Raw genomic sequence first — 50,102 nt, 5'->3', positions numbered from 1 at the left:
CCCACGACTCACCACCCTCTTTCCCTCCTCGTCGCTCTTGCGTTCAGCCGCGAGCCGCGAGCCGCGAGCCGCGAGCCGCGAGCCGCGAGCGGCTGTGCGTGCGCGTCCGCGGGATCGTGTGCGTGCGGGTGCGGGTGCGGCTGTCCGTGCGCCGATGGCCGCGACACCAGTCACGGCCTCATACCCCCGCTGCGGGTACCCGTCGGCGCGGACCCCGAGCGCTGGCTGACGTTCGCCGGCGAACGCCTCGTCGTGGCGGTGGCGCGCACCGTCACCTCGACCGTCCGGGTCCTCGACGTCCTGCGCCCGGTCCTACGCGATGACCCCCGTGTCTCCCTTGTCTTCGCCTACGACCCCACCTCCGCGTTCAACGACGGCGTCCACGCCCTGCTGCGCTCGGCCGGCGCCCGCATCCTGCCCTGGCACCAATTCGCCCGCATCACACCCGACTTGATCATCACGGCCACCGAGAACGCCGACCTCGCCGTGTCACACCACACCGCCCCCGTGCTCGTACTCCCGCACGGTGTCGGCTTCCACAAGGTCGTCCCGGACTCCCGGAGCGACCGGGACCGGCTCGCCGGGGTCGTGCCGAACGCCCTGCTGCGCAGCGGCCGCGCCCGGCTCGCCATCTCGCACCCGGACCAGGCCGCCCAGCTGGCCGCCGCCCACCCCGCCACCGCCGGCCACACCCTTCTCGTCGGCGATCCCTGCTACGACGCACTGCTCGACGGGCGGGATCTGCGCGCCGCCTACCGACGCGCGCTGGGAGTGCCGGACGGCAGCCGGCTGATCATGCTGAGTTCGACCTGGCGCGCAGGCTCGCTCCTGGGCCGGGACCCCGCGCTCCCGGCCCGTCTGCTCGCCGAACTGCCCGGGGACGACTACACCGTCGCTCTGGTCAGCCACCCCAATATCGCCTCCGCTCACGGTGACCACACCATCCGTTCCCTCCTCGACTCCGCCCACGAGGCCGGGCTGCTGCGCATCCCGCCGACCGCGGGCTGGCAGGCCACCCTGCTCGCTGCCGACCTCCTCATCGGTGACCACGGGTCGGTCACCTTCTACGGTGCCGCGCTGGGTACGCCCTTGCTGCTCGGCGCGTTCAGCGAGGACGAGGCCGTGGCCGGTACGCCCATGGCCGAGTTGGGACGCCTCGCACCCCGGCTCGCCGCCGACGCCCCGCTCCGGCCGCAGATCGAGCAGGCGCTCAACGCCCCGGACTCGACCGGCGACGACACCGTCGCCCGGCTCCGCAAGCTCGGCGAGAGCGCCTTCGCCGCTCCGGGCCGGGCCCTGGACCTGATCCGGACCGCCGTCTACGACCTCGTGGGCCTCCCCGAGCCGACCGGTCCGCCGCCCCCGCGCCGGGCACCGGAACCTCCCGTACCGCAGGACCGCCCGGCCGACGTCACCGCGTTCCACGTGACCACCTCGCTCGACGAGGGGCCCGACGGCACCCGGGTGTCCGTCGAGCGCACCCCTGCCGCCGTCGACTCCTTCGCCGTCGCCGTGCGGACCGACGCCCCCGACGGGCCTTTCCGGCACCTGTCGAGCGCGGACGACGAATGGGACCGGCGGCTGGCGGAGAGCGCATCGGTCCTGATCCGCCGCGATCCGGCCCCCACCGTCGTCGCCGCCGACCGGTGGATCCAGGACACCCTGGCCCGCTACGCCCCCGGCTGTCGGCTCGCCGCCGCCACCGTCGCCGGCCGCGGCTGCCGTATCGGGCTGCACGACGGCCGCACGGTCGAAGTGTGCGCCACCGGCCTGATGACCGACCCCACCGTGCTGGCCGGTGTCGTCTACGCCTTCCTGCGCACTCAGCGCCCGTTGGACGGCGTCGTCACCGTCGCCCTCGGCAACCGCACCGAGGACGCCGCACTGCGGCTTGCGCCACACGGCCACCGGCCCTAGGGCGGGGCACCTCGCCCCGCCCGCCGGCTACTCGGGCTCCTCCTCGGCCTCCGTCAGCCTGCGGCGCAGCTCGACGGCGCGCGGGCCGCCGCCCGCCTCATATATCTCCAGCGCCCGGGTGAGCAGCTGCCGCCATCGCTCGCGATCGCCACGCTCTTCGGCCAGCGCGGCCAGCTCCTCGCACACCGGGGCCTCGTAATGGACGGCCCCGCGCTCACGGAGCATCCGCACGGCCTCCTCCAGGGCCGCGACCGCCTCATCGACGCGCCCCCGCTTCCGCTGCACGCTCCCGAGCGCGGCCAGCGCACGCGCCCCCATCCGGCGGTCGTCGATCGCCATGAATCCGTCGTAGGCGTCCTGCAGCGTGGCCAGCGCGTCCTCGGTGCGGCCGACGGCGTGCTGGGCGCAGCCCATGAAGTAGCGGCCGATGGCGATACCGCGCTCATCACCCGCGGCGCGGTAGAGCGTCATCGCCTCCTCGTACGTCGTGACGGCGCGGCCCGGATCGCAGCGGTCCCAGTACCGTCCGTAGAACTCGCGGGCGGAGGCTCGCAGCAGCGTATGGCCGGATTCGTCGGCCCGTTCGATGGCCGTTTCGAGTTCGCGGCGGGCCCGGTCCAGCTCGTCGCGGTCCATCAGCGGACGCGAGAGCAGTGCACGCAGCCGGGCCTCGGCGGCCGGGTTGCCGTCCGCAGCGGCCTCCCTGGCGCCGAGCTCCCCGGACACGGCCCAGTCGTTGACGTATCGGCGGTTGAGGAACAGCGCGGTCAGCGCCTCGGCCAGCTCCCAGGCCCGGCGATGCCACTGGTGGTCCGCGGCGGCCCGCTGGACGGACAGCAGTTCGCCGCGCCAGGCGTCCAGCCACTCCAGCGCCTGCTGACGGTCCCGGAAGCCGGCTCGCCGGTCGTTCTCCTCCAAGCGCTCGACGTACTGTCCGATGCGCATCCGGCGCCCCATGACGGCCAGGTCCGCGTGCGCGGCGCGGGTGAGCAGATGGTCCACCACCCGGCGTACGACGGCGGTGCGCTCGGTCTCCGCCTCCTCCTTGACCGCCTGCTCCCTGGCGTGCAGCCGCACCAGGTCGTGGAAGTCGTACCGTCCGTCCGCCGCCACCGTGACCAGGCTCGCGGTCTCCAGGGCTTCGAGCTGCTCGGTCGCCTGAGGAACCGTCGTTCCGGCAGCGGCGGCGGCCGTCTCCGCGTCCCACCGGCGCCCGGGATACAGGCCCAGCACCCGATACAGCCGTGCGGTCTCTTCGGACAACCCGGCATACGCCACCGCGAAAACCGCCGTCACCACTCGCTCCCCTCCCGTGCGCAAGGCATTCAATCGGCTCTCGTCAGCGGCCAGTTCATCGGCGAACGCCTCGACCGACAACCCCGGGTGCGTCACCAGCCTCGCGGCGGCCACATGCAGCGCCACGGGCAGCCCGCCGCAGCTCGCGACGATCCGCTCGGCCTCGGCCGCCCCGCCCGCCATGACGCGGTCTTCTCCGCACAGGTCCTTGAGCAGCTGCAGGCCATGTGCGCCGGTGAGGGGTTCCAGCGGCAGCAGGCGCGCCAGGGGCAGCAGTTCACCGAGTCTGCCCTGGCTCGTCGCGAGCACGACGCTCCCGGGTGCGCCCGGGATCAGCGCCCGTACCTGCGCCGGCTCGGTGACGTCGTCCAGGACCACCAGCACCCGCTCGTCGGCCGTCCGGCTGCGGAACATTCCGGTCAACTCGCCGAGCGTGCCCGGCAGGTACTGGTCCTCGACTCCCATCGCCCGCAGGCAGCGGCTCACTCCGGCCGAGACGTCACCGCCCACCTGCGCCCGCAGCTCGGCGAAGTCGACATAGAACTCACCACCGGGGAACCGGCCGCGCTTTCCCTGCGCCCATCTGTGCGCCGTCGCGCTCTTGCCCACTCCCGGCAGGCCGCTGAGCACGGCCACCCCGCCGTTCTCGCCCACCCAGCCGTCGATGGCCTCGATCACCGGTTCACGGTCGACGAACCGGGCGACTCCGGCCGGCACCTGCCGCGGCACCGGAACCTCGGGGCGCTTCACCTCGAAGTGCACACCGCCGTGGATCGTCCCGGCCTGCACCACCGGCCCGTACGCGCTGCCGTCGAACTCGTTCCGTACGCCCTTCACACTGGCGTCCCCCTCGCCGTCCATCCCGTGCTCCTCCACGCGACCTCGTCCTCCCCCCACGGCCGGTCGATCTGCTCGGACTGCCGGATCGACTCCGCGTATCCAGAACGCTACTTGACGGCACTGACAACGCGGCCGCGCCTCTCACACGCCGCTGGATTCCGCGGCCTCCCGGGGTTCCGGCGGCAGGCCCAGGAGGCGGCGGGCGAGGGCGAGCGGTGCGTGCGGATCCCGGGCGGGGGCGGACGCCTTGGCGCGGTGGGCGGGGAGGCGTTCGACGGTGGTGGTGCCGGTGTCGGATTCCAGGGCCGGTGCGTAGCCCGCGGCGCGCAGGGCGTCCAGGGTGGCGGCCGGCGGGCTGCCGCTGACCAGGACGGTCGGGGCGATGGCGCGGAGCGCGAGGCCGCGCAGGGCGCGGTGGGCGGCCAGCTCCTTGACGAGGGTTTCATCGTCGGAGCGGATGCAGCAGGCGGCGGGCAGGACGCGCATCCTGCCGTGGGCGCGGGCGGCGTCCTGGACGAGGTAGCGCAGTGGCTGCGGCAGGGTGCCGGTCGCCGAGGCTCGCGCGAGGTCGCCGAGGAGAGCGTCGGCGGCGTGGCCGGCATCCAGCGCGCGACGTACGGAGGCGGGGGTGAACCGCCAGGTCACGGCGTGCCCTTCGGACTCGCGGTCGGCAGCGGAGGCGAGCAGCCCGGCGAGCTCGGCGGCGGGGCGGCCGGGCACCACCGCGGTCAGATCGGCCTGGAAGTGGGCCTGTTCGAGCAGGGGCGGGAGCAGGTCGCCGAGCGGCTCGTCGAGGGACCGCGGGTCGGTGAGCAGCGCCCGGCCGAGGGGGGTAAGGGTGCCGTGGGCGACCAGGCCCAGGTAGGCAGCTTCGTGGAGGGTGTGTGCGGCGCGTTCCTCGGCCATCGGCTGCTGGGTGACGGCGAGGGGACGGTGCCAGTCCGCTGCCCGCAGGAGGTTGCGCAGGGCGTCGTGAGCGGGCCGTGCGGGCTCCGGCCCGGGTGAGGGCGCGTGCGGCAGGGGCGGCAGAGGGGCTCCGGCGCCGAGGGGGACGGTGTCCAGGGCGGCGAGGAGGGCGTGCCGGAGGGCGGGCGCGTGCCGGTCGTGGCCACGGACCAGCGCCGTGGGGGTCTCGCCGAACGGCGTGTGGGTGGGCACGGCCCACAGGGCGGACCAGGCGGCCAGGACGGGGGCCAGGCGCCGGCCCGGCGGGCTGCCCAGCCATACGTCATAGGCGCTGGTGGGCAGGGCGGTGATACCGGCCGGGGTACGGGTCAGCGCGATCAGGTCGGCGGCGAGGGCGAGGTCGAGGAGGAGCCGGGTGTGCGGCTCGGAGGCGCCGGCCGCCTTGGCGAGCCGTTTGATCTCCCGTACGGCCAGGCCGCCCGACTTGCGCAGGGCGGCGGGCTGCGTCGCCAGGGAGCCCAGCAGGCGCTCCACGGTGGCGGCGAGGGTCGCCGCTGCGGCCCGGGACTCGTCGTGCAGCGAGGTCGCGGGGACCGCTGCGGCGGGCATTCCGGGGTCGGCGGTGTCGTCCGGGACCAGGCGCGGGGCCTGCGCCAGGAACGGGCCGAGGTCGTGGGCGGCCAGGAGTTGCGGGGTGCGCGGCGGGACGACGATGCAGCCGTCCTCGGCCGGGGCGGCCAGTCCGTCGTCGTAGAGGGCGCGCAGGGCGGCTTCGGCGGCGGTGCGCGCGGTACCGGTGGCGCCGAGGGCGGTGAAGACGTCCTCAGGCGGGAGGGGGGCGGTGGCCAGTTGCGCGAAGGACAGGCGGTGTGCCATCAGGGACTGGTAGTCGGCGCCCGGGGCAGGGGCGGCGGGGCCGGGGGCGTCGCGCGCGGCGCGCTCCTGGCTGAGGCGGGCGGTGGTGGCGAGCACCTGCAGGCGCGGGTGATCGAGGTGCAGCACCAGGTGGTGGAGGGTTTCGTAGGACCACAACGCGCCAGCAAGGCCGCGCAGTTCGGTGGGGGCGGGGCGGCGGGCGAGCGGCTCGGCATGGCGGGTGAGGAGCGCGGCGAGCTGCTCGGGGGTGCGCTGGGCGAGGGATCGGGTGAGTGTGTCGAGGCCTTCCACGGCCTTGAGGTTAGTCATCGCGCGAGCAGGGTGGTGAGGGCGCCTACGGGGTCGCGGTCCGCTGGTCCGGTGGGCCACCAGTCCTCCGCGCCTGGTTCGGATTCGTAGGGGTACCAGCGGTTGTCGCGGCCGAAGCGGAGCTGGATGCCGCGGTCCGGGTCGGTGAGGTGGTTGTGGCGGGGGCGCAGGGCGGGGAGGTCCGCGGCCAGGAGGGCGCTGCGGGCCCGGTCGAAGTCCCCGGCCGGAGGGTTCCAGGTCGTGTCGAGGAGGGCGAGGCCTTCGGGGCCGCCCTGCCGCCAGGCGGCGACGGAGCGGGCCACGTCCGTGGCCGTACGGCCGGTCGCGGCCGCGAGGTCGCGGTAGAGGGCCCGGGTGGTGGCGGTCAGCCCGGCCGTGGGGTGGGCGGTTGCGGCCAGGCGGACGGCGTCTTCCCACGGGGGCAGTTCCGGGAACGGGCCGTGGACCGCCGGCCGCCCGCCGCCGGGGCCCGGCGATCCGGCGGCGGTGACGCAGGCGTGGGCGCGGGCCGCGGCGTCGGCGGCCAGGAATTCCAGGGTGGCGGGGTCGAAGGGGAGGGCGTCGCCGTCCGGCAGGGCAGGCGGGCGGCCCGGTTGCGGTGGCGCCGGCAGGGGCGGTGGCAGCGGCGGCCGGGGGCGGTCGGCGAGGGCCGCGCGGGCGAGCACACCGGGCGGTGCGGGCGTCTTCGGCGTCGAGGGCTCTCCGGGCGCGCCGGGGGCCGTCATGGCGGCAGGCGTCAGGGCATCCGCTCGCGCGGGGCGTTGGGGCTCCTGGCCGCCGGGCACCGACACGGTGGCGGGGGTGTGCGCGCGGGCTTCACGGGCGGTCAGAGCGGCGTTGCGGCGGGAGAGTTCGTCGAGGAGTTCGCGTTCGCCGCGGCCGCGCATCAGCAGCAGGACGAACGGGTCCGCGTCGAGGAGTCTGGCCACCTGGAAGCAGAGCGCGGCGGCGTGTTTGCACGGCCTGCCGACGTCAGGGCACGAGCACCGGGGGACGAGGTCGCCCGGTCCCGGCAGCAGGCGCACCTCGCCTGCGGCCAGTGCGCTGGGCAGTTTCTTCGCCAGCAGGGCGGTCAGCTGAGTGGGTTCCGCGGCGATCGCGTCCAGGAGGGCGTCCCACTCCTGCTGGGTGAGGGTTCTGAGGCGGATTTCGGCGCTGTAGGGGCGGGGCTTGCTGCCGCGTACGGTGGCGACGATGCGGCCCGGTGTCACGTTGATGGTGTCGACGTGACCGTCGCGGGCGTAGGTCCGGCCGCGGGCGAGCCGTGCGCCGTCGAGGGCGGTGGTCTCCAGCGCGTCCAGCCAGGCGCTGCCCCACCAGGACTCGGCGAACAGCCCGCGGGCACCGGGCCGGGCCGGCAGAGGCGGGAAGGTGCGGGTACGGTCCGCGCGGGCCAGCTGGTCGGCCGCGGCGGCGCGGCGGGTGGTGGGGCGGGGGGTCATGCCGGCCTCCTGAGGGACACGAGATCGGCCAGCTCCGCATCGGAGAGTTCGGTCAGCGCGGTCTCCCCACCGGAGAGCACCGCGTCGGCGAGCGCCCGTTTGGCGTTGAGGAGTTGGGCGATGTTGTCCTCGACGGTGCCCTCGGCGATCAGCCGGTGGACCTGGACGGGCTGGGTCTGGCCGATGCGGTAGGCGCGGTCGGTGGCCTGTTCCTCCACCGCGGGGTTCCACCAGCGGTCGTAGTGGATCACATGGCCCGCGCGGGTGAGGTTCAGACCGGTGCCGGCCGCCTTCAGGGACAGCAGGAAGACGGGGGCCTGCCCGGTCTGGAAGCGGTCGACCATCTTCTCCCGTTCGGCGACGGGGCTGCCGCCGTGCAGCAGCTGGGTGGGGATGCCCCGGGTGGCGAGGTGCCGTTCGAGCAGCCGCGCCATGCTCACGTACTGGGTGAAGATCAATGTGGCGCCGCCCTCGGCGAGGATGGTGTCCAGGAGTTCGTCGAGGAGTTCGAGCTTCCCCGAGCGGGCGGCCAGGCCCGGGGCGGCCTCCTTGAGGTACTGCGCGGGGTGATTGCAGATCTGCTTGAGGGCGGTGAGCAGTTTCATGACCAGGCCGCGGCGCGCGATACCCTCGGCGGACTCGATCCGGGTGAGCGTCTCGCGGACAACGGCCTGATAGAGCGCGGCCTGTTCGCGCCCCAGCGCCACCGGGTGGTCGGTCTCGGTCTTGGGCGGGAGTTCGGGCGCGATGCCGGGGTCGGACTTCTTGCGGCGCAGGATGAACGGGCGCACCAGCCTCGCGAGCCGCTCGGCCGCCTCCGGGGTCTCACCTCCCTCGACCTCGCGGGCGTGCAGCGCGCGGAACGTCTTGAGGGGGCCGAGGAGCCCGGGGGTCGTCCAGTCCAGGAGGGCCCACAGCTCGGAGAGGTTGTTCTCCACGGGCGTGCCGGTGAGGGCGATCCGGGCGGGGGCCTTGATGCTGCGCAGCGCCTTGGCCGTCGAGGAGCCGGGGTTCTTCACATGCTGCGCCTCGTCGGCGACGACCCATGCCCAGCGCCTGGCGGCCAGTCGGGCGGCGCTGCTGCGCATCGTCCCGTACGTCGTCAGCACGAAGCCGCCGTCCAGGCCGTCGAGGCTGCGGCCGGTGCCGTGGAAGCGGCGTACGGGCGTGCCGGGGGCGAAGCGCTCGATCTCGCGCTGCCAGTTGCCGAGGAGGGAGGCGGGGCAGACCACGAGGACGGGGTCGGTGGGCCGCCGGTGCTGGTGGAGCGCGATGACGGTGACGGTCTTTCCCAGGCCCATGTCGTCGGCGAGGCAGCCGCCGAGGCCGGTCGAGGTCATGGTGTCGAGCCAGGCCATGCCCCGTAGTTGGTAGTCGCGGAGGGTCGCCTGCAGTCCGGGCGGCTGGGGCAGCGGGCGCGCCGGGGTGGCGAGGCGGGCGCGCAGCGCGGCGAGCGCTCCGAGTGGCACCACCTCGACCTCTTCGCCCTCCACCTCCGTCGTGCCGTGGAGCGTCGCGGCCAGGGCATCGACCGGCTCCAGGTATCCCAGTTCGCGTTTACGGGCCTTGCGGACGAGCCCCGGGTCGACCAGGACCCACTGGTCCCGGAGCCGCACCACGGGCCGGTGCGCCTCGGCCAGGGCGTCCATTTCCGCCTCCGTGAGCGGCGCCCCGTCCAGCGCCATCTGCCAGCGGAACTGCAGCAGTTCACGGGTGTCGAAGAAGCCGAAGCCGTCCGCGGCGGAGCCGGGCGCCGGGCGCAGCACCGCCGCCGCGGTCAGTCCGCGGGCCAGCTCCCTGGGCCAGTGGACGGCCACCCCCGCGGCCCCCAGACGGGGCGCCGCCTCCCCCAGCAGCTCGGACAACTCGTCCTCACCGAGGGGAAGCACATCGGGGACCGGCCGCTCCAGGAGGCGGGTGAGCGGGGCCCATACGCGGGCGGCACGGCGCAGCGCGAGCAGTGTGTCGATGCGGGAGCGCGGCCCGAAGTGATCGGGGCCCTCGCCCTCCCACAGGGCGCGGGCGTCGGCCACCAGGGTCGGATCGGTGAGGCTGTGCACCTGCAGGACGGCGGCCGCGGCACTGGGCTCCTCGGCCTCGCCCGCCCCGTTCTCCTCCCGCCTGTCGAAGAGCTGGTGCGGTGCGAGGTCCAGACGCAGTGAGAGCCGCACCCCGGCGTCGACGCCCGCCGCGACCTCGGCGGCCCATTCCCGCGCGCCGGGAAGCTGCTGCGGCTCCCTCGCGGCGAACGGGGCACCGGCCACCAGTCCGGCGGCGGGGGTGCGCGGCAGCGTGTCGGCGACCGCGTCCACATAGAGCCGCACCAGGGCCGCGGGGTCGTGCAACCGGAGCGGTCGGCTGCCGGGGAGGGGCACGGGGTATGCCTCGGCGGGCATGGCAGCGGCGATGGCCCTGAGGTGGGCGATGTCCTCAGGGTCGAGGGGACCGGCGCGCCAGGCGTCGGTGTCGTCGGCGGTCAGGCCCGGCAGCAGTCTGCCCCGTGCTGCGAGGTGCAGTGCGTGCAGGGTGGCCGCGCCCCAGCAGGCGGCGGCCGGGTCGGCGGCCGGGTCGTGCCGGGCGCGGACCAGCAGTGGCATGGCCTCGGCCAGCGGGAGCAGCAGAGCGGGAACGGTGCGGCTGCGGGCGCCGTTGCCGTGCCGACGGGCAACGGTCAGCTGCGTCGGCTCCAGGGCCCCGTCCTTGACCGGTGCCGCCGCCCCGCCTCCTCCGGTGCCGGCATCCGGGAGCGGACCGCCGTCGGGCCGCCAGAGAGCGATCTTCCCGGCGCGCGGCGGCTGGGCGGGCAGGAAGACCGCGGCACAGCCGGCCACGGCGGGGTGTCCGCCGCCCTCCCACCGCTTCGTCATACCGTCCCCTGACGTCTGATCCTTCGTTTGATCCTTCGCTGCCGGCCACGGCGTCTGCCGGGCCGGCCGCACCCGGGCTGCCCCTGCGTGCCCGACCTGCGAGTCTACGGTCGTACGCACGACACCTCCCCGAGCCGCCTGCCTCGCGCTCAAGCCGCCGCAGCGGCCTGTGCGTGATGACCAGGAATGCGTGATGACCAGGGAAGCAGACGGCACTGACAACGCGTGCCGCTCCCGCCGCGCCCCGGCGCGCAGAGCCGGACTTATCCACAGGCCGCAGAAAGCCTCTTGCGCTCACGCCGAGCTCGATTACAGTAAGTAATCGAGATCACTCTCCGTAACGATATGACCTCGGTGAGGAGCGCCATGCACACCCCTACTCCCGAACAGACCGCCGCGGCGGAGGCCTTTCCGACCGGCTCCCATCTCGTCATCCAGGCCGGTGCCGGCACAGGAAAGACGACAACGCTCGCGCTGCTCGCGCACTCCGCGCGGCGCCAAGGCCGGCACGGCCGGTACATCGCCTTCAACAGAGCCGTCGCGCGCCACGCCGCCCGGGAATTCCCCGACGAGGTGGCCTGCGGCACCGCCCACGCCCTCGCGTACACCGCCGTGGGCAAGCACTACCAGGCACGGATGAACGCCCCTCGGCAAGCAGGCTGGCGCACGGGCGCGGCCCTGGGCATCGACGACGGGATGTCCGTACGCATCGGAGCACGCAAGGTCAGTAACAGGGCGCTCTCCCATACGGTGCTGCGCACCGTCACCCGCTTCTGCCAGTCGGCCGACCGCGAGATCGCTCCCCACCATGTCCCGCCGTTACGCGGCGCCGAATCCGAGCCGCTCCAGGCCCAACTCGCCGACCTCGTTCTGCCGTACGCGCGCAAGGCCTGGGCCGATCTCCAGCACCCGGACCACGGCGTCGTCCGCTTCGAACACGACCACTACCTGAAGATGTGGGCGCTGAGCGACCCCGTCATCCGGGCGGACTTCCTGCTGCTGGACGAGGCGCAGGACACCAACCCCGTCGTCGAGCAGGTCTTCACGGCTCAGCGCGACCGCGCACAGCTGGTGCTGGTCGGGGACTCCGCTCAGGCGATCTACGGCTGGCGCGGGGCGCGCGATGTGATGTCCGGGTTCGACGGCAGACAGCTCAGCCTCTCCCGCTCCTTCCGCTTCGGACCGGCGCTTGCCGCCGAGGCCAACCGCTGGCTGACGATCGTCGGCGCACCGATCCGGCTCACGGGTTCACCCTGCCTGGATACGGAGTTGCGCAGGGTCCGTGCCCCGGACGCGATTCTGTGCCGGACGAACGTGGGGGCGATGGTGGAGGTGATACGGCAGCTGGAGGCGGGCCGCCGGGTCGCGCTGGCAGGAGGCGGAGAGGCGCTGAGCGCGCTCGCCCGCGCCGTGCACGACCTCGAAGCCGGGCGCCGCACCGCCCATCCCGAGCTGATGCTCTTCGAAACCTGGGCGGAGCTGCGTGAATACGCGGAGTTCGACCCCGCCGGACGGGATCTGATGCCGCTGGTGGAACTCGTCGACGAGCACGGCACGGAAGCGGTGCTCCGGGCGCTGGACCGGCTCGCGCCCGAAGATACCGCCGAGGTGACGGTGTCCACGGCGCACCGGGCCAAAGGACGGGAGTGGGCGAGCGTGCGCATCGCGGACGACTTCACGGGCCCCGACGATCTCGACGAACGCGATGAGGACGGAGCACCCGTCCCCGGGCCGATCGATATCGACGAGGCGCGCCTGGCGTATGTCGCGGTGACCCGTGCCCGGTCGCTACTCGACATCGGCGGGCTGTCCTGGATCAACAGCCACCCCGCCGGCGACCCCTGCCGCAGCGGCGAATGAAGGGAGAGGGCGGACCAGCGGACCAAGGGAAGGAAGAGACAGGTGACTGTCGCGCCGATCGGGAGGATCCTGGAGGTGGGAGATGGGTGCCGATGCGTTCGGGAGATGAGCCGCTGCACGCACGCAGCCCGCTGAGGATGCGCTGCGGGCTGGCGCTGTGGGGGCTGCTGTGCGCCGTCGCCGGAGCCGTGGCCTTCGTCAACGTCGGTCGCCCGGCATGGGCGGCGGCGTGCGCCGCCGTGGCCATGGTGGCGGTCATGGACCTGGCCATGGTGATCCGCCACATCCACCAGGGGCCGCACTACCAACCGGGCAAGGAGATACCGCCCTACGAGCCTGACCGGGGCCGCAACGAAGCGTTCGGGATACGCAGGGACACCGGCCGCCGGCGCGACACCAGACCGTAGGCGCTCTCCTGGGCCGCGATCACGGTTCCAGCGCAGCTGCCTTCCCTGTCTCGCTCCGCCGTGCCGTTTTCTCCCCGTGCCACCGCCCGTGTCTCGCTCACCCGTACCGCCCTTCCCCGTGCCGCCGTCCGCGCCTCGCCCTCTCCCTGTCCCGTCCCGCGCCGTGCCGTCTGCTCCCGAGCCGTCTTTCCCTCGCCGGTTCGTCCCGCGTCCTCAGCCCCCTCTCCTCAGGGAGCGAGTTCGCCGCTGCCCGTGTCATCGCGTGCGAAGCGGGCGGCCTGGAGAAACTCCGGGCGCGGCTCGAGGGCGGCCGCCAGGCGGAAGTGGCGCAGTGCCTCGTCCGGGCGGTTGGCGCGCTCCAGGGTGCGGCCCAGTGCGAAATGAGCGAAGGCGTTGTCCGGTTCACGCTCCAGCACTATCTGGAACTCGAGTTCCGCCGGGCGCAGTTGGGCGGCGAGGAAGAAAGCGCGGGCGCGCAGCAGTCGGGCCGCGGTGTTCTCCGGGTGTGCGGTGATGACCGAGTCCAGCAGCCGGATCGCGCCACGTGGGTCGCGGGCCGCCAACAGCTGCTCCGCGGCACGGAAGTCGATGACATGCGTCTCGGGGCTGCTCTCGGGCACGGATTGCTCCTCTCGCGTTGCCGCCGCCATCGGGGCATGAGGCAGCCACGGGCCGTACGGCGTCACCTGCGGCACAACAACCCCGTCGGTCGCGGCATTCCCCGGCCGGTGCGGCCTCAACCGGCCGGGGCGACCGCCTGCGAGCAGCCTGGACTAAAGGCTGATGTGGTAGGCCTTGCGCAGCGTCTCGTGCACGGTCCACCGCGTACGGTCGCCCTCGCGCAGCACGCAGGCGTCACCCGGCCCCACCTCGAGTACCGGACCGTCCTCGACCTCGATCGTGGCGCGTCCGCTGACGACCACGAACAGCTCATTGGCCTCGGTGTCCGTCACCACGCCGGGCGTGATCTGCCAGATTCCCCGGAGCTGCCGGCCGTCCGGCGACTCCCAGAGCACCTTGCCGGTCACCTGCGGCTCGCCGGAGACGATCTGTGAGGGGTCGAGCGGTTCCGGCTCCAGATCCGTGTCCGCGACGCCGGGGATGTTCACGACGAAAGACGCGGGGGCCGAACCGCCGTTGGCGGAGCCGGTCTCCGGAGGGGCGGCGGGCGCTGCGCCAGGGGTCCCGGCGTCGAGATCGGAAGGAGGAGTCATGGCGGTGAGGGTACCGTCCGGGCTCAGGCGCCCCGCAGGCGCTCCCATACCGCGCGGACCTGCGGTTCCAGGGCCTCCAGCGGTCCGTCGTTGTCGATGACGAGATCCGCGATCGCCAGCCGCTGCTCACGGGTCGCCTGGGCCGCCATCCGGGACTTCGCCTCGTCCTCGGTCATGCCGCGCAGCCGCATCAGGCGGTCCAGCTGGGTCTGCGGGGCGGCGTCGACGACGACCACCTGGTCGTACAGCGGCGCCAGTCCGTTCTCCGTCAGCAGCGGAACATCGTGCACCACCACCGCGTCCGGCCCCGCGGATGCCTCGAGTTCGGCCGATCGGGCGCCGACCAGCGGGTGCACGAGGGCGTTCAGCGCCTTCAGCTTCTCGGGGTCGGCAAAGACGATCCCGCCCAGCTTCGGCCGGTCCAGTGTGCCGTCCGGTGTGAGCACACCGTCGCCGAACTCCTCGACCACCGCCGCCAGGCCGGGCGTACCCGGCTCCACGACCTCGCGTGCGATCTTGTCCGCGTCCACGATCACCGCGCCGTACGACGCCAGCAACCGCGACACCTCGCTCTTGCCCGCGCCGATACCACCGGTCAGCCCCACCTTCACCATGGGCCCACGCTATACGGTGCACCGCGGTGGCCGGCGCGCAGGAGGCGGCGGCCCCGGCTCAGACGCCGCCCCCGCCGTCGCCCTCCCGCTCCGCCAGGAAGCGTTCGAACTCCCTGCCGATCTCGTCCGCCGACGGGAGCTCCACCGGTTCGGCGACCAGATTCCCCCGGGTCTCCGCACCGGCGACCGCGTCGTACTGATGCTCCAGCCCGCTGACCAGCGCCACCAGCTCCTCGTCGCCCTCTGAGATCTGCCGTTCGATCTCCTCCTGCGTCCGCAGCGCCTCCGTCCGCAGCGAATGCGCCGCACCGGGGAGCACCAGGCCGGTCGCGGCGGTCACCGCCTCCAGGGCCGTCAGCGCGGCGTCCGGATACGCGGACCGGGCGATGTAGTGCGGCACATGCGCCGCCACGCCCAGTACGTCGTGCCCCGCCTCGGCGAGCCGGTACTCGATCAGCGCCTCCGCGCTGCCGGGGACCTGGGCCTCGTCGAAGAAGCTGGCGTGTCCGGGCATCAGGTCCGTGCGGTTGCCGTGCGGGGTGATGCCGACGGGACGGGTGTGCGGAACGCCCATGGGGATGCCGTGGAAGTTCACCGAGAGACGCACACCGAGCCGCTCCACCATCTCCTTCACTGCGGCGGCGAAGCGCTCCCATTCGACATCCGGCTCGGGCCCGGACAGCAGCAGGAACGGCGCGTCGGTGGTGTCCCGCACCAGCCGCAGCTCGATGCCCGGGGCCTCGTAGGCGGTCCAGCGGTTGCGCTCGAAGGTGAGCAGCGGGCGCCGGGCGCGGTAGTCGACGAGGCGGTCATGATCGAAGCGGGCCACGACTTCGTTCGGCAGGCCGTCGAGCAGCCGTCGGACGATCTGGTCGCCCGTCTCACCGGCGTCGATATAGCCGTCGAAGTGGTACAGCAGCACGAGACCAGCGGAGTCCCTGGAGGCGATCGCCTCGACCTCCGCGAGCCCGCTCGGCTCCCATGCGTACAAACTCTGGGGATCCAACACAGTGACCGCTCCTCCTCGTTCTCATGAACGCCAACGCGCGGTCGACCCCAGGCATTCCCGGTGCCGGATATGACCCCGTCCCTTTCCGGACACTCTCCATCGCGCCGGACACGGCCCCCTCCAGGCCCAGGCGACCGCCTCCCGCCAGCGCCGGAAGCCCGCCTCTCACCAGGGCCAGGAGCACACGTCCCGCTCCCACTCCAAGGACATGAACCCAACTCCCCCGCAGCCAAAAGCAGTTCGCCCCTCACCTCACTCTCACCCGCCACCACCTGAAGCCTTGACGCGTCCCACCCCCACATCCCCACCCCTCGCCTCCCACCGGCCACCTCGACCACCTTGGTCACCTCGACCACAGCAGCCACCACCGACGCTCCCATCGGAACTCCCGCCTCCCCGGCCCGGTTCATCGACGTATCAACGTCCGCGCAGCTCAGGGACGCACTCATGACCGCGAAGCCAGGTGGCCGGTTTCAGCTCGCCGACGGCACCTACGGCACCAGCTTCAACGCGCCTGCACGGCCTAGACATGGAAGGTGTGCACTTCCCCAAGTCCAGCAAGAACGGCGTCATCGGGCACTCGACCGTCCCATCCGCAGCACCGGCAAGGACGGCAGTCCCAGTCCAGCCCCAGCCCAGTCCCGGCCCCGTCCGGCCCCCTACCCGGCCCCCCGCCCGGCCCCAGACACGACAAAGGCCCGCTCCCCCGGAGGGGAACGGGCCTTCGCCTATCGGCTAGTGCCTAGCAGCGCATCGCTGCCTGTCGGCAAGAGCTCAGCTCTGGCCGCCGGCCAGCTTCTCGCGGAGCGCGGCGAGGGCCTCGTCCGACGCCAGGGCGCCGGAGTTGTCCGCCGACTCCGAGGAGTACGAGCCGCCACCGGCGTTGCCGCCGCCGGCCTGGCCGCCACCCTGCGCCGCCGGCGCCGCAGCGCCCTCGGCCGCAGCCTGCTCGTCGGCCTCGCGGGACTTGATGACCTGGGCCTGGTGCTGCTCGAAGCGCTGCTGCGCCTCGGCGTACTGGTTCTCCCACGCCTCGCGCTGGGCCTCGTAGCCCTCCAGCCAGTCGTTGGTCTCCGGGTCGAAGCCCTCGGGGTAGATGTAGTTGCCCTGGTCGTCGTAGGACGCGGCCATGCCGTACAGGGTCGGGTCGAACTCGACCGCCGACGGGTCGGCACCGAAGGACTCGTTGGCCTGCTTCAGCGAGAGGCTGATGCGGCGGCGCTCGAGGTCGATGTCGATGACCTTGACGAAGATCTCGTCGTTGACCTGGACGACCTGCTCCGGGATCTCGACGTGGCGCTCGGCCAGCTCGGAGATGTGGACCAGGCCCTCGATGCCCTCGTCGACGCGCACGAACGCACCGAAGGGAACGAGCTTGGTGACCTTACCCGGGACGACCTGACCGATCTGGTGGGTCCGGGCGAACTGCTGCCACGGGTCTTCCTGGGTCGCCTTGAGCGACAGGGACACGCGCTCGCGGTCCATGTCGACGTCCAGGACCTCGACCGTGACCTCCTGGCCGACCTCGACGACCTCGGACGGGTGGTCGATGTGCTTCCAGGACAGCTCGGAGACGTGGACGAGACCGTCGACGCCGCCCAGGTCCACGAAGGCACCGAAGTTGACGATGGAGGAGACGACGCCCGAGCGCACCTGGCCCTTCTGGAGGGTGGTGAGGAAGGTCTGGCGGACCTCGCTCTGGGTCTGCTCCAGCCAGGCACGGCGGGACAGGACCACGTTGTTGCGGTTCTTGTCCAGCTCGATGATCTTGGCCTCGAGCTCCTTGCCCACGTAGGGCTGAAGGTCGCGGACGCGGCGCATCTCGACCAGGGAGGCCGGGAGGAAGCCACGGAGGCCGATGTCGAGGATGAGACCACCCTTGACGACCTCGATGACGGTACCGGTGACGATCCCGTCCTCTTCCTTGATCTTCTCGATGGTGCCCCAGGCCCGCTCGTACTGGGCGCGCTTCTTCGAGAGGATCAGGCGGCCTTCCTTGTCCTCCTTCTGGAGGACGAGGGCCTCGATCTCGTCACCGACGGCGACGACCTCATTGGGGTCGACGTCGTGCTTGATCGAGAGCTCACGGCTCGGGATGACGCCTTCGGTCTTGTAACCGATGTCGAGCAGGACCTCGTCCCGGTCGACCTTCACGATGACGCCGTCGACGATGTCGCCGTCGTTGAAGTACTTGATCGTCTCGTCGATCGCGGCGAGGAAGGCTTCCTCGTTACCGATGTCGTTGACCGCAACCTGCGGGGTGGTGGCGGTGGTCTCGGTGCTGCTCGTCATGTGGGAAAGGGCTCCGGTACGGACATTGAAGTCGTAGGTACTGCTACGCCGAGAGCCCGTATCGCCTCTGCATAAGCCGGACAGTGTCAGAGACGTTCTCCCCGGAGGTCCGTGAATGCCGTAGCACTCGGAACGATCCGGAACGCCTCAAAACCGAGGGGTACATACAGATGCGAGCGCGGCCTGCTCCGTCTGAGGCGCGCAAGCCCGCAGCGCAACTTGTAGCATACGGGGGCAGCCGGACACGGTCAATGCGCGAACGCGCACACCCGGGACAGAACGCCCCATATCCGGCGCACGCGGTGTTCCGCGAGGTCGAACGGCCTCACAGTCCCCTGCAGCTACAAGCAGAGCGAAGACTACGACGACGGGCGCGATGAACCAAGAGCACGAGCCGGAGGCGACCCGACGTGACGCCTCGGACACCGAGAGCAGCCGCGCCAACCGGGGCTGGTGGGACCGCAACGCGGACGAGTACCAGAGCGAGCACGGCGCGTTCCTGGGGGACGACCGGTTCGTCTGGGGCCCTGAGGGGCTCGACGAGGCGGAGGCCGCACTGCTGGGGCCCGCCGGCGGGCTGAAGGGGCAGCGGATCCTGGAGATCGGGGCCGGCGCGGCGCAGTGCTCCCGCTGGCTGGCGGCGCAGGGCGCGCTCCCGGTGGCGCTGGACCTCTCCCACCGGCAACTGCAGCACGCGCTGCGGATCTCCGAAGCGACGGGCGACGACGCCACCGCACTGGTGGAGGCGGACGCCGGGGCGCTGCCGTTCCGGGACGGCAGCTTCGACCTCGCCTGCTCCGCGTACGGCGCACTGCCGTTCGTCGCCGATCCGGTGCGGGTGCTGCGCGAGGTCCGCCGGGTGCTGCGGCCGGGCGGCCGGTTCGTCTTCTCCGTCACCCACCCCATCCGCTGGGCCTTCCCCGACGAGCCGGGGCCCGAGGGGCTGTCGGTGGCGGCGTCCTACTTCGACCGCACGCCGTACGTGGAGCAGGACGAGAGGGGCCGGGCGGTGTACGTCGAGCACCACCGGACGCTGGGCGACCGGGTGCGGGACGTGGTGGCGGCCGGGTTCCGGCTGGTGGACCTCGTGGAACCGGAATGGCCGGAAGACAACAGCCAGGAGTGGGGCGGCTGGTCGCCGCTGCGCGGGCGTCTGATTCCGGGGACGGCGATCTTCGTGTGTGTCGCGGACGGGGCGGACGCGCCTGCCTGAGCCGGTGGCCGGGGCGGCAGACTGGGGGCGTGATCGCCCGTGACGCCCTCGCCCAGCTGCCCGTACGTACCGCGCTGCCCGCGCTGCGTGACGCCCTGGAACGGGCCGGTACGGCGGTGCTGTGCGCGCCGCCGGGTACCGGCAAGACGACCCTGGTGCCGCTGGAGCTGGCGGGGCTGACCGGTGCGGGGCCGCGGCGGCGGGTGCTGGTCGCCGAGCCGCGGCGGATCGCGGCGCGGGCCGCGGCGCGGCGGATGGCCTGGCTGCTGGGTGAGAAGGCCGGTGAACTCGTCGGGTTCACGGTGCGTGGTGAGCGGCGGGCCGGGCCCCGTACCGCCGTGGAGGTGGTGACCACCGGGGTGCTGCTGCAGCGGCTGCAGCGCGACCCGGAGCTGGCCGGGGTCGATGTCGTGGTGCTCGACGAGTGCCATGAGCGGCATCTGGACGCCGACACCACCGCGGCCTTCCTCCTGGACGTACGGGAGACGCTGCGGCCCGACCTCCAGCTGGTGGCCGCTTCGGCGACGACGGACGCGGAGGGCTGGGCCCGGCTGCTGGGCGGCTCCCAGGGGGCGGCGCCGGTGGTCGAGGCGCCGGGCGTGTCGTACCCCGTGGACGTGGTGTGGGCGCCGCCGCAGCGGCCGGTGCGGCCGGCGCACGGGATGCGGGTGGATCCGGCGCTGCTGACGCATGTGGCGGGGGTGGTGCGGCGGGCGCTGCGCGAGCGGACGGGCGATGTGCTGTGTTTTCTGCCCGGTGTCGGGGAGATCGGGCGGGTCGCCGGGGAGCTGGCCGGGGTGGACGCCGAGGTGCTGCAGGTGCACGGGCGGGCGCCGGCCGAGGTGCAGGACGCGGTGCTGGCGGGTGGTGACGGCGGGCGCAGGGTGGTGCTGGCGACCTCCGTGGCGGAGTCCAGCCTGACCGTGCCCGGGGTGCGGGTGGTGGTGGACAGCGGGCTGGCGCGGGTGCCGCGGATGGATCACGCCCGGGGGCTGAGCGCGCTCACGACCGTACGGGCCTCCCGGGCGGCGGCCCGCCAGCGCGCCGGCCGGGCGGGGCGCGAGGCACCGGGTGTGGTCTACCGCTGCTGGTCGCAGGGCGAGGACGGGCGGCTGCCGGCGTTCCCCGAGCCGGAGATCAAGGTGGCCGATCTGACCGCGTTCGCCCTGCAGGCGGCCTGCTGGGGCGATCCGGCCGCGAGCGGTCTGGCGCTGCTGGACGCGCCGCCGGCCGGGGCGCTGGCCGCGGCACGCGAGGTGCTGACGGCGATCGGCGCGGTCGACGAGGACGGCCGGGCGACGCAGCGCGGCACCCGGATGGCGCGGGTCGGACTGCACCCCCGGCTCGCCCGCGCCCTGCTGGACGGCGCTGCCGAGGTCGGCGTACGGCGGGCCGCGGAGGTCGTCGCGCTGCTGAGCGAGGAGCCGCCGCGGGCGTACGGGGACGATCTGGCGGACGCGTGGCGCACCGCGCGGCGGGGTGGCGACGCGTACGCCGCCAGGTGGCGGCAGGAGGCGCGGCGGCTGGCGTCGGCGGGCGCCGAGGCGGCGGCGGGCGGGGCCGAGGGCGCCGGCCCGGGTACCGGCGGCGGCTCAGCGGCCTCCGACGACGCCGTCGCCGGTCTCGTCGCCGCGCTGGCGTTCCCCGAGCGGGTGGCACGGGCCCGCGGCACCGGGAGCTACCTCATGGCCTCGGGGACCGGCGCCGAGACCGCAGGAGCCACTTCGGGGGCGCGGAGCCAAGGCGGAGGTTCCCGGCTGCGGGACGCGGCGTGGCTGGCCGTCGCGGTGGCCGACAGGCCGGTGGCGGCGGCGTCGGCGCGGGTGCAGCTGGCGGCGGTGATCGACGAGGAGACGGCGTGTGCGGCGGCGCGGGCGCTGTACTCGTCGGGCGAGGAGGTGCGCTGGTCGGACGGGGACGTGGTGGCCCGGCGGGTGACCCGGCTCGGGGCGATCGAGCTCGCGGCACGGCCGCTGACCGCGCCCGATGCCGGGCTGCTGCGGGACGCGGTGGTGACGGGTCTGCGGCGGGAGGGGCTCGGTCTGCTGCGGTGGCCGGCCGCCGCGGCCTCGCTGCGGCAGCGGATGGCGTTCCTGCACCGTGAGGTGGGCGCGCCGTGGCCCGACGTGTCCGACGCGGCGCTGCTGGAGCAGGCCGAGGACTGGCTGGGGACCGAACTCGGGCGGGCGCGGCGGCGGGCGGACCTGGAGCGGATCGACGCGGGGCAGGCGCTGGCGCGGCTGCTGCCGTGGGCGACCGGCGAGGCGTTCCGCCTCGACGAGCTGGCGCCGGAGCGCATCGAGGTGCCGAGCGGTTCGCGGGTACGGGTCGACTACGGCGGGGAGCAGCCCGTGCTGGCCGTGAAGCTGCAGGAGCTGTTCGGTCTGCAGGAGTCGCCGCGGGTGGCCGGCGGCCGGGTGCCCGTACTGGTGCATCTGCTCTCCCCCGCGGGCCGGCCGGCCGCCGTCACGGCCGATCTCGCGTCCTTCTGGCAGGGCGGATACCGCTCCGTACGCGCGGAGCTGCGCGGCCGCTACCCCAAGCACCCCTGGCCGGAGGATCCGGCGACAGCGCAGCCGACCCGGCACACCACGGCCCGGCTCAGGCGGGGCTGAGCGGTGCGTCCGGCGCGGTGGGGGCCGGGCGGGCGGGCCCGGGCGGTACGGCGTCCGGGCGGCGGCCGCGGGCTTCGAGGTGCAGGCTCAGGGCGAGCAGCGCGGCGCCGAGGACCAGGAAGCCCCAGGGGAGGTAGCCGGTGAGCAGCAGGACGAGGGTGCGCTGGGACGTCACCAGGGCGACGGTGGAGTCGACGTAGTCGGCGCGCATCTTCACATGGCCGGCGAAGGCGGTGACCCTGCCGCCGCCGGGGAGCAGATCCCCGCCGCGCAGCTCCTCCTTGTGGACCTCCTCGCCGTTGACCGGTGCGCCGGTGACCGGCTCCACCCAGAACATCCGCTTGGTGGTGTACCAGCGGGTGGTGCCCATCTTCTCGACGGCCTGCGGGGTGATGCCCTTGACCGGCATCTTCTTGGGGAGCGGGACCCTGGTCCAGGGGATGGTCTGCTCGAAGTAGTAGACCTCCAGGCCGCGGAAGGTGCGTGTCCCCTTGTAGTGGATGGGGGCCGAGGTGCGGGTCTGGGCGTCGAAGTAGGTGTAGTCGCGCTTCTCGGTGAGGAACGGCCACTTGTACTCGATGCCTTCGCGGCGCACCGGGTCGCCGTCGACCATCTCACCGGTGGCGTGCACGGGTTCCTGGGAGTGCGCGTCGAAGATGTAGCGCTCGGGGATCTGGGAGACCATCTTGCCGTCGGGTCCGGCCACGTAGGACAGCGCGTCCCAGACGACGACATCGCGGCCCGCGGTCTTCTCGATGCGGTCGGAGGCGGCGACATCGCCCTTGAGGGTCTGCACGATGGTGACCTTGGGGACCCGCCTGGCCTTCATCGTGCCGTAGTCGATCAGGGTGGCGGGCCTGGCCTCCAGGACCATGTCCTGGTACTGGCCGGGCGGGATCTTGGCGAGCCGCGGGAAGGCGTACCACCGCATCAGCGGGGCCAGGGCGGTGAAGAACACGGCGAAGGCGAGCAGTACCAGGCTGGCGGTGCGGCGCATGGCGGCGGTGTCCCTCCCTCAGGGGTGCGCGGGGACGGTGGTCAGCAGCGGCTTGGGCGAGGTCGTGCCGCTGGGCGCGCCGTTCGCCGTGATGGTGAAGACGAGGGCGAGCGCCGCGGCCAGTCCGACCGCGGCTGCTGTCAGGGCACGCATGGCCGGCCTCCAGGGAACTGATGCGGCGTCAGGGCGTGGGGCACCGTAGCAACGGGCGGTCGAGATGAGAACACGTTGCACCTGAGGACGCCGCCCCGGGGAAGCGCTGTGCCCCCGTCCCGCCCTGGACGGAGGGCGGGACGGGGGCACAGGGCCAGGCGGATACCGGACCGGCTGCAGGGCCGATCGCGGCTACGCGCCGGCCGGTGCCACGACCTTGAGGGTGACGGTGAGTACGGCGCCGTCCGCGGTGGTCAGCCGCAGCAGGAACGTGCCGGTGTGCGTGTCGGTGCAGATCTCCGGGAGCTTCAGGCGGCCGTTGGCGTCCGTGGTGAGCCCGGTGAGGGTGCGGACCGGCTTGTCCTTGTCGTCGCCGGTGGCCTCGGGGTCCTTGAAGTAGGGGCCCTTGTCGTTCTCCACGGGCGCGGCGGGCTCTGCCGGCTTGTCCGGTGCGACGGGCTCGCCGGGCTCCGCCGGCTTGTCCGGGTCGCCGGTGACCATGGTCGCGGTGACCGGTACTCCCGCCGCCGGCGCGCCCCGGTACGTCGCCTCGATCTCGATGGTGTCCGCCGCGAACGTCCGGCCGGCGGTGGCCGTCAGCTCCTTGTCCGACGTACGGGCGAGCCGGTCGGCCTTCGGCGCCGGAGCGGCCTTGACGGTGGCGCCGAAGCCGACGGCGGGCACGGTGCGGCCGACGGCCGTCGCCCGGACGGTGAAGGTGCCGGCCCTGCCTCCCGCGTGCAGCGTGGGCGCCGTGGCCAGGCCGTCCTTGCCGGTGGTGACGGTGACGGCGGTGGCCTTGCCGGGGAAGCGGGCGCCGGTGGTCGCGGGGAGGGTGAAGCGGACGCGGGCGCCGGCGACCGGCTTGCCCGCGGCGTTCTCGGCGCGCACCCGCAGCGGCGTGGCGAAGTCGGTGCCCGCGGTGGCGCTCAGGGCCTTGTCGCCGACCCGCACGAGGGCGGTGAGCGGGGCGGGTTCGGCGGGCGGCTTGGGGGTGGGCTTCTGGGAGGGGGTGCCCTTGCCGTCCGGTGCGGGGCCGGTGCCGTGGGAACCGCCGGGCTCGGCGGGCCGGTCCGGCTTGGCGGGGCCGTGCGGCTTCGTCTTGCCCGGGTGGCGCCCCTTGCCGGAACCGGGGCCGTGTCCGTGTGCCTTCCCGTGCCCCGTACGTCCTTCGGTGCGGCCGCTGCCGTGCCCGCCGTCGCCGCCCCGTCCGACGGGCAGTACGCCCTTGCCGTCCGGTACCTCGTAGGTGCCGGTGCGGTAGAACGCGTACCAGGACAGCACCGTCCGCAGATAGTCCCCGGAGTGGTTGTAGCCGAGGATCGCGCGGTCCAGGTCGGGTTGCGCCGACAGGTCGCGGCCGTCGGCGCAGAGGTAGCGGCCGGCGGCGAGCGCCGCGTCGAAGACGTTGTGGGGGTCCTTCTTGCCGTCGCCGTTGCCGTCGGCACCCCAGCCGGTGCCGGCGGGGCCGCCCTGCGACCAGGTGGAGGGGATGAACTGCATCGGGCCCACGGCGCGGTCATGGGTGAGGTCGCCGTCGTAGCGTCCGCCGTCGGTGTCGGTGATCCGCGCGAAACCGCGGCCGTTGAGCTGCGGACCGAGGATCGGCTGCAGGGTGGTGCCCTCGGCGTCGACCGCTCCGCCGCGCGCCTGGCCGGACTCGACCTTGCCGATTCCGGCGAGCAGTTGCCAGGGCAGCCGGCAGCCCGGATCGGACGCGCCGATCCATGACTCGGCCTTCTGGTACGCGGCCAGGACGGTGGCGGGGATGCCCGCCTGGGCGGGGCCGGTGACGATCCTGCCGCCACCGGGGCGGTGCGAACCGTGCGGCGGTACCGGGCTGTTGAGGGGCGGAAGATCGGTGTAGTAGCCGGAACCGCCGTCGATGGGGGTGTCGGCCGGGGGCGGGACCGGCTCCTTGGCCTTGGTGGCCGCGCTCTCGGCGGCGCCCGGCGCCTGAGAGGCGGTCAGGGCCGCGAGCACCAGGGCCACCACGGCCGTCGACGCCGCTCCCCTGCCCAGCCGCCGTCGGAATGTGGCTGCCATACGTGGTCCCCTCCGCCCCTCCCCCACCGCGTCGCGCACGCGGTGGCGCGCTCCCCGGCGCTCCAACTCAGGCGACACTACGACAACTCGGGCCCGGCATCTAGCACCGTCATCGGACACATAATGATCCGAATCGTTCAAGGAGATGCACATGCCGTTCACGCTCAGCCATGCCGCTGCCGTGCTCCCGGCCGTCCGGCGGACCGGCGCGGGGCGTGGTCCGCTGGTCGCCTCGGCGCTCGTCGCGGGGTCGTTCGCACCGGACATGACGTACTACGCGGACACCCTGGTGCCCGGCGCCATGGAGTTCGGCGAGGTCACACACTCACCGGCCGGTGTGCTGACGGTGGACGTCCTGGTGACCGCGGTGCTCGTCGGCGGCTGGCTGCTGCTGCGGGAGCCGGTGCTGGCCCTGCTGCCCCGGGCGTGGCGGGGGCGTGTGCACACCTTGCTGCGCGGCCGTCCCTGGCGGCCGCGCAGGCCCCGTGAACTCGCCGCGCTGGTGGGCTGGTTCCTGGTCTCGGCGGTGCTCGGCTCGGCGACCCATGTCGTGTGGGACGCCTTCACCCACCCGGGCCGCTGGGGCACCCGGCTGGTGCCCGGCCTGAACGGCATCGTGGGCGGCCTGCCGGTGGCGACGTATCTGCAGTACGGCACCTCGGCGCTGGCGCTGGCGGGCATGGGGTGGTTCGTGTGGTCGGCGCTGCGCGGCGGGCCGGTCGCCGAGGGCGGGCCCGTCGCCCAGGGCGGGCCCGTCGACGAGGTGGCCGCGGCGCCCGCCCCCGGCGCCATACCCGCGCTGTCCGTACGGCTGCGGCTGCTGCTGACCTCCCCGCTGGCCCTGTGCGTACTGATCGGCGCGGCCCACCGGACCCTGCGGGCGCACGCCGTGTACGGCTCCGCGGCGACCTGGTTCGACTACATCCCGACCGTGCTCTTCGGCGCCGGCGCGGGCCTGGCCCTGGGGCTGCCGCTCTACGCCGTGGCCGTACGCCTGCTCCATCGCCAGGCGCGCCGGGCGGGGGCGGCGGGGGGCTAGAGAGCGCTTTGCTGGTCACGTGGTGCACCACAGGAATACCACCGGCGAGCACCACGTTGTGGCCCGCAAGGGGCGCTCGCGTCCCCTACGGGATGTGTTCGCCCAACCCCTAGGGCCCACATGAGCAGGCACCGGACGTGAGCGGGGGCCGGAGAAGATCACCGGCCCCCGCGGCGGGTCAGTGGGCCGCCGACTCCCAGTCCTTGCCCGAGCCGACCGAGACATCCAGCGGCGCGCGCAGTTCGACCGCTGCGGCCATCTCCCGGCGGACCAGCTCCTCGACCTTCTCGCGTTCGCCGGGGGCGACCTCGACGACGATTTCGTCATGGACCTGGAGCAGCATCCGGGACTCCAGCTCCGCCGCCCGCAGCGCCGCGTCGACCCGCAGCATCGCGATCTTGACGATATCGGCGGCGGTGCCCTGGATCGGGGCGTTCAGCGCCATCCGCTCCGCCATTTCGCGGCGCTGGCGGTTGTCGCTGTTGAGGTCGGGCAGATAGCGGCGACGGCCGAGCATCGTCTCCGTATAGCCGGTGGCGCGGGCCTCCTCCACAACGCGGCGGAGGTAGTCGCGCACCCCGCCGAACCGCTCGAAGTAGTTGTCCATCAGCTTGCGGGCCTCATCTGGCTGGATGCCCAGCTGCTGGGACAGGCCGAAGGCGGACAGGCCGTACGCCAGGCCGTAGGACATCGCCTTGATCTTGCGGCGCATCTCCGGGTCGACCTGGTCCGTGGCGACCGAGAAGACATGGGAGGCGACCGTGGTGTGCAGGTCCTCGCCGGAGGTGAACGCCTCGATCAGGCCCTCGTCCTCGGAGAGGTGGGCCATCACCCGCAGCTCGATCTGGCTGTAGTCGGCCGTCAGCAGGGACTCGAAGCCCTCGCCGACGACGAAGCTGCGGCGGATGGCCCGGCCCTCGTCCGTACGCACCGGGATGTTCTGCAGATTGGGGTCCGTGGACGACAGCCGGCCGGTGGCCGCCACGGTCTGGTTGAAGGTGGTGTGGATCCGGCCGTCCGCGGCGATGGTCTTGATCAGTCCCTCGACCGTGGTGCGCAGCTTGGCCTGCTCACGGTGGCGGAGCATGATCACCGGGAGTTCGTTGTCGGTCTGCGCGGCGAGCCAGGCGAGGGCGTCGGCGTCGGTCGTGTAGCCGGTCTTGGTCTTCTTGGTCCTGGGCAGGCCCAGCTCGCCGAAGAGGACCTCCTGCAGCTGCTTGGGCGAGCCGAGGTTGAACTCATGGCCCGCGGCGGCGTGCGCCTCCTTCACGGCCTGCTGTACGGCGCCGGCGAACTGCTGCTCCATGCGCTCCAGCCAGCCCCGGTCGGCGGCGATACCGGCCCGCTCCATCCGGGCCAGCAGCTCGCTGGTCGGCAGCTCCACCTCGCGCAGCAGCTCGGCCGCGCCGACCTCCGCCAGCTTCGTCCCGAAGGCCGTCCCCAGGTCGAGGACCGTGCGGGCCTGCGCCATCAGGGCGTCCGCCTCGGCTTCCTCGTCCGCGCCGAACGCCAGCTGTCCGTCGCCGGCGGCGGCCGGGGCGAGATCGCGCCCCAGATACTCGATGGACAGGGCGTCCAGCGCGAAGGAGCGGCGGCCGGGCTTGACCAGATAGGCGGCCAGCGCGGTGTCCATCGTGACGCCGTCGATGCGCCAGCCGTGCTCGCCGAAGACCCGCATCAGGCCCTTGGCGTTGTGCATCACCTTGGGGCGGGCCGCGTCCGCGCTCCAGGCCGCGAAGGCCCGCTCATCGGCCTCGTCCAGTTGCGCGGGGTCGAACCAGGCGGCCGGGCCGTCGGCGGCGGCCAGCGCCACCTCGGCGACGCTGCCGCTGCCCAGGCTCCAGACGTCGACGGTGGCCACGCCCAGCGGGCCCGTGCCGTGTTCGGCCAGCCACGGAGCGAGTTCGCCGGTGCCGATGACCGTGCCGTCCACCTCGACGCCGGGGGCCGGGGCGGCCTCTTCGGCGGCCTCGGCGGCGCCCGGGTCGACGGCGTGCAGCCGGTCGCGCAGGCCCTGGTTGCGGATCTCCAGCGCGTTGAGGAAGACCGAGAGCGTCTCGCGGTCGTACGCCTCACGGGTCAGCGCGTCCGGGCCGCAGGGCAGCTCGACATCGCGCACCATCTCCGTCAGCCGACGGTTGAGCTTCACCGCCTCCAGGTGCTCACGGAGGTTGGCGCCCGCCTTGCCCTTGACCTCGTCGGCGCGCTCCACCAGCTCCGCGAACGAACCGAACTGGTTGATCCACTTCGTGGCGGTCTTCTCGCCGACGCCCGGGATGCCGGGCAGGTTGTCGGACGGGTCGCCGCGCAGGGCGGCGAAGTCCGGGTACTGGGCGGGGGTCAGGCCGTACTTCTCGAAGACCTTCTCCGGGGTGAAGCGTGTCAGCTCGGAGACGCCCTTGGTGGGGTAGAGGACCGTGACGTCGTCGGAGACCAGCTGGAAGGCGTCGCGGTCGCCCGTGACGATCGAGACCTGGAAGCCCTGCGCGGTGGCCTGCTCGGTGAGCGTGGCGATGACGTCGTCGGCCTCGAAGCCCTCCACGGCGAAGCGCTTGACGCGCATCGCGTCGAGCAGCTCACCGATCAGCTCGACCTGGCCCTTGAACTCGTCGGGGGTCTTGGAGCGGTTCGCCTTGTAGTCCGCGAACTCCTCGGACCGCCAGGTCTTGCGCGAGACGTCGAACGCCACCGCGAAATGCGTGGGCGCCTCGTCGCGCAGAGTGTTCGCGAGCATCGACGCGAAGCCGTAGATCGCATTGGTCGGTTGTCCGGTGACGGTGGTGAAATTCTCCACGGGCAGGGCGAAGAACGCCCGGTATGCCATGGAATGCCCGTCCATCAGGAGCAGACGGGGACGGCCGCCCGCCGCCGCCTCGGTGCCGGTCGCTTCGCTCTTCTTCGCTGCCTTTGCTGCCACGCCCCCGATCCTGCCACGCCCCACTGACAATCCCCGCCGCGGCGGCCCCGGCCCCCTCGCCGTACACCGCACCCGGCCCCCGCACCCGCCCCGCCGATCACCCCTACGCCGCCGCCCCCGGTCCGTGACAGGATCTGATGCGTACGGCAACGATCCGCCGCGACCGGCGGAGCGAGCACCAGCTCACGGCTCGAGGGAGAGCGCCATGGCAGGCAAGCCGCCCGCGTCGGACCCCATCCAGGACGCGCCCCAGGTCAGCGCACCCCAGCACTCCGCCGTCGGACTGCCGGCCATCACCCACGCCCTGCGGATCTCCCAGCAGCAGATGGGCGTGCGCCGTACCGCCCTGACCCTGCTGCGCGTCAACCAGCCCGACGGCTTCGACTGCCCCGGCTGCGCCTGGCCCGAACCCGACAAGCCGCACACCGCCGAATTCTGCGAGAACGGCGCCAAGGCCGTCGCCGAAGAGGCCACCGTGCGCCGCGTCACCCCGGACTTCTTCGCCGCGCACCCCGTCGCCGACCTCGCCACCCGCAGCGGCTACTGGCTCGGCCAGCAGGGCCGCCTCACCCACCCCATGTACCTGGCCGAGGGCGCCGACCACTACGTCCCCGTCCCCTGGGAGCGGGCCTTCGACATCATCGGCGACGAACTGACCGCCCTCGGCTCCCCCGACGAGGCCGTCTTCTACACCTCGGGCCGCACCAGCAACGAGGCCGCCTTCCTCTACCAGCTCTTCGCCCGCGAATTCGGCACCAACAACCTCCCCGACTGCTCCAACATGTGCCACGAGTCGTCCGGCTCCGCGCTGACGGAGACCATCGGCATCGGCAAGGGCAGCGTCCTGCTGGAGGACCTCTACCAGGCCGACCTGATCATCATCGCCGGCCAGAACCCCGGCACCAACCACCCCCGGATGCTCACCGCCCTGGAGAAGGCCAAGGCCGGCGGCACAAAGATCATCTCGATCAACCCGCTGCCCGAAGCCGGACTGGAGCGCTTCAAGAACCCGCAGACCCCGCGCGGCCTGGCCGGCGGCGGCACCGCCCTGACCGACCTCTTCCTCCAGGTGCGCCTCGGCGGCGACCAGGCGCTCTTCCGCGCCCTCAACCGCCTCGTCCTCGCCACCGACGGCGCCGTCGACGAGGACTTCATCCGCGAACACACCCACGGCTTTGAGGAGTTCGCGCAGCTGGCGCGGGCCGACGACGACTGGGACGAGACGCTGCGCGCCACCGGCCTGACCCGCCGGGAGATCGAGAGCGCGCTGGAGATGGTCCTCGCCTCGAAGCGCACGATCGTGTGCTGGGCGATGGGCCTGACCCAGCACAAGCACTCCGTCCCCACCATCCAGGAGGTCGTCAACTTCCTTCTGCTGCGCGGCAACATCGGCCGCCCCGGAGCCGGCGTCTGCCCCGTACGCGGCCACAGCAACGTCCAGGGCGACCGCACCATGGGCATCTTCGAACGGCCCGCGCCCGCCTTCCTCGACTCCCTGGAGAAGGAGTTCGGCTTCGCGCCTCCCAGGGAACACGGCCTGGACGTCGTCCGCGCCATCCGCGCGCTGCGCGACGGCGAGGCCAAGGTCTTCTTCGCGATGGGCGGCAACTTCGTCGCCGCGACCCCCGACACGGACGTCACCGAGGCCGCGATGCGCCGCGCCCGGCTGACCGTCCACGTCTCCACCAAGCTCAACCGCTCGCACGCGATCACCGGCGCCCGCGCACTGATCCTGCCGACGCTGGGACGCACCGAACGCGACGTCCAAGGCGGCGGCGAGCAGTTCGTGACCGTCGAGGACTCCATGGGCATGGTGCACGCCTCCCGCGGCCGCCTGGAGCCCGCGAGCCCGCACCTGCTGTCCGAGACCGCCATCGTCGCCCGCCTGGCCCGCCGCGTCCTCGGCGCGGACAGCCGCACCCCGTGGGAGGAGTTCGCGCAGGACTACGCCACGATCCGCGACCGCATCGCCCGTGTCATCCCGGGCTTCGAGGACTTCAACACCAAGGTCGCGCGCCCCGGAGGCTTCGCCCTGCCGCACGCCCCCAGGGACAGCCGCACCTTCCCCACCGCCACCGGGAAGGCCAACTTCACCGCCGCGCCGGTCACTTACCCCACCGTCCCCGAAGGGCGGCTGCTGCTGCAGACGCTGCGCTCCCACGACCAGTACAACACCACCATCTACGGCCTCGACGACCGCTACCGCGGCATCAAGAACGGCCGCCGCGTGGTGCTCCTCCACCCCGACGACGCCCGCGAGCGGGGCCTGGCCGACGGGGACTACACCGACCTCGTCAGCGAGTGGACCGACGGCAGCGAGCGGCGCGCGCCCGGTTTCCGCGTCGTGCACTACCCGACGGCCCGCGGCTGCGCGGCCGCCTACTACCCCGAGACCAATGTCCTCATCCCGCTCGACCACACCGCCGACACCAGCAACACCCCCGCGGCCAAGTCCGTGGTGATCCGCCTGGAGAAGTCCCACCGGAACTGACCGCCACCAGGCCGGCGGCGGGAACCCCACCCCGCGCTGAGCGCCCGCTCAGGGGCCTGATAGGAACAGCAGCGGATCGACGACGATCACGGGCGAGCGAACGGAGCCGTAGGCATGGGTGAGCAGGGCACCACGAAGTTTCCGCAGCAGATCCTCGACCAGTGGGCGGGCCTCGGCCTCGACCTGCCCGCCCTGTTCTCCGCCGGACACCTCGGCGAGCGGATGAGCGTCCAGGTCACCGAGGCGGCACCGGAGCGCGTCGTCGGCACCATGCCCGTCGAGGGCAACACCCAGCCCTACGGGCTGCTGCACGGCGGCGCCTCCGCCGTCCTGGCCGAAACCCTCGGCTCCGTCGGCGCGATGCTGCACGGCGGCCCCACCAAGATCGCCGTCGGCGTCGACCTCAACTGCACCCACCACCGCGGGGTCCGCTCCGGCCTGGTCACCGGCGTCGCCACCCCCGTACACCGCGGCCGCTCCACCACCAGCTACGAGATCGTCATCACCGACGAACACGGCAAGCGGGTCTGCACCGCCCGCCTGACCTGCATGCTGCGCGACGCCGACCCCGACGCCTACCGCAGCTGACCGGAACCGGACGGCATACCGCCGCCCACCACCACGGCCCCGCCCCGCCTCCGGGTGCGGGGCCGTACGCATGTCCGTAACGCTACGTAACAAACGTGCAATCCCGCCCCAACCCACGCACCGGGCCACCCATCCGCCGCGGCACCACCACACGCACCGCATCCGATAAGCGGACGCCACCCGCGCGCCACCCGGCCCAACCACCCGTGGAAGTGCGAGTTCGTCCTCCGCACCGCGTTCGCTCCCAGGTGTAAGGACCATAACCACAAAACACTCATCGCCGGTCATAACAAGAGCGTCACATCCTGGTCAGCCCCTGCCGACGCGACGAACACCGCTCTAGAGTCACCGCCAGTCACCGCGCTGCCGGAGCCGCTGTGAGCACGGACACCCCTGTACCACGTACAGCCCGGCGCGCGAATCGGCCAAGCGACAGCCATGGCCGCGCCAGGGAAAGGACTGATCGTGCGTCACCGTTCCTTGCTCATCCTCACCACCGCAGTCACCACCGGCGCCCTCACGCTCTCCGCGTGCGGGTCGCGCGGTGACGACAAGAGCGGCGACGGCTCCAAGACAACCGTCGTCATCGGCCTCGACGCCCCGACCACCGGCGAGCTCTCCGCCCTCGGCCTGGGCATCCGCAACTCCGCCCAGCTCGCCGTCGACAACGCCAACAAAGCCGGCGAGGTCAAGGGCGTCACCTTCAAACTCGAAGCCCTCGACGACAAGGCCCTGCCCAACGTCGGCCAGCAGAACACCACCAAGCTCGCCGGCGACGAGGACGTCCTCGGCATCGTCGGCCCGCTCAACTCCGGCGTCGCCCAGTCCATGCAGCAGGTCTCCAAGCAGAACAACCTCACCCTGATATCCCCGGCGAACACCACGCCCGACCTCACCCAGGGCCCCGACTGGCGCAAGGACAAGCGCGCCCGCCAGTTCCCCACGTACTTCCGCACCGCCACCACCGACGAGGTGCAGGGCGCGTTCGACGGCCAGTACGCCTGGGAGAAGGTGAAGGCCAAGAAGGCCTACATCATCGACGACCAGAAGACCTACGGCGTCGGCCTGGCCTCCTCCTTCAAGGACCAGTTCACCAAGCTCGGCGGCAAGATCGTCGGCACCGAACACGTCAGCCCCGACGACCGCGACTTCAAGGCCGTCGTCTCCAAGGTCAAGTCCGCCAAGCCCGACCTGGTCTTCTACGGCGGCGAATACCCCGCCTCCGGCCCCCTCAGCCAGCAGCTCAAGGACGGCGGCGTCACCGCACCCCTCATGGGCGGCGACGGCATGTACAGCGCCGACTACATCAAGCTCAACAAGAAGGCCCAGGGCGACTACGCCTCCTCCGTCGGCAAGCCCGTCGAAGAACTCCCCTCCGCCAAGAAGTTCATCGCCGACTACAAGGCAGCCGGCTTCAAGGAGGCCTACGAGGCCTACGGCGGCTCCACCTACGACGCCACCTGGGCCGTCATCCAGGCCGTGAAGAAGGTCGTCGAGGACAACAAGGGCACCCTCCCCGACGACGCCCGCAAGAAGGTCGTCGACGCCATGAACACCGTCAGCTTCGACGGCGTCACCGGCAAGGTCGCCTTCGACAAATACGGCGACACCACCAACACCATGATCACCGCCTACCAGGTCGACAAGGGCAAGTGGGCCTCCCGCTTCAGCGCCGAATTCAAGAAATTCGACAAGAGCTGACCCAACGGACACCCGCACCACGACGACCCGGGCCGCGCCAGGACGCCACGCACCACCCTGGCGCGGCCCGTGGCACACCGGGCCACCCCGGACACCCCCAACTCCCACACAAGTGGAGGCCCTGCGGTGAGCGAACTGCCGCAACAGCTGGCCAACGGACTCATCCTCGGCGCGATGTACGGACTCATCGCGATCGGCTACACGATGGTCTACGGAATCGTCCAGCTCATCAACTTCGCCCACGGCGAGATCTTCATGGTCGGCGGCTTCGGAGCGCTCAGCGTCTACCTCGCCCTCCCCGCCGGCACCTCACTCGCCCTCGCCCTGCCGATCATGCTCCTCGGCGGCATCGCCGTATCCGTCCTCGTCGGCATAGCAGCCGAACGGTTCGCCTACCGGCCCCTGCGCGGCGCACCCCGCCTCGCCCCCCTCATCACCGCCATCGGCCTGTCCATCGCCCTCCAGCAAGCCATCTGGAAGTGGTACCCCGACGGCAAACAAGCCCGCGTCTTCCCCCAGTTCAAGGGCCACGCCTTCGACATCCTGGGCGCCACCGTCCAGCGCGGCGACATCTTCGTCCTCATCGCCGCCCCCGCCTGCATGATCGCCCTCGGCTTCTTCGTCGCCAAAACCCGCAGCGGCCGCGCCATGCAGGCCACCGCCCAGGACCCCGACACCGCCAAGCTCATGGGCATCAACACCGACCGCATCATCGTCCTCGCCTTCGCCATCGGCGCCGCCTTCGCCGGCGTCGCCGCCGTCGCCTACGGACTGCGCACCGGCGAGGTCCAATTCCGCATGGGCTTCATCATGGGCCTCAAGGCCTTCACCGCCGCCGTCCTCGGCGGCATCGGCAACATCTACGGCGCCATGCTCGGCGGCGTCGTCCTCGGCATCGCCGAAGCCCTCGCCACCGCCTACATCGAAGCCATCCCCGGCATGCAGCAATTCGGCGGCGGAGCCTGGAAGGACGTCTGGGCCTTCGTCCTCCTCATCCTCGTACTCCTCCTGCGGCCACAAGGCCTGCTGGGCGAACGCGTCGCGGATCGGGCGTGATACCGATGACCACAGACCTCACCAAGACCACCGCACCCGACACCCCGCGCACCCCGGGCGTACTCCCGCTCCCCGAACGCCCCGCCCGCATCACCACCGCGGCGGCCGCCCTCACCACCGCCCTCACCACCAGCCTCGCCTGGACCTGGAGCAACGACTTCCCCGGCGAACTCACCTACTACGGATCCCCCGCCGGCCTCCAGATCCTCACCCTCGTCGGCGGCCTCCTCACCCTCCTCCTCACCACGGCAGGACTCGGCATCCGCGGCCTCCAATGGCTCACCCCCGGCGGCCGCAACGCCCCCGTCCTCCTCGCCGCCCTCGCCACCTTCGCCGCCACCTGGTTCACCCTCATCGCCATCGCCGTCCAGCTGGGCGGCCTCGTCAACCTCGAACCCGGCGGCTTCCTCGCCGGCGCCGCCTCCCTCGCCACCCTCCTCGCCGCCCTCGGCCTCCCCGCCGACCACACCCCGGACACACCTCCCCAAGGCGCCTGGCAACGCTTCACCACAGCCCTCACCGCCACCCCCGTACGGCGCCCCACCCGCGAACTCCCCGCCTGGGCCCAGATCCTCATCATCGCCGCGGCCTTCGGCACCGGACTCCTCGCCTTCACCTACGGCATCGACACCGACGACGGCGCCCCCTTCGTCGGCTACCTGATCTTCATGGTGATCGCCATTCCCGCCCTCAACCGGGCAGGACTCATCAAACGGCTCACCGAACTCACCCACGCGCATCGCGGCCCGGCCCTCTGCGCCGCCTTCATCGCCGCCGCCAGCTTCCCCCTCACCCAGGACACCGACCAGTACACGATCATCGGGGCCAACATCCTGATCTTCGCCACCGTCGCCCTGGGCCTCAACGTCGTCGTCGGCCTCGCCGGCCTCCTCGACCTCGGATACGTCGCCTTCCTCGGCGTCGGCGCCTACGCCGCCGCCCTCGTCTCCGGCTCCCCCGAATCCGCCCTCGGCCTCCACTTCCCCTTCTGGGCCGCCCTCCTCACCGGCGCCGCCGCCTCCCTCGTCTTCGGCGTCCTCATCGGCGCCCCCACCCTCCGGCTACGCGGCGACTACCTCGCCATCGTCACCCTCGGCTTCGGCGAGATCTTCCGCATCGCCATGCTGAACCTCAACGGCACCACCGGCCCCGACGTCACCAACGGCGCCATGGGCATCCCCAACATCCCCAACCTCGAAATCTTCGGCTTCAACTTCGGCGAACCCCACGACATCCTCGGCATCCCCATCGCCACCTACGGCAACTACTACCTGCTGATGATCCTCGTGACCGCCTTCGTCGTCCTCGTCTTCCGCCGCGCCGCAGCCTCCCGCATCGGCCGCGCCTGGATAGCCATCCGCGAAGACGAAACCGCCGCCATCGCCATGGGCATCAACAGCTTCCGACTCCGCCTCCTCGCCTTCGCCCTCGGCGCCGCCCTCGCCGGACTCGCCGGCACCGTCCACGCACACGTCGTCACCACAGCCACACCCGAGCAGTTCCAGTTCGCCGGACCCCAGCCCCCCAACTCCGCCTTCCTCCTCGCCGCCGTCATCCTCGGCGGCATGGGCACCCTCAGCGGACCCCTCGTCGGCGCCGCACTGCTCTTCCTCATCCCGGCCAAGCTCGACTTCCTCCAGGACTACCAGCTGCTCCTCTTCGGCATCGCCCTCGTCCTGCTGATGCGCTTCCGCCCCGAAGGCCTCATCGCCGACCGCAGGAAGCAGCTCGAATTCCACGAGACCGGCCAGCTCGACGTGCCCGATCAACAGCGCCTGCCCGACGCAGACGCGACCATCGGCGTCACCAAGGCAAAGGCGTGACGACACCATGACCACACCCACCACCACCGCCACCGTCCTCGAAGCATCCGGCGTCACCATGCGCTTCGGCGGCCTCACCGCCGTACGGGGCGTCGACCTCACCGTCAACAGCGGCGAAATCGTCGGCCTCATCGGCCCCAACGGCGCCGGCAAAACCACCTTCTTCAACTGCCTCACCGGCCTCTACACCCCCACCGAAGGCACCGTCAGCTACCGAGGCACCCGCCTCTCCCGCAAACCCCACCTCGTCACCCAAGCCGGCATCGCCCGCACCTTCCAGAACATCCGCCTCTTCGCCAACATGACCGTCCTGGAAAACGTCCTCGTAGGCCGTCACACACGAACCAAAGAAGGCCTCTGGTCAGCACTCCTCCGAGGCCCCGGCTTCAAAAAGGCCGAACTCGGCAGCGAAGAACGCGCCATGGAACTCCTCGAATTCACCGGACTCGCCCACAAACGCGACCACCTCGCCCGCAACCTCCCCTACGGCGAACAACGCAAGCTCGAAATCGCCCGCGCCCTCGCCAGCGAACCCGGACTCCTCCTCCTCGACGAACCCACCGCGGGAATGAACCCCCAGGAAACCCGCGCCACCCAGGACCTCGTCCTCGCCATCCGCGCCCAAGGCACCGCCGTACTCGTCATCGAGCACGACATGCGCTTCATCTTCAACCTCTGCGACCGCGTCGCCGTCCTCGTCCAAGGCCAGAAACTCATCGAAGGCACCTCGGACATCGTCCAGGCCGACGACCGCGTCATCGCCGCCTACCTCGGAGAACCCGTGGAACCGGCCACCACCAGCGACACCGCGAAGCCGGACCACCGACCGGCCGGGGAACAGAGCGGAGACACCCCATGACCGCACTGCTCGAAGTCAAGGACCTCCGCGTCGCCTACGGCAAGATCGAAGCCGTCAAAGGCATCTCGTTCTCCGTCGAAGCAGGCCAGGCCGTCACCCTCATCGGCACCAACGGCGCCGGCAAAACCACCACCCTGCGCACCCTCTCCGGCCTCCTCAAGCCCCTCGCCGGCACCATCACCTTCGACGGAAAGCCCCTCAACGGCGTCCCCGCCCACAAAATCGTCGAACGCGGCCTCGCCCACTCCCCCGAAGGCCGCCGCCTCTTCCCCCGCCTGACCATCGCCGAGAACCTCCAGCTCGGCGCCTTCCTCCGCAAGGATCCCGCCGGCATCGACGCCGACATCCAGCGCGTCTACGACCTCTTCCCCATCCTCGGCGAACGCCGCAGACAAGCCTCCGGCACCCTCTCCGGGGGCGAACAGCAAATGCTCGCCATGGGCCGCGCCCTGATGTCCCGGCCCAAACTCCTCATGCTCGACGAACCTTCCATGGGCCTCTCGCCGATCATGATGCAGAAAATCATGGAGACCATCCGCGAACTCCGCGCCCAGGGCACCACCATCCTCCTCGTGGAACAGAACGCCCAAGCCGCCCTCTCCCTCGCCGACCACGCCCACGTCATGGAAATCGGCCGGATCGCCCTCTCCGGAACCGGCGAATCCCTCCTCCACGACGAATCCGTCCGCAAGGCCTACCTCGGCGAGGACTGAAACACCCGAACAACCCGCCCACACAAAGCGGCCCCGCACCGATCACCACCGGTACGGGGCCGCTCACACGCACAGCGCGGACAGGCTCTAGTCCTTCTTCTGCTGCTTCTTCTCCTCGGCGTCCTCGATGACCGCCTCGGCCACCTGCTGCATCGACAGCCGGCGATCCATCGACGTCTTCTGGATCCACCGGAACGCGGCCGGCTCCGTCAGCCCGTACTGCGTCTGCAGAATGCTCTTCGCCCGGTCCACCAGCTTCCGGGTCTCCAGCCGCTGCGTGAGGTCCGCGACCTCCTTCTCCAGCGTCTTCAGCTCCGTGAACCGGCTCACCGCCATCTCGATCGCCGGCACGACATCGCTCTTGGAGAACGGCTTCACCAGATACGCCATCGCACCCGCGTCCCGCGCCCGCTCCACCAGCTCACGCTGCGAGAACGCGGTCAGCATCAGCACCGGCGCGATGCTCTCCTCGGCGATCTTCTCGGCCGCCGAGATACCGTCCAGAACCGGCATCTTCACGTCCAGAATCACCAGATCGGGGCGGTGCTCCCGGGCCAGCTCCACAGCGGTCTGCCCGTCTCCGGCCTCGCCGACGACGGTGTAGCCCTCCTCCTCCAGCATCTCTTTGAGGTCGAGACGGATGAGGGCCTCGTCCTCGGCGATCACGACGCGCGTGGTCAGCGGCGGGACGTGCGACTGATCGTCTTCGGCGACGGGCTGCTCGGGCTCGGCGGCGCTCACGGGACTCCTCGTTCCAGGCAGGTGGTGCCCCATGAGCCTACCTATCTCCTGTATGTTTGATGCACGGCGGGTCTCCGTTGACCTTCATATCGAAGGATGCCCCGGTAGCCCAGAGGCAGAGGCGATGGTCTCAAACACCATATAGCGTGGGTTCGAATCCCACCCGGGGCACTTGATCTTCAAATCGAAGGCTTCACGCGCGGTTGGCGATCTTCACTCGACCTGGTGAACATTCCTTCGATTCGGCCCAATGCGACAGCGGCCGCATCACGCTCGCATGTATGTACGACATTGCAGCGCGTGAACGCGCCCTGGCTCTCGTTGCCCAAGGACGCAGCCTCAACTCCGTCAGCAAGCAGACCGGAATATCCCGGTACGCAATCCGCTCATGGCAGACCCGCATCGAGCCGATTTCGCGCGCAACGGAATGTCCTCGCTGCGAACGAGTACCGCGACCGCCTGCCGCAGCCGCCCCCTACGCGTACCTGCTCGGCCTCTACCTAGGTGACGGCTGTATCAGCAGACAGCCGAGAGGACGCGGGTACGCGCTCCGCATCGCCTGCGCGGACGCCTGGCCCGGGCTCATCGTGGCGTGTCGCGAGGCGATAAAGGCGGTCCGCCCCATGAACAGCGTGGGCATCATCCAGCGCGAAGGCTGCGTCATGGTGACGAGCTACAGCCATCACTGGCCGTGCCTCTTCCCCCAGCACGGCCCCGGCAAGAAGCACCAGCGGCGGATCGCCCTGGAGCCATGGCAGCAGCAGATCGTGGACGCCCACCCCTGGGATTTCCTCCGCGGACTGATCCACTCCGACGGCTGCCGGATCACCAACTGGACGACGCGCTTAGTCGGCGGGGAGCGCAAGCGCTACGAATACCCCCGGTACTTCTTCACCAACATGTCCGCCGACATCCTGCGGCTCTACACGGACGCCCTCGACAAGGTCGGCGTCGAATGGAAGCCCGCGCGGCAGTCCCGTAAAGCGGAGAACATCTCCGTCGCCCGGCGCGCCTCCGTAGCCCTCATGGACCAACACATCGGGCCGAAGTACTGACAGGGACGGCAGTCAGTTCCTCGGCCCAGCGGGTTCAAGTGTGGTGCGGGTGGGGCTACTTCGGGGAGTCGTCCTCGCCGATGTGGTGGACGCGGACGAGGTTGGTGGAGCCGGGGACGCCGGGCGGGGAGCCGGCGGTGATGATGACGATGTCGCCCTTCTGACAGCGGCCGAGCTTCAGCAGCTGCTCGTCGACCTGGGCGACCATCTCGTCCGTGGAGTTGACGGTCGGGCCGAGGAAGGTCTCCACGCCCCAGCTGACGTTGAGCTGGGAGCGGGTGGCCGGGTCGGGGGTGAAGGCCAGGAGGGGGATCGGCGAGCGGTAGCGGGAGAGGCGGCGGACGGTGTCGCCGGACTGGGTGAAGGCGACGAGGAACTTGGCGCCGAGGAAGTCGCCCATGTCGGCGGCGGCGCGGGCGACGGCGCCGCCCTGGGTGCGGGGCTTGTTGGCCTCGTTGAGCGGCGGGAGGCCCTTGGCGAGGAGGTCTTCCTCGGCGGCTTCGACGATGCGGCTCATCGTCTTGACCGTTTCGGTGGGGTACTTTCCGACGCTGGTCTCACCCGAGAGCATGACGGCGTCGGTGCCGTCGATGACGGCGTTGGCGACGTCGGAGGCCTCGGCGCGGGTGGGCCGGGAGTTGTCGATCATCGAGTCGAGCATCTGGGTGGCGACGATGACCGGCTTGGCGTTGCGCTTGGCGAGTTTGATGGCGCGCTTCTGGACGATCGGGACGGTTTCGAGGGGCATTTCGACGCCGAGGTCGCCGCGGGCGACCATGATGCCGTCGAAGGCGGCCACGATGTCGTCGATGTTGTCGACGGCCTGGGGCTTTTCGACCTTGGCGATGACGGGGAGGAAGCGGCCCTCTTCGCGCATGATGCGGTGGACGTCTTCGATGTCGCGGCCGCTGCGGACGAAGGAAAGGGCGATGATGTCGGCGCCGTAGCGCAGGGCCCAGCGGAGGTCGTCCTGGTCCTTCTCGGAGAGGGCGGGGACGGAGACGGCGACGCCGGGGAGGTTGAGGCCCTTGTGGTCGGAGACCATGCCGCCTTCGATGACCTTGGTGTGGACGCGGGGTCCTTCGACGCCGGTGACTTCCAGGGTCACCTTGCCGTCGTCGACGAGGATGCGTTCGCCGGTGGTGACGTCGTCGGCGAGGCCGTGGTAGGTGGTGCCGCAGAGGTGGCGGTCGCCTTCGGTGGACGGTTCGACGGTGATGGTGAACTCGTCGTCGCGTTCGAGAAGTACGGGTCCTTCCCGGAATCGGCCGAGGCGGATCTTCGGACCTTGAAGGTCGGCGAGGATTCCGACGCTGCGGCGGGTTTCTTCGGATGCTTTGCGGACCCGGTCGAATCGCGCCTCGTGGTCGGCGTAGGTGCCATGGCTGAGGTTGAAGCGGGCGATGTCCATTCCGGCCTCGACGAGGGCCTTGATCTGCTCGTACGAGTCGGTGGCGGGTCCCAGAGTGCAGACGATCTTTGCTCGGCGCATGTCTTCGACTCTATGACCTACCCGGCGGTAGGGAACTGTGAAGAAGTGACTGCTCAACGAGCGCTGGGTGAAAGGCTGTTGACAAGTATTGGAATGGGCGCGGAGGCGCTCCTATGAGCGGAAATTCGCCTTCGCGCCGGGTGGTCTCACAGTGCGGGACGGGTCATCGTAAAGCGCGCGTTGACGTTGGCGTAGACGGTCTGGCGCTGGGGTTCGAGGTCGAGGGCCGGGGCGGCTTCCTGGACGGAGGCGCCGCCGTAGCCGGCGTAGGAACGCATGGCGGAGGCGGCGGGGGCGGTGTTCTCTGCGCCGAGGTCGGCGATCTCGACGATGGCGTCGAGGCGGGCGCCGAGGGCTTCGGCGTATTCGCGGGCGCGCTGGACGGCTTCGCGTACGGCTTGGGTGCGGGCGTCGCGGTGGGCGGGTGAGTCGTGGCGCAGGGCCCACCAGGGGCCGTCGACGCGGGTGAGGTCGAGGTCGGCGAGGCGGGTGGTGAGTTCGCCGAGGGTGGTGAAGTCGTTGAGGGTGGCGGTGTGGGTGACGCGTCCGTGGTAGGCGCGGATGCGTTCGTGGCGGCCTTTGTCGGTGAGTTGCGGGGTGAGGCTGAAGGAGCCGGTTTCGAGTCTTTCGATGGCGTCGCCGTAGCTCTTGATGAGGGTGAGGGCGGCTTCGTTGCGCTGGGTGAGGTCGGTGAGGGCGGCTGTGCGGTCGGTGCCGCGGGCGCTGATGGTGACGGTGATGCGGGCGATTTCGGGGTCGACTTCGAGGCGGGCTTCGCCGCGTACGGCGAGTCGGGGGGTGTCGGGGGTGCCGTAGGGCAGGGCGGTGGGGGTGGTTGTGGCGGGGGTGGTGTCGATGGGGGTGTCTTCGATGGGGGCGTCGTGGCTCGGGTCGGTCATGGGGGGCTCCTCGGGGTGCGGGTGGCCGAAGGGTCGCATATCGCGGCGGGGTGGGGTGGGAGTTCCGGCGGGTGGATGTGAGGGGTGTTGCGGGTGGGGTGGCTGCGCCAGAATCTACGCGCGTTGTCCGTGTCCGTGAGGCTGTTCGTCCAAGGGAGTTGGCATGTCGCTCGACCGTAGGAAGTTCGTGGGGGGTTCCGTGGTGACGGGGGCGGGGGTGGCGCTCGCGGGGGCGGCGGGTGCGCCGTCGGCACAGGCGGCGGAGCTGCGGCAGCGGGACGGTGACGGTCATGGTGGCCGTCCGGAGCGGTACGCCTTCACCGTCATGGGCACCACGGATCTGCACGGCAATGTCTTCAACTGGGACTATGCCGCGGACGCCGAGTTCGACGATGCGGCGCACAACGATGTGGGGCTGGCGAAGATCTCGACGCTGGTGTCTGATGTGCGGCGGGAGAAGGGCCGGCGCAATACGCTGCTGATCGATGCCGGTGACACGATTCAGGGCACGCAACTGGCGTATTACTACGCGAAGGTGGATCCGATCACGGATCCGCGGGGTCCGGTGCATCCGATGGCGCGGGCGATGAACGCGATCGGCTATGACGCGGCGGCGCTGGGGAATCGCGAGTTCAATTACGGCATTCCGGTGCTGCGGAAGTTCGAGGAGAGCTGTGATTTTCCGCTGCTGGGGGCGAATGCGGTGGATGCGACGTCGCTGCGGCCGGCATTCCGTCCCTATGTGATGAAGCGGTTGCGGACGCCGCGAGGGCGGGATGTGCGGGTGGCGGTGCTGGGTCTGACGAATCCGGGGATCGCGCTGTGGGACAGGGCGCATGTGCAGGGGAAGCTGGCGTTTCCGGGCCTGGTGGAGCAGGCGGCGAAATGGGTGCCGAAGCTGCGGTCGATGGGCGCGGATGTGGTGTTCGTGGCGGCGCATTCGGGGATGAGCGGGACGTCGTCGTACGGGGATCAGTTGCCGTATGTGGAGAATGCGGCGGTGTTGGTGGCGGAGCAGGTTCCGGGGATCGATGCGATCTTGGTGGGGCATGCGCATGTGGAGGTCGCCGAGCGGCGGGTGCGGAACAAGGAGACGGGCCGGGAGGTGGTGCTCTCGGAGCCGTTGAAGTGGGGGCAGCGGCTGACGCTTTTCGATGTGGCGGTGGAGTGGCGTCGGGGGCGCTGGGTGGTGGGGTCGGTGGGCTCGCGGGTCTTGAATTCGAATGCGGTGGCGGAGGATGCGCGGATCACGGGATTGCTGCGGGCGGAGCATCGGAAGGTCGTGGCGTATGTGAACCGGGTGATCGGCCGGTCGAAGGCGGAGATGACGGCGGCCGAGGCGCCGGTGAAGGACACTCCGATACTGGATTTCATCGCTTTCGTCCAGGCGGAGGTGGTGCGCAAGGCGTTGGCGGGGACGGAGTACGCGTCTTTGCCGGTGGTGTCGCAGGCGTCGTGTTTCTCGCGTACGGCGCGGGTGCCGGAGGGGGATGTGACGATCCGGTCGATGGCGGCGCTGTATCCGTTCGACAACACGCTGGAGGCGCGGGTGCTGACGGGTGCGCAGCTGCGTGAGTATCTGGAGTTCTCGGCGCGGTATTACGTGCGGACGGCGGCCGGTGGTCCGGTGGATCCGGAAAAGATCACGAATGCGGACGGCATTCCGGATTACAACTATGACGCGGTGAGTGGCGTGTCGTACGAGATCGATATCGCGAAGCCGGCGGGCGGGCGGATCGGGAAGCTGATGTTCGGCGGGAAGCCGGTGGAGGACGCGGCGCGGTTTGTGCTGGCGGTGAACAATTACCGGGCGAGTGGCGGTGGCAATTTCCCGCATGTGGCGGCGGCGCAGCAGGTGTGGTCGACGTCGGACGAGATCCGGAACGTGATTATCGGGTGGGTCCGGGAGGCGAAGGTGATCGATGGGTCGCAGTTCTCTTCGGTGGACTGGAAGTTGACGCGGGACGGGGTGCCGGTGTTCTGAGGCCGGTCGGCGGTCCGGGGGCGGCGGCGGTGCCCGGCGGGGCATCGCCGCCGTGGGTCAGTGGCGTGGGACGAGGGTGGAGCCCTGGCGGGGCACGGGGCCTGGTGGAGAGGTGGTGGGCTGCGGGAGGCCGAAGGTGGTGAAGGCGGTGCGGGTGGGGAGGGGGTAGGGGGTGGTGTCGGTGAGGGAGTTGAGGATGGTGGCGCTGCGCCAGGCGGCGAGGCCGAGGTCGGGGGTGCCGACGCCGTGGGTGTGGGTTTCGGCGTTCTGGACGTAGAGGGAGCCGGTGACGGAGGGGTCGAGGACGAGGCGGTGGTGTGCGTCGACGCGGGGGCGTTCGCTGGCGTCGCGGCGTAGGTAGGGGTCGAGGGCGGCGAGGAGGGTGTCCATGCGGCGTTCGCGGTAGCCGGTGGCGAGGACGACGGCGTCGGTGGTGAGGCGGGAGCGGGTGCCTTGCTGGGTGTGGTCGAGGTGGAGTTCGACTTTGGTGGTGCCGACGCGGCCGGCGGTGCGTACGGAGACGCCGGGGGTGAGGGTGGCGTCGGGCCAGCCGCCGTCGAGGGTGCGGCGGTAGAGCTCGTCGTGGATGGCGGCGAGGGTGTCGTGGTCGATGCCTTTGTGGAGCTGCCATTGGCCGGGGACGAGGTCGTCGCGGACGCGTTCGGGGAGGGCGTGGAAGTAGCGGGTGTAGTCGGGGGTGAAGTGTTCGAGGCCGAGTTTGCTGTATTCCATGGGGGCGAAGGCGGGGGTGCGGGCGAGCCAGTGGATGCCTTCGCGGCCGGTGGGGCGGGCGCGGAGCTGGTCGAGGAAGATTTCGGCGCCTGACTGGCCGGCGCCGATGACGGTGATGTGGTCGGCGGCGAGCAGGCGTTCGCGGTGGTCGAGGTAGTCGGCGGAGTGGATGACGGGGACGGCGGGGGCGTCGGCGAGGGGGCGGAGCGGGACGGGGATGTGGGGGGTGGTGCCGATGCCGAGGACGAGGTTGCGGGCGTAGGTGCGGCCGAGGGCCTGGGCTTCGCCTTCGGTGTCGAGTTGGGTGAAGTCGACTTCGAAGGCTTCGTGTTCGGGGTTCCAGCGGACGGCGTCGATCTGGTGGCCGAAGTGGAGGCCGGGGAGGTTTTCGCTGACCCAGCGGCAGTAGGCGTCGTATTCGGCGCGGTGGATGTGGAAGCGCTCGGCGAAGTAGAAGGGGAAGAGGCGTTCGCGGGTCTTGAGGTAGTTGAGGAAGGTCCAGGGGCTGGCGGGGTCGGCGAGGGTGACGAGGTCGGCGAGGAAAGGGACTTGGAGGGTGGCGCCGTCGATGAGGAGGCCGGGGTGCCAGTGGAAGTCGGGGCGCTGGTCGTAGAAGGCGGTGCGCAGGGTGAGGGGGTGGGCGAGGGCGGCGAGGGAGAGGTTGAAGGGGCCGATGCCGATGCCGGCGAGGTCGAGGGGTTCGTCGGGGCTCGCGGTGGGGGTGGCGAGGGGGGTTTCGGGGGCGGTGGTCATCGGGGGATGTGGCCTTCCACGAGTTTGAGGAGGGTGGTGAGGTCTCCGGGTTGGGTGTGGGGGTTGAGGAGGGTGGCCTTGAGCCAGAGGCCGCTGGGGGTGGTGGCGCGGCCGAGGACGGCTTGTCCGTCGGTGAGGAGGGTGCGGCGGATGGTGGCGAGGGTGGTGTCGTCGGCGCCGGTGGGGCGGAAGAGGACGGTGGTGAGGGTGGGGCGGGAGTGGAGTTCGTAGCGGGGGTGGTCGTCGATGAGGTCGGCGAGGGTCTGGGCGGCGGCGAGGGTGCGGTCGACGAGTTCGCCGAGGCCGTGGCGGCCGAGGGCTTTGAGGGTGACGGCGATCTTGAGGATGTCGGGGCGGCGGGTGGTGCGCAGTGAGCGGCTGAGGAGGTCGGGGAGGCCGGCTTCGGTGTCGTCGTCGGCGTTGAGGTAGTCGGCCTGGTGGGTGAGGGGGGCGAGGGTGGCGGGGTCGGGGACGGCGAGGAGGCCGGCGGCGACCGGTTGCCAGCCGAGTTTGTGCAGGTCGAGGGCGACGGTGTGGGCGCGGTCGAGGCCTTCGAGGGCGGTGCGGTGGGTGTCGCTGAAGAGGAGGGGGCCGCCGTAGGCGGCGTCGATGTGGAGGCGGGCGCCGTGGTGGGCGGCGATGTCGGCGAGGGCGGGGAGGGGGTCGATGGCGCCGGAGTCGGTGGTGCCTGCGGTGGCGGTGAGGAGGACCGGGCCGGTGTGTCCGGTGAGGCTGGCGAGGCAGGTGTGGACGATGTCGGGGGTGAGGATGCCGTCGGGGGTGGGGAGGGTGACGGGTTCGGGGAGGCCGAGGAGCCAGGCGGAGCGGTGGATGGAGTGGTGGGCGTTGGCGCCGCAGACGATCTGGAGGGGGCCGGTCGCGGAGGGGTCGGGGGCGGCGGCTTCGCGGGCGAGGAGGATGCCGAGCTGGTTGGATTCGGTGCCGCCGGTGGTGACCAGGGCGTCGGGGCCGGTGGCCCGCGGGTAGACGAGCGCGGCGAGGGCGCGGCTGGTGAGGGCTTCGAGTGCGGAGGCGGCGGGGGCCTGGTCCCAGGAGTCCATCGAGGGGTTGAGGGCGCCGGCGGCGAGGTCCGCGGCGGTGGCGAGGGCCAGCGGCGGGCAGTGCAGATGGGCGGCGCAGTGGGGGTCGGCGGGGTCGGCGGCGCCGGCGGCGAGGGTGTGGACGAGGGTGCGCAGGGCGGCGTGCGGTCCTGTGCCGTGTTCGGGGAGCAGGGGGTGGCAGGCGTCGTGTACGGCGCGGGCGACGGCGTCGGGGCCGCCGGGCGGGAGCGGTCCTGCGCGGTCCTCGGCGCCGGTGGTGAGGGCGTCGAGGACGGTGTCGAGGAGGGGGCGCAGTGCGCGGGGGCCGTTGGTGCCGCCTGCGAGGGCGGTGCCGGCAGGGGGCACGGGCATCGGGGCGCTCTTCTGTCGGGGGTGCGGGCTGTGCCGGGGAGGCCGTCCGCATGGACAGCCGTTAGGCGGCCCTAAGTTACTTTCCCCGTACGCTGCGTATCCACTGGTCGCAGTCATACCACCCGAAAGTGGTACGGGTGTACCGCAGGTGTTCGGGTGCCGCCGCCTGCCGGTCCGGCGGCACCCGTGGTGCCGTGCGCGCTACCCGGCGGCGGCCGCCGTCCGGACCTTCAACGCCCGCCGCAGATCGTCGAGTTGGTCGATGAGCTTGCGGCGGAGGGCGGGAGTGGGGTCGCCGTCGGCGAGGCAGGCTTCGCCGAGGCGGAGGGTGTCCTCGTCGATGAAGGCGGCGGGGAAGGCGTAGCGGCCGGCGGCTTCGGCGACGGCCGGGCCGCGGGCGGCGGCGAGGGCGGGGACGCCGGTGAAGTAGCGGGCGACGTAGGGGCGGAGCAGGTCGTGGTGCTCGGGTGCCCAGAAGCCGGTGGCGGTGGCGGTGAAGAGGTAGTTGGACAGGGCGGTGGGCTCGTCGGTGGTGAACAGGGCGTCCCAGGCGGCTTGTTTGGCGGCCGGGTCGGGGAGGGCGGCGCGGCAGCGGGCGGCGCCTTCGCGGCCGGTGGCGCTGGGGTCGCGGGCGAGTTCGGCGTCGATGAGCTCGGGGGTGGCGGCGCCGAGGGTGGCGAGCCGGCCGAGGATGCGCCAGCGCAGTTCGGGGTCGAGGTGCGGGCCGCCGGGGACGCTGCCGTCGTCGAGCCAGTCCTGGATGCCTTCGGGGGTGGTGGCGCTGTCGATGTAGGTGCGTACGGCGGTGAGCCGCAGTCCGTTGGTGGTGCCGTTCTCGGGGCCTTCGGTGCGGCGGAGTATCTCGCGGCTGAGGGCGGTGAGGGTGGCCAGGGCGGTGTGGCGCTCCGGGAGGGGGAGGTAGCGGTCGGCGATCTGGGTGCGGGCGAAGGCGAGGACGCCCTGGATGATGGCGAGGTCGGTTTCGTGCGGGAGGTGGGCGCGGGCGGCGTCGAGGTAGGCGGTGGGCGGCAGTTCGCCGTCGCGGACCATGTCGCGGGCGGCGTTCCATACGACGGAGCGGGTCAGCGGGTCGGGGAGCCCGGACAGGGCGTCGAGGGCGGTGTCCCAGGAGCGGGGGTCGAGGCGGACCTTGGCGTAGGTGAGGTCCTGGTCGTTGAGGAGGAGCAGGGCGGGGCGGCCGCCGGTGGCGGTGTGGTCGCCGTCGTGGGGCAGGTCCCAGGACAGGGGGGTGCGGGGGACGAGGCGGCCGGGGGTGTGCGGGTCGCGGTCGTAGAGGCCGACGGTGAGGTGGTGGGGGCGGGTGCCGTCCTGGCTTCCGGTGTGGTCGACGGCCAGGCTCCAGTGGCCGTCGCGGCCTTCGTGGACGACGGGGGTGAGGGTGTCGACTCCGGTCGTGCGCAGCCAGCGTGCGGCCCAGGCGTGCACATCGCGGTCGGTGGCGCGGGCGAGGGAGTCGATGAAGTCGGCGAGGGTGGCGTTGCCGAAGCGGTGCCGGGCGAAGTGGTCGTTGATGCCGGTGAGGAAGTCCTTGTTGCCCATCCAGGCGACGAGCTGGCGCAGGGCGGAGGCGCCCTTGGCGTAGGAGATGCCGTCGAAGTTGAGGAGGGCGGAGGCGGTGTCGGGGACGTCCTCGGGGGCGGGGGCGACGGGGTGGGTGGAGGGGCGCTGGTCGGCGTCGTAGCCCCAGCCCTTGCGGGCGACGGCGAAGTCGGTCCAGGTGTCGGTGAAGCGGGTGGCCTCGGCGAGGACCTGGTAGCCCATGTACTCGGCGAAGGACTCGTTGAGCCAGATGTCGTCCCACCACTGGAGGGTGACCAGGTCGCCGAACCACATGTGGGCCATTTCGTGGGAGATGACCATGCCGCGGGTCTGGCGTTCGGTGTCGGTGACGGCGGAGCGGTAGACGAATTCGTCGCGGAAGGTGACCAGGCCCGGGTTCTCCATGGCGCCGGAGTTGAACTCGGGGACGAAGGCCTGGTCGTAGGAGTCGAAGGGGTAGGGCTCGTCGAAGATCTCGTGGTAGCGGTCGAAGCAGCGGCGGGTGATGTCGAGGAGTTCCTCGGCGTCGGCGTCCAGGTGGGGCGCGAGGGAGCGGCGGCAGTGGATGCCGAAGGGCAGTCCGGCGTGTTCGGTGCGTACGGAGTGCCAGGGGCCGGCGGCGACGGCGACGAGGTAGGTGGAGATCAGGGGGGTGGGGGCGGCCTTCCAGCGGCCCTCCCCCACGTGCTCGGTGATGCCGTTGGCGAGGACGCTCCAGCCGTCGGGGGCGGTGACGGTCAGCTCGAAGACGGCTTTGAGGTCGGGCTGGTCGAAGGCGGCGAAGACGCGCTGGACGTCGTCGAGGAACAGCTGGGTGTAGGTGTAGGTCTCGCCGTCGGCGGGGTCGGTGAAGCGGTGCATGCCTTCGCCGGTGCGGGAGTAGCGCATGGTGGCGTCCAGGCGCAGTTCGTGGTCGCCGGGGGCCAGGCCGGTGAGCGGGAGGCGGTTGCCGTCGAGGGCCGCGGGGTCGAGGGGGTGGCCGTCGAGGGTGGCGGAGTGCAGCTCGGCGGGCTTGAGCTCGACGAAGGTGTCGCCGGCGGCCTTGGCGGTGAAGTGGATGACCGTACTGGAGCCGAAGCGTTCCTCACCTTGGGTGAGGTCGAGTTCGACGGTGTAGCGGTGGACGTCGATGAGTCGGGCTCGGGTCTGCGCCTCGTCGCGCTGCAGTGCGGTCATGGGGCCATGCTGCCGTACGGCCGGTGGGGGGTGCACGGGGGTTTGGCGGGGCTCCGTCCTGGCTGAGGCCTGGTGTCTCGACGCGGTCGCTGGGGGCTTGTGTTCTGCGGGGTTCGTCGGTGCGGCGGGCTGGGGGCTTGTGCCTTGCGGGGTTCGTCGGTGGGGCGGGCCGGAGGGGCCGTACGGGGGTCCGTCCTCGGCGCGGGCGCTTCTGGTACGAGCGGAAGTCACCCCGGCG

Annotated in this window: 34 protein-coding genes and 1 tRNA gene; 16 read left to right on the top strand and 19 right to left on the bottom strand. The window is 71.6% G+C overall.

The genetic code is table 11. From position 1 onward, the window contains the following. The first annotated feature begins 258 nt into the window (after positions 1 to 258). Entirely contained in the window at positions 259 to 1,917 is a 1,659-nt protein-coding gene (locus ACWD6P_RS28055; protein ID WP_451446947.1) for a CDP-glycerol glycerophosphotransferase family protein, read from the top strand. A gap of 27 nt (positions 1,918 to 1,944) precedes the next feature. Here ACWD6P_RS28055 and ACWD6P_RS28050 read toward each other — a convergent pair whose 3' ends face one another. The 4 genes from ACWD6P_RS28050 to ACWD6P_RS28035 all read right to left on the bottom strand — a co-directional run bounded on the left by ACWD6P_RS28050 (position 1,945) and on the right by ACWD6P_RS28035 (position 10,453). Further along, positions 1,945 to 4,089, bottom strand: coding sequence for a tetratricopeptide repeat protein (locus ACWD6P_RS28050; RefSeq protein ID WP_451446946.1), 2,145 nt, complete (start codon positions 4,087 to 4,089; stop codon positions 1,945 to 1,947). Positions 4,090 to 4,194: 105 nt separating this feature from the next. Beyond that, the gene (locus ACWD6P_RS28045; RefSeq protein WP_451446945.1) at positions 4,195 to 6,144 is read right to left on the bottom strand and encodes a helicase-associated domain-containing protein; all 1,950 of its coding nucleotides are present in this window, start codon (positions 6,142 to 6,144) and stop codon (positions 4,195 to 4,197) included. Continuing rightward, complete coding sequence (locus ACWD6P_RS28040; protein WP_451446944.1) at positions 6,141 to 7,586, bottom strand: SWIM zinc finger family protein; 1,446 nt, start codon at positions 7,584 to 7,586, stop codon at positions 6,141 to 6,143. The genes ACWD6P_RS28045 and ACWD6P_RS28040 overlap by 4 nt, the downstream gene beginning before the upstream one ends. Beyond that, a complete protein-coding gene (locus ACWD6P_RS28035) occupies positions 7,583 to 10,453 on the bottom strand; it encodes a DEAD/DEAH box helicase (RefSeq protein ID WP_451446943.1) in 2,871 nt (956 codons plus the stop codon). Before ACWD6P_RS28035 ends, ACWD6P_RS28040 begins: the two co-directional genes overlap by 4 nt. A gap of 366 nt (positions 10,454 to 10,819) precedes the next feature. On the opposite strand from ACWD6P_RS28035, the gene ACWD6P_RS28030 reads away from it, so the two are divergent. After that, the gene (locus tag ACWD6P_RS28030; RefSeq protein ID WP_451446942.1) at positions 10,820 to 12,313 is read left to right on the top strand and encodes a UvrD-helicase domain-containing protein; all 1,494 of its coding nucleotides are present in this window, start codon (positions 10,820 to 10,822) and stop codon (positions 12,311 to 12,313) included. 92 nt (positions 12,314 to 12,405) lie between these two features. Then, a complete protein-coding gene (locus tag ACWD6P_RS28025) occupies positions 12,406 to 12,720 on the top strand; it encodes a DUF6343 family protein (protein ID WP_451446941.1) in 315 nt (104 codons plus the stop codon). A 227-nt stretch (positions 12,721 to 12,947) separates the two neighbouring features. Here ACWD6P_RS28025 and ACWD6P_RS28020 read toward each other — a convergent pair whose 3' ends face one another. The 5 genes from ACWD6P_RS28020 to rpsA form a co-directional block, all read right to left on the bottom strand. Further along, positions 12,948 to 13,340, bottom strand: coding sequence for a tetratricopeptide repeat protein (locus tag ACWD6P_RS28020; protein ID WP_451446940.1), 393 nt, complete (start codon positions 13,338 to 13,340; stop codon positions 12,948 to 12,950). 153 nt (positions 13,341 to 13,493) lie between these two features. Continuing rightward, on the bottom strand, positions 13,494 to 13,934 hold the full coding sequence (locus ACWD6P_RS28015) for a cupin domain-containing protein (RefSeq protein WP_451446939.1): 441 nt from the start codon (positions 13,932 to 13,934) through the stop codon (positions 13,494 to 13,496). Positions 13,935 to 13,957: 23 nt separating this feature from the next. Continuing rightward, on the bottom strand, positions 13,958 to 14,548 hold the full coding sequence (coaE, locus tag ACWD6P_RS28010) for a dephospho-CoA kinase (RefSeq protein ID WP_451446938.1): 591 nt from the start codon (positions 14,546 to 14,548) through the stop codon (positions 13,958 to 13,960). Positions 14,549 to 14,606: 58 nt separating this feature from the next. Beyond that, positions 14,607 to 15,557 carry a PAC2 family protein gene (locus tag ACWD6P_RS28005; RefSeq protein ID WP_451446937.1) on the bottom strand — a complete coding sequence of 317 codons (951 nt, stop codon included), beginning with the start codon at positions 15,555 to 15,557 and terminating at the stop codon, positions 14,607 to 14,609. Positions 15,558 to 16,331: 774 nt separating this feature from the next. After that, the gene (rpsA, locus tag ACWD6P_RS28000; RefSeq protein ID WP_384437751.1) at positions 16,332 to 17,849 is read right to left on the bottom strand and encodes a 30S ribosomal protein S1; all 1,518 of its coding nucleotides are present in this window, start codon (positions 17,847 to 17,849) and stop codon (positions 16,332 to 16,334) included. A gap of 376 nt (positions 17,850 to 18,225) precedes the next feature. On the opposite strand from rpsA, the gene ACWD6P_RS27995 reads away from it, so the two are divergent. Both ACWD6P_RS27995 and hrpB read left to right on the top strand, forming a co-directional pair. Continuing rightward, a complete protein-coding gene (locus ACWD6P_RS27995) occupies positions 18,226 to 19,062 on the top strand; it encodes a class I SAM-dependent methyltransferase (RefSeq protein ID WP_451446936.1) in 837 nt (278 codons plus the stop codon). A gap of 29 nt (positions 19,063 to 19,091) precedes the next feature. After that, a complete protein-coding gene (hrpB, locus tag ACWD6P_RS27990) occupies positions 19,092 to 21,677 on the top strand; it encodes an ATP-dependent helicase HrpB (RefSeq protein WP_451446935.1) in 2,586 nt (861 codons plus the stop codon). On the opposite strand, the gene ACWD6P_RS27985 is transcribed toward hrpB, so the two are convergent. The 3 genes from ACWD6P_RS27985 to ACWD6P_RS27975 form a co-directional block, all read right to left on the bottom strand. Continuing rightward, positions 21,664 to 22,674: a DUF3068 domain-containing protein gene (locus ACWD6P_RS27985; protein ID WP_451446934.1), complete on the bottom strand. Its 1,011-nt coding sequence runs from the start codon at positions 22,672 to 22,674 to the stop codon at positions 21,664 to 21,666. The genes hrpB and ACWD6P_RS27985 overlap by 14 nt on opposite strands. 18 nt (positions 22,675 to 22,692) lie before the next feature. Next, entirely contained in the window at positions 22,693 to 22,827 is a 135-nt protein-coding gene (locus tag ACWD6P_RS27980) for an SPW_0924 family protein (RefSeq protein WP_451446933.1), read from the bottom strand. 192 nt (positions 22,828 to 23,019) lie between these two features. Beyond that, the gene (locus ACWD6P_RS27975) at positions 23,020 to 24,873 is read right to left on the bottom strand and encodes a lytic transglycosylase (RefSeq protein ID WP_451446932.1); all 1,854 of its coding nucleotides are present in this window, start codon (positions 24,871 to 24,873) and stop codon (positions 23,020 to 23,022) included. A 151-nt stretch (positions 24,874 to 25,024) separates the two neighbouring features. Between ACWD6P_RS27975 and ACWD6P_RS27970 the strand changes: the two genes are divergently transcribed. Next, positions 25,025 to 25,912 (top strand): DUF4184 family protein, encoded by an 888-nt coding sequence (locus ACWD6P_RS27970; RefSeq protein ID WP_451446931.1) that lies wholly within the window; start codon positions 25,025 to 25,027, stop codon positions 25,910 to 25,912. Between the two features lie 178 nt (positions 25,913 to 26,090). Here the strand turns inward: ACWD6P_RS27970 and polA are convergent, their stop codons facing one another. Further along, entirely contained in the window at positions 26,091 to 28,829 is a 2,739-nt protein-coding gene (polA, locus tag ACWD6P_RS27965; RefSeq protein ID WP_451446930.1) for a DNA polymerase I, read from the bottom strand. Positions 28,830 to 29,034: 205 nt separating this feature from the next. Here polA and ACWD6P_RS27960 point away from each other — a divergent pair, with 205 nt between their 5' ends. The 7 genes from ACWD6P_RS27960 to ACWD6P_RS27930 all read left to right on the top strand — a co-directional run bounded on the left by ACWD6P_RS27960 (position 29,035) and on the right by ACWD6P_RS27930 (position 38,060). Continuing rightward, positions 29,035 to 31,320 carry an FdhF/YdeP family oxidoreductase gene (locus tag ACWD6P_RS27960; protein WP_451446929.1) on the top strand — a complete coding sequence of 762 codons (2,286 nt, stop codon included), beginning with the start codon at positions 29,035 to 29,037 and terminating at the stop codon, positions 31,318 to 31,320. 114 nt (positions 31,321 to 31,434) lie between these two features. Beyond that, positions 31,435 to 31,908 carry a PaaI family thioesterase gene (locus ACWD6P_RS27955; RefSeq protein WP_451446928.1) on the top strand — a complete coding sequence of 158 codons (474 nt, stop codon included), beginning with the start codon at positions 31,435 to 31,437 and terminating at the stop codon, positions 31,906 to 31,908. 480 nt (positions 31,909 to 32,388) lie between these two features. Beyond that, on the top strand, positions 32,389 to 33,609 hold the full coding sequence (locus ACWD6P_RS27950; RefSeq protein ID WP_451446948.1) for a branched-chain amino acid ABC transporter substrate-binding protein: 1,221 nt from the start codon (positions 32,389 to 32,391) through the stop codon (positions 33,607 to 33,609). Between the two features lie 126 nt (positions 33,610 to 33,735). After that, positions 33,736 to 34,665 (top strand): branched-chain amino acid ABC transporter permease, encoded by a 930-nt coding sequence (locus ACWD6P_RS27945; protein WP_451446927.1) that lies wholly within the window; start codon positions 33,736 to 33,738, stop codon positions 34,663 to 34,665. Positions 34,666 to 34,670: 5 nt separating this feature from the next. Further along, positions 34,671 to 36,488, top strand: coding sequence for a branched-chain amino acid ABC transporter permease (locus tag ACWD6P_RS27940; RefSeq protein WP_451446926.1), 1,818 nt, complete (start codon positions 34,671 to 34,673; stop codon positions 36,486 to 36,488). Positions 36,489 to 36,495: 7 nt separating this feature from the next. Beyond that, a complete protein-coding gene (locus ACWD6P_RS27935) occupies positions 36,496 to 37,347 on the top strand; it encodes an ABC transporter ATP-binding protein (RefSeq protein WP_451446925.1) in 852 nt (283 codons plus the stop codon). Next, entirely contained in the window at positions 37,344 to 38,060 is a 717-nt protein-coding gene (locus ACWD6P_RS27930; RefSeq protein ID WP_451446924.1) for an ABC transporter ATP-binding protein, read from the top strand. Before ACWD6P_RS27935 ends, ACWD6P_RS27930 begins: the two co-directional genes overlap by 4 nt. Before the next feature lie 87 nt (positions 38,061 to 38,147). Here ACWD6P_RS27930 and ACWD6P_RS27925 read toward each other — a convergent pair whose 3' ends face one another. Next, entirely contained in the window at positions 38,148 to 38,801 is a 654-nt protein-coding gene (locus ACWD6P_RS27925) for an ANTAR domain-containing response regulator (RefSeq protein WP_451446923.1), read from the bottom strand. Between the two features lie 98 nt (positions 38,802 to 38,899). Here ACWD6P_RS27925 and ACWD6P_RS27920 point away from each other — a divergent pair. Together ACWD6P_RS27920 and ACWD6P_RS27915 are read left to right on the top strand one after the other, a co-directional pair. After that, positions 38,900 to 38,972: transfer RNA gene (locus ACWD6P_RS27920), tRNA-Leu, on the top strand. Between the two features lie 110 nt (positions 38,973 to 39,082). Further along, complete coding sequence (locus ACWD6P_RS27915) at positions 39,083 to 39,856, top strand: transcriptional regulator (protein WP_451446922.1); 774 nt, start codon at positions 39,083 to 39,085, stop codon at positions 39,854 to 39,856. A gap of 55 nt (positions 39,857 to 39,911) precedes the next feature. On the opposite strand, the gene pyk is transcribed toward ACWD6P_RS27915, so the two are convergent. Together pyk and ACWD6P_RS27905 are read right to left on the bottom strand one after the other, a co-directional pair. Continuing rightward, complete coding sequence (gene pyk, locus ACWD6P_RS27910; RefSeq protein ID WP_451446921.1) at positions 39,912 to 41,348, bottom strand: pyruvate kinase; 1,437 nt, start codon at positions 41,346 to 41,348, stop codon at positions 39,912 to 39,914. A gap of 146 nt (positions 41,349 to 41,494) precedes the next feature. Further along, complete coding sequence (locus tag ACWD6P_RS27905; RefSeq protein ID WP_451446920.1) at positions 41,495 to 42,247, bottom strand: SIMPL domain-containing protein; 753 nt, start codon at positions 42,245 to 42,247, stop codon at positions 41,495 to 41,497. Between the two features lie 163 nt (positions 42,248 to 42,410). Between ACWD6P_RS27905 and ACWD6P_RS27900 the strand changes: the two genes are divergently transcribed. After that, complete coding sequence (locus ACWD6P_RS27900; protein WP_451446919.1) at positions 42,411 to 44,231, top strand: bifunctional metallophosphatase/5'-nucleotidase; 1,821 nt, start codon at positions 42,411 to 42,413, stop codon at positions 44,229 to 44,231. 57 nt (positions 44,232 to 44,288) lie between these two features. Here ACWD6P_RS27900 and ACWD6P_RS27895 read toward each other — a convergent pair whose 3' ends face one another. From ACWD6P_RS27895 to pepN, 3 genes are all read right to left on the bottom strand, one after another. Next, positions 44,289 to 45,716, bottom strand: coding sequence for a lysine N(6)-hydroxylase/L-ornithine N(5)-oxygenase family protein (locus tag ACWD6P_RS27895; RefSeq protein ID WP_451446918.1), 1,428 nt, complete (start codon positions 45,714 to 45,716; stop codon positions 44,289 to 44,291). Beyond that, positions 45,713 to 47,128, bottom strand: coding sequence for a pyridoxal phosphate-dependent decarboxylase family protein (locus tag ACWD6P_RS27890; protein ID WP_451446917.1), 1,416 nt, complete (start codon positions 47,126 to 47,128; stop codon positions 45,713 to 45,715). The genes ACWD6P_RS27895 and ACWD6P_RS27890 overlap by 4 nt, the downstream gene beginning before the upstream one ends. Before the next feature lie 201 nt (positions 47,129 to 47,329). Next, positions 47,330 to 49,864, bottom strand: coding sequence for an aminopeptidase N (pepN, locus tag ACWD6P_RS27885; RefSeq protein ID WP_451446916.1), 2,535 nt, complete (start codon positions 49,862 to 49,864; stop codon positions 47,330 to 47,332). Between the last annotated feature and the right edge of the window lie 238 nt (positions 49,865 to 50,102).

The sequence above is a fragment of the Streptomyces sp. NPDC002446 genome, from assembly GCF_053595675.1.
Note: the sequence above shows the minus strand (reverse complement) of the source record. Positions and strands in the feature narration are given on the sequence as shown.

Coding starts and splice junctions, on each gene's coding strand:
- ACWD6P_RS28045 (WP_451446945.1), bottom strand. CDS start 6,144: ATGACTAACCTCAAGGCCGTGGAAGGCCTCGACACACTCACCCGATCC.
- ACWD6P_RS28040 (WP_451446944.1), bottom strand. CDS start 7,586: ATGACCCCCCGCCCCACCACCCGCCGCGCCGCCGCGGCCGACCAGCTG.
- ACWD6P_RS28035 (WP_451446943.1), bottom strand. CDS start 10,453: ATGACGAAGCGGTGGGAGGGCGGCGGACACCCCGCCGTGGCCGGCTGT.
- ACWD6P_RS28030 (WP_451446942.1), top strand. CDS start 10,820: ATGCACACCCCTACTCCCGAACAGACCGCCGCGGCGGAGGCCTTTCCG.
- ACWD6P_RS28025 (WP_451446941.1), top strand. CDS start 12,406: ATGCGTTCGGGAGATGAGCCGCTGCACGCACGCAGCCCGCTGAGGATG.
- ACWD6P_RS28015 (WP_451446939.1), bottom strand. CDS start 13,934: ATGACTCCTCCTTCCGATCTCGACGCCGGGACCCCTGGCGCAGCGCCC.
- coaE (WP_451446938.1), bottom strand. CDS start 14,548: ATGGTGAAGGTGGGGCTGACCGGTGGTATCGGCGCGGGCAAGAGCGAG.
- rpsA (WP_384437751.1), bottom strand. CDS start 17,849: ATGACGAGCAGCACCGAGACCACCGCCACCACCCCGCAGGTTGCGGTC.
- ACWD6P_RS27995 (WP_451446936.1), top strand. CDS start 18,226: ATGAACCAAGAGCACGAGCCGGAGGCGACCCGACGTGACGCCTCGGAC.
- ACWD6P_RS27985 (WP_451446934.1), bottom strand. CDS start 22,674: ATGCGCCGCACCGCCAGCCTGGTACTGCTCGCCTTCGCCGTGTTCTTC.
- ACWD6P_RS27980 (WP_451446933.1), bottom strand. CDS start 22,827: ATGCGTGCCCTGACAGCAGCCGCGGTCGGACTGGCCGCGGCGCTCGCC.
- ACWD6P_RS27975 (WP_451446932.1), bottom strand. CDS start 24,873: ATGGCAGCCACATTCCGACGGCGGCTGGGCAGGGGAGCGGCGTCGACG.
- ACWD6P_RS27970 (WP_451446931.1), top strand. CDS start 25,025: ATGCCGTTCACGCTCAGCCATGCCGCTGCCGTGCTCCCGGCCGTCCGG.
- ACWD6P_RS27960 (WP_451446929.1), top strand. CDS start 29,035: ATGGCAGGCAAGCCGCCCGCGTCGGACCCCATCCAGGACGCGCCCCAG.
- ACWD6P_RS27955 (WP_451446928.1), top strand. CDS start 31,435: ATGGGTGAGCAGGGCACCACGAAGTTTCCGCAGCAGATCCTCGACCAG.
- ACWD6P_RS27940 (WP_451446926.1), top strand. CDS start 34,671: ATGACCACAGACCTCACCAAGACCACCGCACCCGACACCCCGCGCACC.
- ACWD6P_RS27935 (WP_451446925.1), top strand. CDS start 36,496: ATGACCACACCCACCACCACCGCCACCGTCCTCGAAGCATCCGGCGTC.
- ACWD6P_RS27930 (WP_451446924.1), top strand. CDS start 37,344: ATGACCGCACTGCTCGAAGTCAAGGACCTCCGCGTCGCCTACGGCAAG.
- ACWD6P_RS27915 (WP_451446922.1), top strand. CDS start 39,083: ATGTACGACATTGCAGCGCGTGAACGCGCCCTGGCTCTCGTTGCCCAA.
- pyk (WP_451446921.1), bottom strand. CDS start 41,348: ATGCGCCGAGCAAAGATCGTCTGCACTCTGGGACCCGCCACCGACTCG.
- ACWD6P_RS27905 (WP_451446920.1), bottom strand. CDS start 42,247: ATGACCGACCCGAGCCACGACGCCCCCATCGAAGACACCCCCATCGAC.
- ACWD6P_RS27900 (WP_451446919.1), top strand. CDS start 42,411: ATGTCGCTCGACCGTAGGAAGTTCGTGGGGGGTTCCGTGGTGACGGGG.
- ACWD6P_RS27895 (WP_451446918.1), bottom strand. CDS start 45,716: ATGACCACCGCCCCCGAAACCCCCCTCGCCACCCCCACCGCGAGCCCC.
- ACWD6P_RS27890 (WP_451446917.1), bottom strand. CDS start 47,128: ATGCCCGTGCCCCCTGCCGGCACCGCCCTCGCAGGCGGCACCAACGGC.
- pepN (WP_451446916.1), bottom strand. CDS start 49,864: ATGACCGCACTGCAGCGCGACGAGGCGCAGACCCGAGCCCGACTCATC.